The sequence below is a fragment of the Levilactobacillus lanxiensis genome (assembly GCF_016861655.1).
In the GTDB taxonomy this organism is placed as follows: domain Bacteria; phylum Bacillota; class Bacilli; order Lactobacillales; family Lactobacillaceae; genus Levilactobacillus; species Levilactobacillus lanxiensis.
This window is the reverse complement of record NZ_BOLN01000002.1, coordinates 345,091-402,761: the sequence shown is the minus strand read 5'-3', so window position 1 is coordinate 402,761 and position 57,671 is coordinate 345,091. Positions and strand designations below refer to the sequence as shown.

Genomic DNA, 57,671 nt, shown 5'->3' with positions numbered 1-57,671 from the left:
AATCTGGGTTAGACCCAAGTTTGACAAACAAAGTACCGACTTGGTTGGGTGGCCAACGGTGCCGGTCGCACTGGGGTGACAGAGGGCTGTTTGCGGGGGTTGGCCGGCAATGGTTGGTCACGGGAACCAAGTTAGGGTTAAATAAGTGTCGCTCTCCTCCGGTGGCAACTGTATGGTAACAGGGATTGGGTAGTGACAGTTATGAGAAGGCTAAGCTTAGCGTGGTGACTACACCAACTGCAAAACGTGGGGTGCGTTTGCTGGTAAATTGTGGCGCAGCACTCCGCGTGATACAGGGGAGACAAAAATTGCCGGCTAATTGGCTGTGAGCGCAATTAGTCGGCAATTTGAATGAATTACTCAGTGGTGAGTCGTTGCATCAGCGTGACGTCATTGAGGACGTCCTGCAGGGTGATCTTCGCCATCTTGGCCTCCGCGGCGGCCTGAATCTCTTGGTAGTAGTTGGTTAAAACCTTGGGTACCGTCTGCCCGACTGGACAGTTCTGCGAGGTATGGGTGTCCACGTTGAGCAGGGGCGCCTGGTTGGGGAGCGTCGCGTAGATGTCCCGCAGCGTGATGGCCGCCGGTTCGCGGGCGAGCGCCAGTTGGGTCGGCCCGTGCGTTGGCGCTAAGAGGTCGTGGCGTTTTAAATTGGCCATGATCTTGCGGATGAGGCTGGGTGAGGTTTCTAGACTGCTGGCAATTTCTTGGCTGGTCATTTTTTTGCCTTTGAAGTAGGCGATGTAGACTAGGACGTGGATGGTGTCACTGAACTGCGTGTTCGCCATGTTTTTTGGCGCCTCCTTTATTTTTTGGTTACATTTTGTTTGGGTTTAACTTTGGTCGTTGTCAGCGCCTCCGGGCTGGTGAAAATGGGCCGTGGCGCTGTGGGCGCACGTCTGGAGCCGAAGGGCGGTCTCCAGACTTACTTTGAGCCTCTGAGAAGCGAGTCTCAAAGATAGCAGTTGCCTAAGCAGGAGACCCGCTTAGGCAACTCCCACGGCTGAGCCCATTTTCACCAGCCCTGCGGCTGACACTGGTTGACCCCAGAACCAGTCGTGGCGGCGTTAAATAAGTCGGCGCCGGTTCTTTCCACTTTGATTTTTGCGTTGGCCAGTGTGACGGATTGGATTGTTGATCGGTTTTACTTTAAATACAGATAGTCTTTAAATGAAAACTTCAAATCATTTCTGTATTATATTCTATAACACTTTGGTGAAAAAATCAGGTAAAACCGTTTGATTAAATTAATTTAAGCGAATTCATTGACTTTAATCGTTAATTGACGTATCTTAAAAGTGTACTTAAAAATAATACAAAATATCAAAAACACATCAGGGGGTCTGCATTATGGCAGCAATTACAATTTTTGGTAAGGGTAACATGGGTCAAGCAATCGGTGACGTCTTCACACAAGGTGGGAACCAGGTTAGTTTTATCGATGCTGGTGACGCTGTTGAAAACTTGGGTTCAATCGTCGTTTTGGCTGTGCCATTCAACGCTGCGTTGAGCATTGCCAAGGCTAACCAAGCCGCTTTAGCTGGCAAGGTTGTCGTCGACATTACCAACCCATTGAATTTTGACACTTGGGACGAATTAGTTGTTCCCGCTGACAGTTCCGCAGCCGCACAAATCGCTGCCTTATTGCCAGATTCCAAGGTGGTTAAGGGCTTCAACACGACCTTCGCCGCAACGTTACAAAGCCGCAAGGTCAGCGACCAAGTCCAAACGACTGTCATGGCCGCTGGGGATGACGCCGCTGCTAAGCAAGAATTAGCCGACGCCTTGAACGACAGTGGTGTGGCCTTCGTTGACGCTGGTTCCCTGAAGCGTGCGCGTGAACTCGAAAGCTTTGGTTTCTTACAAATGACCTTGGCTGCCAGCGAAAAGATTGGCTGGACCGGTGGCTTCGGCGTTTTAAAGTAAAGAGTAGAATAGAAGATTAGTAAAATAGTAAGGGCCCGAGAACGTTGATGTTCTCGGGCCCTTTTTGTGAGTTGAGTGACAAACAAAAGAAGGATTAAGCCAAATTGTTGCTGGCTTAATCCTTCTTTTAAAATGAAATACATCAATTTTAAATGACGTTGTTAATACGAAAAACTGAAAATAGGCGATCATTGTTAGTGACCAGAGGCGGGCCAAAGTGACCAGCTGTGTCGGTGGGCTAGGCTGGGGTGTTTTCCCCGCCTAGCCCACGGGACAACCTTTAAGACCGTTTCTCAGGCTCAAAGTTGAGGTGGAAGCCCGCCCCTCAGGCTGGAACCGACCCCACAGCAGGGCGCTTTGAGCCCGCCGCCGGGAACGGAATAGATCAACCTATTTTTAGTCGACAACGACCAAGGACTTGATAGCTTCACGCTTCGTCATAGCTTGGTAAGCATCGTCAATGGCGTCCAGCTTGAAGGACTTCGTGAAGACCTTCCCAGGATGGATGTCGCCGTCGAGAACGGCCTTCAACAAGGTTTGCTTGTCGTAGGTCGTTACGGAAGCGGGGCCCCCAGCGATGATGGTGTTGCTGTAGAAGGAACTGCTCATGTCCATCTTAGGTTCGTGTGGCAGGCCAACCCGGCCAACGATGGCGCCTGGACGGCCGACCTTCATGGCCGTGTCGTTAGACTGTTCCGTCCCGACACATTCGAGCACGGCGTCGGCACCGGCGTTGTTGGTCATAGCCATCACCTTGGCAACCGCGTCGTCACCACGTTCAGCGATGATGTCGGTAGCACCAAATTCAGTGGCCAGCTTTTGCCGGTCTTCGTGACGGCTCATGATGATGATCCGCTTGGCACCGCGCATTTGGGCAGCGATGACGCCACAGAGACCCACGGCACCGTCACCAACGACGACGACCGTGTCACCGGTGGAAACGTTAGCGACGCGAGCGGCGTGGTAACCGGTAGCCATGACGTCGGCTAAGGTCAGCAGGGACTTCAGCATTTCTTCGCTGTAGTCGGCTGGCTTGCCAGGAATCTTGACCAGGGCCCATTCGCCGTGTTGGAAACGAATGTATTCGGCTTGGACACCGTTACTGAAGTTGTCGGTGTGGTTTTGGCAATCGCCGTCAAAACCGGCCCGGCAAGCCGCACAGTGACCGCAACCATGGGTAAATGGGGCGATAACAAAGTCGCCGGGTTGGACGGTCGTGATGTCACTGCCGACTTCTTCAACGATCCCGATGGCTTCGTGGCCGGTGTTTTCGGAATGCTTTTCCTTGTCTTCAAGCCCGCGGTAAGCCCACAGGTCGGAGCCACAGACACAGGTCCGGACAACGTGAATAATCACGTCATCGGGTGCTTGCACCGTTGGCTTGTCAATATCTTCAATTTGAACTTTTCCAGGTTCCATGAACATGGTGGTTTTCATAAGTTTGTGACCTCCTAAACATATCTAAGTGAATTTTAAGCGTTTGCATTTTGAATGTAAAGTAACTAAACTTTTCAACCTTTCTGTCGGGTGGGTGGTATTTTCAGCTCACCCCTCAGGCCAGGCGTCCTTCAGCGTCGTGATGATTGGGGTTACCTGGGACGTGGCGGCGGTTAAATAGTTGGCGTAAATGGCCATGTGGGCCGCAGCATCACTGATGGGTAGGAGTCGCCGAGTGTCGTCAACCGTTGCTTGTGGCGGCAGGGTCGGATCGAAGGGCGAGACGTTGGTGGCAAAGTAGGGAAAGTCGGAAAATTTGGTAATCTCCGCCAGGGCTTCCCGTTCCTTTTGGTAAAAGAACTTGGCGTCGGGGATGTTGTCCTGGATGATGGCGCGCCAGGGACCGATGTCGACGGGGACCACAAAACTCAGGCCGGCCAGATCCGCGAAGGTGACCGTGGACTGGTTGGCTTGGTACATAAACTTGTTGAGGTGGATTGCCAGATTTTCCGCGCCAATTAGTTGGCTAGTGATGTCGGTGGCGGACAGCGGGTGGTTGGTGAAAACTAAGGTGTACTCGTGATTACGAAGACTCTGTGCTGGTTCGGGGAGCGTGACGGCGGTGATCAGTTGGAGGTTAGCGGGCAACTGGCTTGTCAGTGATTGCAAGACAATCATGGGTCCCGGCAGAGTGGCCGCCACTTTAAACACGCGTTGGTTGCGGTCAAAATTTTGAATGCGGACCGCGGTCTCATGATTGGCCTGTAATAATTTGGCGGCTTCGCGAGCAGCGAGTTCCCCGGTCGCGGTTAGGCGAATCCGGTTGGGCTGACGGTCAAAGAGCTGTACGCCCAGGTCAGTCTCGAGCTTTTGCATGCCCCGGGTCACGGTCGGCTGCGTCACGTTGAGCGTAGCCGCCGTCTTGGCTAGCGTTCCCGTTTGGGCAAAGGTGACGAGTTCTTGGAGCAGGTAATTGTCTAACAAATTGGTGAACCTCCTTAATGGGTGAATGGAATTTTGAGCAGGTTGCGGAGGTACTTTGAAGTGCCTTCTTCTATTTGATTGCGGCGTGGTTATAATGGATTTTGTGGTTAAGCAGGACAGTAAAGCTGAGAATTGCGGATGGGTAAGTCCAATGTTAGTTATGGTTAGTAAATATGATGCAGGTCTTAAGTCTCAATATGTTGCTCGTATGCGGTCTAAGTCTGTGTAAGCCGCAGGGATGGTGAAAATAGACTCAGCCGTGGGAGTTGCCTTAGCGGTTTACCGCTTAGACAACTGCTATCTTTGAGACTCGGGCTGGGAGGCTCAAAGTAAGTTCGGAGACCGCTCTTTGGCTCCGGACGTGCGCCCACCGCGTCCCGGTCTATTTTCACTATCCCGGAGGCGAAATCAAAGACTAGTATACATCAACCGCATACTAGCATAACTTATTGGTAATTTTCAACGGATTGGTTTGGGACTATAGTAATCTCATTAGCAAAGCGAAAGGTAGGATGAGTTAAATGGCAAATGTCCCAACAATTAAATTAAACGATGGTCATGAGATGCCACAATTAGGCTTCGGGGTCTTTCAGGTTCCCGATTTAAAAGAATGTGAAGACGCCGTGGTGGCCGCCTTGCAAGCCGGGTACCGGTTACTGGATACCGCGACGGCTTACCAAAACGAAGAAGCCGTTGGCCGTGCCATCAAACGCAGTGGCGTGCCCCGCGACGACATCTTTGTGACCTCGAAGCTGTGGGTGTCTGACTTCACCTACGACCGGGCCAAGCGGGGAATCGATGCTTCACTGGAACGCTTAGGCCTGGATTATTTGGACTTATACCTGTTGCACCAGCCTTATGGCGACACGATGGGGGCTTGGCGTGCACTGGAAGAGGCCCAACAAGCCGGTAAGATTCGCTCGATTGGGGTCTCTAACTTTTACGCCGATCAGTTGAAGAATCTGGAGTTGACCATGAACGTGAAGCCGGTCATTAACCAGATTGAGGTCAACCCGTGGTACCAACAACCCACTGAGGTGGCGTTTAACCAGGGCGAGGACGTTCGCGTCGAGGCCTGGGCACCATTCGCCGAGGGTAAGCATGACATCTTCACCAATGAAACGATTGCCGCGATTGCTAAGGCACACGGCAAGACGGTGGGGCAGGTCATCTTACGGTGGCTCTTGCAGCGCGGCATCACGGTGATTCCTAAGTCCGTACATGCAGAACGCATGGCGGAAAACATCGACGTCTTTGATTTTGAATTGAACCCCGCAGAAATGACCACGATGGCGGCGTTGGACCGGCAAGAAAGCCAGTTCTTTGATCACCGCGACCCGGTCACGATTGAACAAATTTTCGGTTCTAGTTTAAAACAATTAAAGGAGTAAGATAATATGACAACGACACCAACGATTAAATTAAATGATGGTAACGAGATTCCCGCAATTGGATTTGGCGTTTTCCAAATTCCTAGCGACGGGTCCACTTACAAGGCCGTGACGGAAGCGCTCAAGGACGGTTACCGCCACATTGATACGGCCGTGGCCTACTTTAACGAGGCCGAAGTTGGCCAGGCTATCAAGGATAGCGGTATTCCGCGCGACCAAATTTGGGTTACCAGTAAGCTTTGGCTGCAAGACTTCGGGTACGAACCAGCCAAGAAGGCCATCGATTTATCCTTGAAGAAGTTGGGCCTGGACTATTTAGACCTTTACTTGATTCACCAACCCTATGGTGACGTGGTCGGCGCTTGGCAAGCCATGGAAGAAGCCCAGAAGGCGGGCAAGATTCGCTCAATTGGGGTCTCTAACATGACACCGAAGATCTGGAACCACTTTGTGCCTGACTTCACGGTCATGCCAGCCGTCAACCAGGTTGAATTCAACCCGCTATTCCAGCAACACGCCATCCGCGAAATCATGGCGGCCGACGATGTGAAGCTGGAAGCCTGGGCACCCCTGGGTCAAGGCAACCAAGCGTTGTTAACTAATCCAGTGATTGCCAAATTGGCTGAAAAGTACCACAAGGACGCGGGGCAAGTTATCCTGCGGTTTGAAAACCAACTGGGCGTCATTGTTTTGCCTAAGTCGGTGCATGCCGACCGGATCAAGAGTAATTTGGACATCTTTGACTTCACATTAACGGCCGATGAAATGAAGCAGTTAGAAGCCTTGGATACTGGCAAGGGGAACCATGATCCCGATGCCCCAGGCGTTGAACAGATGTTAGCGGCTTACGATGTGCACGCTGACGACTAATAGTTAATTAAAGGGAACTGACCGTGAATGGGTCGGTTCCTTTTTGGATTCCAGGAGAAATTAATCACGCGCTTCACCAGAATGGCGGGGCGAGCCGTCACAAAATTTGTTATAATTGGCTTCATTGTGATATGAACGACCTGGAGGAAAAATGACAAAGAAAGAGTTTCATTTAAAAATACCCGCAGAATTCAGCGACCAGCTGCACTTGAAGGAAGATACGCCCGTCAAATTGGTGGTCAAGCGGGACCGGCTGGTGGTGCAACTCAATGAACCCCGGCAACAATTATTTCAAAATCGGGTGCTGCTGTGGCCGGTGTTGACGGCGTTAGTGGTCAGCCTAGGATTCTATATTTTTTTACGGCTTCAAAGTATTCATACGGTAAAACTGGTGGGCAACTACTCGTTAGCGACGATGATTATTTTGTTGGGGGTTAGCATGGGGACGCTCTTGTTCGCCGGATTCTTTATTCGCGACCGCAAGAATCCCCACACGCATTTTAGCCAAAATATCTACTGGCGAAATTTCCCGGTCATCGTGTTGTCCTTTGCCCTGATTCTGGGATTGGTACTGACTGGAAGCATGTGGCTGCTGGGCGTCCTGTTCAAAGGGGCGAGCTTCGGCCGGGTGACGGCCAGCCTGATTCTGTTTGCGTTTGGCGTGGTGACCAACTCGGTGATGATCTACTTCGCCCTGGTGGTGGATGCCGGCGTGTTGTCAACCGTGCTGATTCTGGTGATTATTAGCGGTGTGGTCATTGCCATGGCCGTGAACAATCAGAAATACTGGTGGCAACATAACCTAAGCTTCTTGGGAACTAATGGGGCGGCGAGCGGGTGGCAGTTCAACGCCACACTGATTTTCTCGGCGCTACTGATGATTGCGTTGATCGATTACCTCTTCGTTCGGCTGCATGAGGTCTTTCCCAAGTCGCGGCAGTTGTTGGTGTTGCGGACACTGCTGACGCTAACGGCGCTGGATTTGGGGATGGTCGGGGTCTTCCCGAACAATGCCAATTCACATGAGCTTCACGACCAAGTCGCCGTGTTATTGGTGTACTTTATCATTGCGCTTATCGTGGGTGTGCGCTGGCTCTTGCCAGATATTACCAAGGATTTCCTGTACCTGTCGGACGGTGTCGGCGTGGCCCTGGTGGTTGCGGCGCTGCTGTTTCAGGTGTTTGGCTACTTCTCCCTGACTGCGTTTGAAATGATGGCGTTTGTTTTGGCGTTTGGTTGGCTGTTAATGCTGCTGGACCGGATCGAAGCGTTGATTGATGTGGGAACCGAGGGTGTCTTAGAACGTGAAAACAACGAAAAAAATGGTTAATGCCGGTTGGGGCGTTAACCATTTTTTTCGTTGTTTGTGTTTACCGATGATTCAGAACCGTCATCTTCGTGGGCATCGACCGGACTTTCTTCATGGCGTGGTCGGCGTTGAGTTGCTTAATGACTTTCGGCAGGGTCGTGGTGGCTGTCTGATCCTTATGAAACGAGTGGACGATCATGCTGTCGTAGGTGACCTTGTCGCCACTGAGTGAAAACCAGTTGGGTGCTAGATTCTTTTCCGCGGACGTGATGTTCATGTCCGACCAGACCAGGTAGCGAGTGGGATGTTTCTTGGCAAAATGCTCGACCTGCCAGCCGGCCTGAAAGTCGTTGACCTCTTGCCACCGCTGAAGCTTGGTGTCCTTGATGGCGTAATAGATTAGACAACTGTAGGTGAGCTTGGGACTGGCCTTCAGTTCGGCTAGGGTGAGTGGCGGCGTGGAGTGCTTAGCCGCCCTTTTAGTTGACTGAGATTTAGCTGTGGATGTCGTTGTGGTCGAAGCGTTGTGGTGGGTCCAAACCAGGCCGCCAACAAGCAACAATAAGACCACAGCACTAGCGGCAATTAGCCATTTTTTCAAAATCATCATTCTTTCGTAGATTAGCGTTTAGTTCTCAGTGTACGGGAATCAGAGATGGATGACAAATTTGGGCAAGAAAAAACGACCGAACGGGTTTAGGCGTTCGGTCGCAACTTAAAATCTAGTTTAGTACCAGTGGTGATGTTGCCAGAAGGACTTTGCTTTCGTCCAAGAACCGTAACGACCAGCGACGTACTTGTTGGCAGTCTTTTCTTGGTTGACAGCGGATAAGTCACCGTGCAGGTAAGACTTCAATAATTGGTAACGACCATAACAGTTACCGTTACGCGCACGGTAGCTGTAACGGGATTCGCGGAAGGCAATCCAGTTTTTGGCGGCCTTTTGCTTCTTGGACAGGCCGGAGTTGATTTGGGCGATTTGCTTCTTTTGGTTAGCAGACAGTGTTGCGGCTTCAGCGGTCACACTAGGTTCTGAAGTGAAGCTAGTGGCAACATTGGCGATCATGCCGAATGAGAAGCCGAAAATTAATAAGATTGAAGCTAATTTGATTTTAAATTTAGTCATATTTTTTTAAACACTCTTCCTCGTTTGTTAATCTCTACCCTGTAGGATACGCGATGAATGTTGCAATCGTGTTACTACGCAATTAAAAGGGCGTCACAAGCGAGTAAAGTTATATGACGTAAACTCCGGATACATAGGGGTTACGATACCCCCTCAACCTAGATGGCTCTAAGCATGTAACCGAATTTATACAAATGTTTCAATAGTGAATAGGAAGACTTATTAGCAGTCAATAAAATCTACCGGATTAATCCGAAATAGCCAATCACGATGATTCCGAGGACGATTCGGTACCAGCCGAAGGGCTTGAAGTCGTTGTTTTTAATGTAGCTCAAGAGAAACTTGATCGACAGGTAGGCCACAATATAGGAAACGATGACCCCGGTCAGGAGGACAATCACTTGGCTGTAGGTAAAGGTGTTGCCATGGATGAAGTATTTGAGAACCTTCAACGAGGAGGCACCAAACATGGTCGGAATCGCTAGGAAAAAGGAAAATTCGGTGGCCACGTAACGGGAGGCGCCAATCAAGATAGCGCCCAGGATGGTGGCACCTGAACGGGAGGTTCCGGGCACCATTGCCAGCACTTGGAAGAAGCCAATACTAATGGCCAAGGTGAGGGGCAACTGGTTCAAGTCAGTAAACCGCGGTATCTTGGTCCGATTGTAATTTTCAATGATGATAAATAAAATACCATACAGGATTAAGGTCGTGGCGATGACTTGCCAGCTGGTCAGGTGGGCATCCATCCAATCATTCAGCGGCAGGCCAATGGTGACCGAGGGCAAAACGGCGATGATGACCTTGACCCAGAGCGTCCATGTTTGTCGGCGTTCCAGTTGATTTTTACTGCGGGCCCAGGGATTCAGCTTGGTGAAGTAGAGAACCAAAACGGCCAGGATGGCGCCTAATTGGATGACCACCATGAACATGTTGATGAAGGCCGTGGGCTCGTCTAATTTGATGAATTCGTCGGCGAGGTACAGGTGACCGGTGGAACTGATCGGCAGGAACTCCGTGACCCCTTCGATGATACCGAGAATAATAGCTTTAATAATATCTAACACAAGAAGACTCCTTTTATGTAGAAGAATAGTAATCTCTAGTTTACGGGAGTCGTGTAAAACTCTGATGATGGTTCAGTAAAAGATTGGTAAATGAAAAAGGCCCACAACCAATTAACGTTGTGAACCGCAAGTTTAATCATTTTCCGAAGCCAAGCCCCGCAGCGCCGTGACCTTGCGAAAGGCAAAGACCGACCCCAGGAAGAAGCAGGCCGCCAGCGTGGCCGCGATGGGTAGGGTGTGAAACATATTTGTCGGTAAGACCAACGCTAGTAAGGGAAACGCGTAGGCGGCTGGCAGCTTGATGCGTAACAGTTGCAGCAGGACAAAGACCAGCGGCAGCGCAATCAGCGTCGTTAAGAGCCAGGAGGCCAAGACCAGGTGAATCAGGACGCCCAGGGTTGCGGCGCCAGCCAGGGCAATGATCTGTTTGATGGCGAGCTTGCCGGGATAGGTGGGCATCTGAGAGACCTCGAAGAAGACGACCAGTACCGGCGGAATCCCTGCCATTTGCGGGAAACCGGCCAGCCAGACCGCTGCGACCCAGACGGAAGCCACCAGCGTGAAGCCTAACATGTGGGACACGTGGAGTGGTTGGCCCGCTGGCTTACCGCGGTAGTGGCCCTGCAACAGAACGCCCACGGTCAGCGACAGCGTGAAGACCAGGATGGCCACGATAAATGACCAGTGGGTGGCGTTGATGATGATGGGCAACAGGCCGGTCGCAAAGGACGGTGCCAGGGTTGAGCGCAGAACGCTAAGCAACAGTAAGATGAGTAACAGCGTCAGGTAGACCTTTTCGGCGTAGGTGATACTCAGTTGGTTGACCAGAAAGCCAATCACGGCAGTGCCGGATGGGGCGAGGAAGATTTTAAACGGCTGCGCGATCCAGCTACTATTATGGTAGATCCAGGTGCCGGCCGTTAACGCGCCAATTTCGGGTAGGATGATTTCGTAGTCGCCGAGCAGGGTGGCAATGGTGACCATAGACAGGACAAAAACGAATCCTATCAGGTAATCTCGGACTTCGAGTTTAGTTAGTGACATGGTGCAGGGGTCCTCCTTAGCAAATGACTTTATATATAATCGGAATTTTTGAATAATCGTTTTTGATTATAGCACGTTATTCGTTTGTTTTCAGGTCCGGCAAGTCATGAAAACGTTGCCATCACAGCGTTTTAACTGGATTTCTGCCGGGCTAATCGCAACTGGGACGGTGTTTTTCATTTCGATGACAAATTCAAGAAAACTAGGCGGACAAGTTTCATCGTCTAAAAATCGGTGTTCACCCGATAACAATGACGAGAAATAGTTTGTTATTTAAAATACCTTACGATTTAAACGATTTTAGTGTATAATAAAAACTATTGAATATGTTCGACAGAAAATGTTTCAAAGTAAATCGAAGGAGTGAGTAGACATGCGGGTAACACAATGGGGCCTAGGACTAGTAGGGTTTATTGTGGCAATGGGGATTGGTGCCAATGGGGTGGCCTACGCCGACGCGGACTTAGACAATGCTTTAAACACGGCGCCCCAAGGGATCAAGATTCAAGATGCTAGCGACAGTAGCGCAAATGTTTTTACGCCCGGGACGGCTTGGAGCAAACAGAAATTCAATCAGTCTAAGGTAGTCGATGTTCCCGAGAGTGCCGGCGTCTCCGGAACCCAAGCGGTCGAGGTGACGAATGGCGCTGGCCAATCCGGTGCCATTTGGTCCACGGACAACAATCCCTTTCCACTGAATTCCAAGCACGTGCAGGAAACGGCATCGATGTGGATGTACTTCGGCAATAAGCAGAGTGCTGGGACCGCGGGCGAGGGGATGGCCTTCGTCTTGCAGAATGATAGCAATGGATTAGCGGCGACGACCAAGTATCAGACGGCGTTTTTAACTGGAACGCACTATCCAGGGAGAGAGCCTAGGTGTTTGGGGGGCGAGCTACATCGGCAATATTTCGCCTGACGCGGTAGCGAAAACAGCGATTCAGCACAGTTGGGCGATGGAATTTGATACGGAAGCTAATAAGGCGGCTAATAATGCTGCAGATTTCAGTAATTCATTTGATAATATTGCGAGTGTTTCCGGCGCCCACATTGCCTGGAATTATCCTAGTGATTCCAAGACATATATCTCTGACTCCAGCATTTCATCTCCTAATATGTTGCACCGGGGAGCTGTGAACAATCTAAGTCTATCCGATGGTAAATGGCACCACATCACCCTGACGTGGAACGGGTACAACACGATGACTTACACCATCGACGACAAGGACCCTCAGACCGGTGAGGCGTTGAAGGGTCAGGGGGCCGACTTTAGTTTGGACCCTGGTGGTCAAGTCGGTTTGGGTAATGACCCAACCACCATCACGACCACGGACTCCGGCGAAACGCGCTGGGGCTTTACCGGGACGACGGACTCGTCTAAGTGGGAAAATAACTTGGTAATCTTTGAACAGGTTCCCGGGTTGGTCAACGCAACGGCGAAAAACACCCTGACCGATGTCACGACTGGCAAAGACATTGCCAGTGGGGACAAGGTCAAGTCGGACGATAAGGTTAGTTTGACCTACAATCTGGGGTACGTCAACGGCCGGCAGGACTGGAAGAACATTGTGGCTAAGCTTAGTCTGCCGCGTGACCTGACGTTTAGCCAGGCAACCGTCAGCTATGGCGCCACCCAGGTAGCGACCATGACCGGAGACAACTTAGCCAGTCAGCTAGCCAAATACACGTTGCCGCAAGACTTGAGTAGCTCGAATACAAAAGCTAGCATTACGCTACAGGGGACGGCCGATGACGTGACCAAGGAAACGACCGTGCCCGCCACGACCAGTAATTTTGACGGCACGAATGACATTCTGAGTACCGATACGGTGCCGTTTACCCTGACACCGAACCGCTTGATCTCAATCCACAAGCTCAGTGGCGACCCGGTCAACGTGCAGCCCAACCAGGACACTAAGGTGACTGGGACGGTGGTCATGGACAATATTCCTGATGACTACGATTACCGAAACGTTACTGTGACGGGAACCCTCAACGGTAAAACGCTGACGACCCAGCCGGATGATGAAGGGGAGTTCAATTTCACGATTCCCGCTGCCGACCTGACCTCGGGCAGTAATTCACTAGCGGTGAAGGCGACCGACGAGGAGGGCAACAGCTCCGACACTGCCACCTGGACGCTGAATATGGGCGTGCTTCAGTTAGCCAACGTTTCCGACCAGGCGAAATTCACCACCAAACTGACTGGTTCGGCGCAAGATGTTGAGCCGGATGCGGGGTGGACCATTAATGTGGTCGACACCCGCGGCACCGGGAGCGCGTGGACCTTACAGGCCAGTGCTACAGCTCAGGCGACCACGCCGGATGGCCAGCTCTCGGGGAATCTAGTTTATAAACGCCAGAATGGCACCGAGGTCACGCTGAATCAGACGCCACAGACCGTGATGACCCATACCAATACGGCGACGGATACGGGCACGACGGACGTGACCAGCAGCTGGGGCCAAAAGGCCGGGATGCAGGCGCAGATCAACAGTGATGCCCTTGTGGGCGACTATACGATTGTCGTCGGCTGGCAGCTGATCGATGGCGTTTCCTAATTTCAATAAGAGTGAAAGGGTCTGGAACGTATCCAGGCCCTTTTTGTCCCTTAATGGTTATTGGGGTATACTAAAGTTGGTTATGATATCGGTTTCAAAAAATAGTGTTAAGGAAGTAAGCACATATGAGCACAACTAAAATTGCGTTACACCAACTGATTCAGTACCGCGACCAGCAGATTGCTAGCAAGGCCCTCAGCCGCAAGTTAGGGATTCAATTGCCATTTGTGGCCTATGCCATTGCGGCCGGCGAGAGCATCAGTAGTGAACAGTCCGACCGCACCAAGCTGGTTCAGGTGTTGGACGGCACGCTGACGGTTCAGCTGGCGGACCATGCAGAAACGGTGGCGTCAGGTGAACTGCTGGTGATTCCCGCCGGCACAGCGCACAGCTACGTTGCTGAAGAACGTTGTCAGTTTATTCAGATGGAAACGAAGTAGGAGGAAAAATTATGGCATTTGTTAACAAGTTGAGCCCACGCGAGGTTTTGGATTTACGCGAACAGATTCCGTTGGATGAGGACCAAGTGAACAGTCGGACCCTGGTCCAACGCGACGACCTTGGCATTACCCTGTTTTCCGTGGCGACCGACCAGGAGATTGGCGGTCATTCCGCGACCGGGGACGCCATGCTCAATATTTTAAGTGGGGTAGCCGAGGTCACGATTGAGGACCAGAAGTTTACGGTACCCGCTGGCCATTCGCTGGTGATTCCCGCCAACGCCCGCCATTCCCTATACGCCGTGGAAGGTTTCCAGATGTTACTGGTGGTTGTGAAGCCGCAGACAAAGTAACAGATGTTAAAAACAACCAAGCGTGCGTCGGCTACCTGATTTTTGACGCACGCTTTTCGTGTGGTTTGGGGTATACTAAAAAGAGCAATCAAACCATCAGGAGGAACAACATGATAGCATTAAAATCACAACGCGAAATTGCGGGGATGCAGGCGGCTGGTGACATTCTGGTCGGCCTCTTCCACGAGCTGGAAGACTACATCAAGCCCGGCATCACCACCTGGGACATCGACCACTTTTCCTATGAATACATCGTCGGTCACGGCGCTACTCCGGGCGAGCTCAACTTTGAGGGCTACAAGTACTCGACCTGTGTCAGCGTCAACGACATGATCTGCCACGGTTGCCCCAGCAAGGATATTCTGGTTCACGAGGGCGACTTGATCAAAATGGACACGGTCATCGACTACGACGGCTACCTGAGCGATGCCTGCCACGCGTTCGTCGTGGGCAAGCCATCCGCCGAGGTTGAAAAATTAATGGACGTGACGCTGAAGGCCCTGTACAAGGGTATCGACCAGGCCGTTGTCGGCAACCGTATCGGCGATATTGGCTTTGCCATTCAGGACTACGCGGAAAACCAATTGGGCTACGGCGTGGTGCGCGATTACATCGGTCACGGCATTGGGCCGACCATGCACGAAGACCCAGACGTGCCCCACTATGGGCGTCCCGGTCACGGTACCCGGTTGAAGGCGGGGATGACCATCACCATCGAACCCATGATCAACGTGGGTAGCGAGGAATGCAGCGCGCCCGCCGATGATGGCTGGACCATCCGCACGGTCGATGGCAGTCTGAGTTGCCAGTACGAGCACACCATCGTGATCACGGATGACGGGCCGAAGATTTTGACGTCATTTGACCATGAACTGGATGCGAAATACTTGTTGAAGTAAGCGAAAGGACCGATTCCTGTGGGGAGTCGGTCCTTTTTTAGTCGTTTTTTAGTTGGAAATATTTGCGAAATTAAACAGCGGTATACCCACCATCAACGGTGAATTCGGACCCGGTCACGTAGTTGGATTCATCTGAACCTAAGTAGACACAGATTTCACCAATGTCCTGGGGCTGACCGACACGCTTCATCGGAATCGCCGCGGAGACCTGCGCCACTTGGTCGCTGGGGCCACTGGTCATGGGCGTGTTGATGACGCCGGGATGAACGGAGTTGACGCGGATGTTGTAGCCCTTGGTCGTGGCGTCGATGGCGGCGGCCTTGGTCAGCATGCGGGTGCCACCCTTGGAAGCGGAGTAGGACGAAATCAGGGGACTGGCGACCATGCCGGCAATGGAAGAAATGTCGATGATTGAGCCGCCATGGGCCTTCATTGCCTTAATGGCGTGCTTCATCCCCAGAAAGTTCCCGGTCAAATTGATATCGATAACGCGTTGCCATTTGCTGAGCGTAATCTCATCAAGCGGCTTCATTTCGGGCAAAATCCCCGCACAGTTGACCAAAATATCCAGCTGACCATACTTGGCCGTGATGTCACCGATAATGGCCTGCCAGGTGTCCTCGCTGGTGACGTCCTGCTTCACAAATGACGCCTGGTCGTTGGCCTGAACCAAGTCTTTCTCGGCAGCGCTTTCATTCAAATCCGTCAAAATAATCCGTGCACCTTCACGCAGGTAACATTTTGCAATGCCAATCCCAATGCCACCGGCACCCCCGGTAATCAACGCGGTTTTATTCTGTAAACGATCCGTCATACCCAAGACCTCCTAAAATTTTAGACCTTAAGTTTATGTTATCACAATGGGGTGGACGCACGTAAGCCAACCGTCAAAAAACGCGTGACCACAGCCGAATAGGGCTAGGGTCACGCGTTTCGTGTGTGTAAAATTAGTTACGTTTGCGCCGGAAACCCAGTGCGCTGGCCAATCCCAGTAGGAGGACGCCGAGTTGGGCGATCCAGGTAGCGGGTTGGTCATTGGTTTGTGGCAACGTGGTGGCGTTAGTGCCGCCAGCCAGTTGTTTTTGCTGGTTCTGTTGGTTGGCGTTGTTAGCGTTGGCGTTGCGAGCCGCGGCCTCACGCGCAGTCGCTCGTTCAGCGGCTAACTGGTCGGCTTGGGCCTGTGATAACACGGTTGCCGGATTAGCTTGGCCGTTCTGATTTTCCAGAGCCGCGGCAGCTTCACCACCGGAAAGGGGTGAAGTGTTGACGGTAACGCCCGTCTGAATGCCTGGGGTGTACTGTGGCTCACCGATGGCTCTGATTGGCGGATCCTTGATTGCAACTCCCTTGACAGTGACTGGCGTCACAGGATGAACCGTCTTCGCTGGTTTCGTCGTTTTGACTGGATTAGTTGGCTTGACAGGCGTTGTCGGTGTGGTTGGCGTTTCACCGTTGTCCGGCGTGGTTGTGCCGGTGTTGGTGCCGGAACCACCAGTGGTTGGGGCAGGGTCGATGGTCAACGTGACCGGGTCAGAGACGACATCCAGTTTTGTAGTCGGGTCGGTATAGTGGTAGATGACGTTGTAGGTGCCGGGCTTACTGGTATCGACTGAAGAACCGTCTGCGTTGGTAACGGTGATATCTGAGTCGGTTGGTGTGACTGGAGTGCCATTTGCAGCGGTTAATGAGGTGATAGCCTCTGCTGGTGACCACTTTACGCCAGCAGTTGTATTCGTATTTTGTGCGACGAGTTTACTCTTACTTGTCACCTTAACCGTAGCAGTCGCAGGGTGGCCTGTTCCTGCTGAGTCCGTATACGTATAGGTGACGGTGTAAGTTCCTGGAACATCTGTATTGACCGTACTACCGAGACTTTCATCAGGATTCTTCACGGAAGTAACTTTTAGGTTGCTTGCGGATGGTGTGAGTGGCTGTCCATCGATGTCTGTTAAGTTGACGACAGTATTGGGGTCCCAGTTTTGGCCCACGATTAGTTCAGTTGGCTGAGAACTAGTGCTGATGCTAGCTGAATTAGTAATCGTGATAGTGGTTGAGATGGGTGCCGCATCAGTTCCTGTGACATTGCCTTGAGCATCTTTGTAGCTGTAGGTGACAACATAAGTCCCCGCCTTTGAGGTGTCAACCTTAGATACTAGACTGCTAGTCGCGTTCCCTTTAGGCGTGAAATCTATTTTGACAGTCAGATTACCTTCGCTTGTTGTAAGTTTAGATGAGTCAGCATAATCAAGTCCTGTTGGGGAAGTGAAATTAAGATGTTCTTTAGAAAGTGGATTCCATGTGCCAGTGGCAGCGGGAATCGTTACTGCGGGTGCTGTCGGGGATATACTGGTCTTGATGGTGTCGATGTAGTACACGAACGTTTTACCATTAACAGTAGATGCGTTTGAAATCATGCTGGTAAGCGCGAAAGTTGATTGTTCTGGCAAAACAGCATCATCACTGATGGCATCTGAGGTGCCAACGTAGCGTAAACTTGGTATCCAGTACGTCTGTGGCTTCATGTCGAGTGTTTTGACACTGTCAGGTGCCAAGGAGTATCTTCTTGAGAAGAATGTAGCAGGGTCGGTTGATGCTTTCGGGTCAGAAGTCTTATCAGCAGGATTGTAACTACTGCCAGCTACCCCGGTTGCAACGGTGATAGGGGCATTATACGACGTAGCATTAGTCGTCGTTCCAGTTTCATACACTCTATAGTAGTCGATAACTTTGATGAAAGCATAGGTGGGGGTTTTGATGTAGCGATCATTGGTCATCCCAACGACGTATTGATCAGGATACGCAGTATTTGATGATAGGCCATCAGTTGAGAAAACTGTGTAGTCGGGGTCGGTAGGATACGCGTCTTTATTAGCACCAATCCCCGCTAAAATAACATCATTACTTATGGTCGTGACACGAGTGCCATCACTGTTAGTGGCACCATTATTGGCCGTAATGCCTTTAATGGCAGTATCATCAGTAGTTTGAACTATTGCTGTTAAAGCAGGTTGTCCAGGTTGCCCGCTAGGCCCACTAACAAGCCGCATATCGGGCTCAATTAAATGAGCATTAGCATCTGGTTGGAAATAGAAGACTTGGCGCCCATCTGTCGTAGGGGCAAGCTCAGAAACCGATAATGAATCAATTGAGACGTAGCCGTCGTTAGTCAAATCAGCCACGTATTTATCGGCACCAGCTTGCATGTTATCAACAGTAGAGGTGATTGATACGGGCAGAATAACGTAGAAGTTAAAAAGTTTCTGACCAGCAGTCCAGTGGTCGGAGACATAAGGATATAACTTAGCTGGGGCATAATAATTATATGGCAGGTAGCTTCCTTGTAAGTTCAAATAAAAGTTAGATAATCTGCCAAGAGTGAAGCTACTATCAGTGGTTGTTGCGTCAGTATTATCGGATTCGACGACAGGCGTAACAGCTGTGTGCGCAAGGGAGGCTGGCGCTAACCGCAGCTTCATTAGTGAATCGACAGACTTCTTCACAGTTAGGCCACTGGAAGCCAGAACGGCGGAAGATTTGCCTGTTTGTGCTGGAATCTTTAAAGTGTTTGTACTAGTTGATGAGTCAGCAGGCGTGTTATTAACCTTGCTGGTATTTAAAGATTGTGTGGTTGATTGAACGCTAGAGGTACTTGTAGCAGTAGCGTTTGCGGGAGACTCAGTTTCTGAATTCTGCGTAGTGTTCTTTGAATTAGTTAAGTCAGAACTATTTGAGTCCTGTTCACTAGTTCCGTTAGCAGATGAATCAGTTCCCTTACTAGTTGTGGGAGTGGTCGTTTCATCGGCTTCGCTAGTCTTGGTGTCATCGGTGTCGGACTTGGTAGTTGAAGAATCCGTTGATTTCGGAAGAACAACAGCCTTGCTGTCGGTAGAACTCGTTTCCGATTCAACTGAACTGTCTGTTGCGTCTGAATTAGTGGTTGCAGTCGTATCTGCCTGAGCAGAGTTGGTAACTGCCAGACCAGCCACCAAAGATACCGTGGCCAGCGTGCCAACTAGCCAGAATTTTCCAGCCTTGTAAAGCTTGTAATGGACCTTGGTCGTGGTCGGTGTGTGTGCTTGTTTCATAAGAGTCTGCTCCTATCCTACACAGTGGCCGTGGCAGGGGATGTCAGAAGCAGATCCGAGAAAACGGACGCGGTCGTGTGTTTCATTGATAGTTTAATAATAACATAAAACAGTTATATTAAATGGTAGTTAATTGGGGAAACCGATTACCCCTGTTGCCGGTTTAGCTGTCGGCTAAATAATAGATTAAAAATACACCGATAGCTGTTATGACGCGGAAAATGGCAGTTACCTATTACCTTTGTGTGACCCTTTTCACTTTAAGCAAAAATGCCTGAAAAGGGGCTGAAAAGTCAATGGACTGTGACTTCTCAGATTTTAAAAAAAGTAACGGAATTGACAGTGGCACTGATTATAAAAATTGTAATCAGACGACTACAAGACCTTTACAGCATTTACATCAAAAATCTACAGTAGCTTGTTATCCTGATTTCGGAGTAAAAATTAGGAGGTAGATTATGTTGAAATCTAAGTTACGGTTAGGCCTTTCGTTGGGAACTTTGCTGGTCACGCTGGGGTTGGGTGCCCAGGTAGTGGCCACACCCGTTCAAGCGGCTACGCACGCGGTGACGACTAGTGCCAGCACCAAGGCCGGTTCACAGATCAAGCTGAAAGGCGCCGTCAATGTTCGTGACCTAGGCGGCTACCGGACCAAGACGGGTAAGACGGTCAAGGCTCACATGCTGTTGCGGGCAGCGGCCTTAAACAAGCTGACCAAGGCGGACGTTCAGAAGCTGAAGAAGACTTACCACGTCCGGACTGATATTGATTTACGCTCCAAGGCAGAGGCCGCCAAGGATCCCGATGTGAAAATGTCAGGCGTGAACTACGTGTTCGACCCGGTCGTGAAGGATGTTTCCCAACAGTTTTCCCTGACTAGCAAGGATGGCAACAAGGTCATGCAAGACGGCTACAAGGCTATGGTCATGACCAAGCAGGGACAGACGGCCTACAGGAAAATGTTCAAGGTACTGTTGAAGAACCCCAAGGGCCAAGCAGTGCTTTGGCACTGTACTGCCGGCAAGGACCGGACGGGTGTCGGGACGGCCTTAGTCTTGACTGCCTTAGGTGTAAACCGTAAGACGGTTATGAACGACTATTTGTTATCGAACAAATACCTGGCTGCCAGCAACAAGGTTGCCATTCAACAATTGAAAGATAAGGGCGCAGACGCCGCCACCATTAAGATGATGACTGACATGATGAGTGTCAAGAAGTCCTATCTGAACGCGGCCTTCTCCGCCATCAACAAGAAGTATGGGTCAGTAGACAAGTACCTGCAAAAGGGCTTAGGACTGACAAAGGCAGATCAAACGAAGCTGCAGAGGCTTTACCTGAAATAAACAGTGGAGCTAGATTGATGGATCTTGAGAGAACTTTTTACAGATTCGGTCAAATTTCCCTTTGACTTTTCCTGAAAGCAAATGCTAAACTAAACACAACTTAATAGTGCGTATAATTAATCAGCACGCCGACACCCTCATTTTGTGGAGGGAGTCGGCGTGCTGATTTTTTACCACTAAACTTTGAAGGAGTGTTTATTTTTTGGAATTTCAACAACGATTACCCCAGAATCTGAAGGAAACAGTTTTATTTATGGCAATTATCTCGCTGATTTCGGTCAATCTGATTGCGCCCGTCATTACCGTCCTCGAAGTCGGCTTCTCACTGAGTCACTGGGAAATGGTTTTCCATCAGTTGCCCTTGCTATGGATCAGCGTGATCATCCTGGTTGTGCTCACGCAACAGCCTGCCAATAAGCTAGCAAGTTACTTTTTAGGTGAAAATGCCAGTTTTCGCTCGGCCATGCTGATTACAGCGATGTGCAACGTCTTTTTGATGTCCTTGGTCCTGACGATTCTGGGTACCTGGATTGGGACTAGTAGCGTGACCCTCGATCCCATCATCCATTTCTTTGCCAAATGGCCCCGTAACTACACGATTGCCTTGGTTGTGGAGGCCTTTATCGCCCAACCAATTGCGCGGAGTGCCATGGCTTGGCTACACCGTGGTCAGGTAACCACCCCCTCACAATTGTCCTAAACAAAAAACGCTCGCTACCTGCTAAAAAAAACAGGTGACGGGCGTTTGTTGGTTAATCTGGCAAGATTTGAACACTTTGTAACTGTTCACCCACAACCGTCATTTGGAAGGGGCTGGTGCCGTTAAAGCCGTTGCCACTAACGGTTAGGTTGACCGTCCAGCTGCCGTTGTCATTTTGGGTGGCATCGACGAGTTCGAAGTGGGATTGCTTGCCGATGTTATCGGTTTGATTCCATTTCGCAATGCCACTGGGGCCGTGGTATTCGGTACCCCAATCATTCAGGACAGCGTCGGCGGTGAAAAGGGCGACGAAGCCAGTTGAATCAGCGTTATTAGTGGTGGTGATAAAATTCGTGATCACAGTCGGAATTGTCATAGTGTGTGGTGCCTCCTCAAGTTGAATTTAGTTAACCACTTCTCCTGGTGGGGGTCAACACTTGTGGGTTAGCTATATTAACGGGTTAAATCAGTGAGGTAGTTTGTTCGGCGTGAATAGAGTAGTGGGACGATTTGATTTAGGCGAAACAGACTCAAAATATCTGGATTGATGGACTTGTGCTTGCTAGGCGTGTCATTCAAAAAAACGTAGAACTTAGTTGGTCCAGGAACAATTGGCCGTGTTTGCTCAATATCAGCTAACGTGGCTTTAGCTAGTAAGGAATTGTTGGCGCTACTCAAGACTTTGATGAGCTTGGCGGGAATTTGGTTGATCCCGGGAATAGAAAAATCAAATTTATGGATCAGGCCACTTTCGCCAACATAGGCCATGTTTTGATTGGTCCGAATGTTATTTTCCGTCAGAAAATGGGCAACATCTTCTAGAAAAATTGGAGCGGCTTCGGTTGGTGCTAAGGTGAACATGTCATTGATGAACAGAATTGCCTGAAGTAAACGGTGCTTCGCTTCAGCAAAATGACGACGGTCACTGTGAACGACGAGGTCGCCATCACTAAGCTGAACGCCATAAGCAACTAACTGGTTGTGGAATAGTTTTTGACGGTGGGATGGTCGCGAGAAGGTAATGCCATGTGCGGCCAAATTATTGAGCGTCCAACCATCATCTGTGAGGAGAATCATGTTGTCTGACTGTTGCAGGGCATACATGACAATCTCATCATCAATTGCGTCGGTGAAGGGACTGTCAATGCGAACGGTTCCCGGACCGAGCTGTTCAAAGGTGGTATTCGAGTCTAGCCAAGATAAATAATCTTGGTTCAATGAATGTGCATTAAGCATTAGGCAACACCTGCTAACTTTAGATTGATGTAGGCAACGAATTTGGTGATAGCGGTAGTTAGATTGTCATTTTCAATGAAGGGAAAAGCAGTTAGGGCGTGAGCGTAACTCTCTTGATTCTCCGGTCGGTAGACGTGAACGTGACTACGACCAACGAGTGTCCCGTCTTGGTTATGGTGGCGAGAACCATTGATGCAGAGCCTGAGGACCTGCTGATTATCAGTAGAAAAACGGATGTGCAAGCTGTATTTGTTTTCAATATTTCCGCGGTAAATTTGAAGCTTATAGCCTAAGTTATGCAACTTGTCGACGATAACCTCAGTTCGCCTGAACTTACCGGAGACTAGGGGATACAATTCGGGATGAGTCACAAAATATTTTATCGCAGTAATTAGAATCTCAATATCTGCTGAAGTCAGTTGGTCAGTCTCCATGTGGTTGCTTCCCCTCTGTATTGGCGGCCATTTAATATCACCTCATCATAGCATGTACGGAGGGGCGGAGGTAATGATTTGACTAACGAAGTTGTTGTAGGTGGTTATATTCAAAAAACATCAAGTTGCGTGATTGGCCTATACCTATTGCCCATCCCATGGTACACTAAACCTAAACCACAGAGGGAGCGGATTACCTTGTACAAGATTATCACCAGCGATTTAGACGAAACGCTACTGCGGAAGGATGGCACTATTTCTCAGGCTAACATCGACGCGATTGCGGCGGCCTCGGCCAAGGGCGTTAAATTTGTGCCCAACACCGGCCGGAGCTTTTTGACGGTGCAAAACCTGTTGAAACAACTTGGCCTGTACCAAAAGCCGGGCGAGTACGTCGTGTCTTACAACGGTGGCGTGGTCGTGGAAAACCAAGACAATCAGGTTATTGTCAGCAATCAAATGCCGTTTGCGGAAGCGAAAAAGACGTTTGAAATCATGACGCAGTTCGACGTCGACATCCACGTCTATACGCTGGACCACTTGTACATCTATCGGCCTCGGGCAGATGACATGGCTTACCTCAAGACGCGTGGCGTGACCTTTGACGAGCTAACCGGGTCCTTTGACCAGTTTGAAAATGATCGAATCATGAAAGTCATCGTCATGAACCCTGACTTGGGTGTTCGCCAGAACGTTTTCCAAGCCATCACCGCCGCGTTTGACGAAATCAACTGTACCTATTCTTCCGGTATCTATATGGAAGTCAATCATGCCGGCGTCGACAAGGGGACCGCGATTCTGGACCTCGGACGCAAGCTGGGCGTTGGTGCCGACGAAATTATGGCAATTGGTGACAACGCCAATGACCTGGGCATGCTGACGAAGGTGGGGATGCCCGTCTCCGTGGCTAACGGGATTGATGAGGTTAAGCGCGTTGCTAAGTTTGTGACGCCGCATGACTACGAGTCCGGCGTAGCAGACGCGATTCAGGAATTTATCCTTTAGTTTCTGACATCGCCTTCGGCTGGTGAAAATGGGCCGTGGCGCTGTGGGCGCACGTCTGGAGCCTGAGAAGCGGTCTCCAGACTTACTTTGAGCCTCAAGAACCGAGTCTCAAAGATAGCAGTTGCCTAAGCGGGAAACCCGCTAAGGCAACTCCCACGGCTGAGCCCATTTTCACCAGCCCTGCGGCTGACACGGGTTTAATTCCTTCGTCAGCTGTTAGTGGTGATGGCGCGCCCTGGTCACTCCTATGACTGGCCCAATTTTTACCAGCCCTGTGGCTGACACGGATTTAGTTCCTTGGTCAGTCTTTGTTGGGTAACATTGTTCACTTGAATTTTAAACTGTTAATGAGGTTGTGGCTGATGCTGCAATCTCTTTTTTATTTGGCAATATGTCATACGCGTCAGCCATTTACGCGTCTTGACAGAACACTTGGAATCCCGTAAAGTAGGGAAACATTCAACAGAGAGGGGTGACAACCCATGAGTATCGATAAATTAATGGCGTGTGTCCCCGCAAACGGACAAGGACGTTTTTCCCTAGATTAACTTTATAAAGGAGAAAAATCTTGAAAAACGTCCGTCAAACAGTCCCTTCCTTGGGATTGATCATTGCGCTGGTGGGATTTCCCCAGATCAGCGAATCCATCTTCACCCCGGTGTTACCGCAGCTTCAGCGCGCCTTTAGCGTGAGCGCCAACCGGGCACAGTTAACCATGAGTACGTACTTCGTCGCCTTTGCCGTCGGTGTCCTGATTTGGGGCCAACTGGCTGACAAATGGGGGCGGCGTCCGGCCATGCTGGCGGGGATTGCCGTCTACTTGGCTGGAAACCTGGGACTGATGCTGAGTCCAACTTTTGGTTGGCTGATTGGTAGCCGGTTGGTTCAGGCGTTTGGCGCCAGCGCTGGTTCCGTCGTGACCCAGACCATTATGCGAGAAAGCTTCAGTGGACTGACCGGAGCCAAAGTTTTTGCCCACACCAGTGCCGCCATGGCCTTAGCCCCAGCGCTGGGTCCCCTAATTGGGGGAATTATGCAGACCTACTTTGGCTACCGCAGCGTCTTTGGCACGCTGGTCGCGATGGCCGTGGCCGTTGGGTTGTATGCGGGGACCTGTTTACCCGAAACACAGCCGGTGACGACAAAGGTCAAACGGGTCAATCAAATGGCCCTGCTACGGCACTTACTGACAGATCCGGTCGTTTGGGGTTACGGCTTGTTAATCGGTGGTATCAATGGCGTATTGTTTAGTTACTATGCCGAAGCACCGTTCATCTTTATCAGCCATTTTGGCTACTCCGCCGTGCAATACGGTTGGCTAGGGTTGATTCTAGCCAGTGCCAGTCTACTCGGTGCCGTGCTGGTCAACTGGCTACTGAATTGGATAACACCGGAACAGGTGGCCCTCGGCGGCTTGTTATTCAGTGTCGTTGCCAGTGCGGGGCTAGTGGGCGCCGCTTACTTGGATCACGCGGGCCTCTTATTAGCGTTTGTGTTTCTCACCTTTCTCGGGCTCAACGTGACTTTGCCCAACGCCTTGAATCGCGCGCTGGTGGGGTACGAAGCCGTGATGGGCAGTGCCAGTGGCTGGTTCAGTCTCGGCTATTATTTAATGGTCAGCGCTTTGACCTACGGCATGAGTTGGCTCCACAACGGGGCCGTTGAAACGCTGCCGTGGTACGTGTTGGTCTTATGTAGTGGCATGCTGGTCGGGTTCGTTTGCCTGGTCCAGCGGTCGTCACAAGTCTCTATGCAAGAAGAATAATTGGGGTGCCCCGCAGTTGGTCTGTTGACCAATGCGGGGCATTTTTATAAATAAATTTGTAAGACGTCCGGCCAGAAACCGCGGTATGCCGGTGATATACTGGTGCCGAAGTTTAGTGAGGAGGCGTAGCAACGTGCAGAAAAGATTGGCAACGGTGGCGTTCACTGGTCCCTTAAAGCTCAAACGGGAGAGCGTCGCGCCGAAGACAGTTGAGGTGGTGGCCGACGTTGATTTGACTACCGGGGAGGTCAAGCTGCGGGTCAGTGATCGCGATTTACAGAAGCTGCGACAGGACGCGGAACATAGCGTGCGGTGACAGCATAAACGGGGCTAGCAATCAGGACGATTGTTAGCCTTTTGGTTTTCTCGGAATAATTAAGTGAACGTGCCAACGTTAGCGAGCGACTGGGGACGATTGGGCGCGATGACTAGAATAGAATCAGTTGGTGATGAATCAGTCAAAGTTCGTTAAATTATCTTTTACTATCTTTTTTAGCCTGAATCTGGTATAGTCATGAATGTAATAGTTAACGTTTATCGTTTATAATTATTTTAATGTTCGGATTTCATAGGAGGAATCGATTGTGGATAAATTCTTCAAACTTAAGGAATCGGGGACCACTGCCGGCACTGAAGTTGCGGCCGGCGTCACGACCTTCTTTGCCATGTCCTATATCTTATTTGTGAACCCCACCATCTTGGGGCAAACGGGAATGCCGCAGCAAGCAGTCTTTCTCGCAACAATTATTGCTTCTGTCGTCGGGACACTGGTCATGGGCCTCTTTGCCAACGTGCCCTATGCGCTGGCACCCGGGATGGGGCTGAATGCCTTCTTCACCTACACCGTCGTTATGGGACTGGGTTTCAGTTGGCAACAGGCATTGGCGCTGGTTTTCTTCTGTGGCATTATTAATATCATTATCACCGCTACCAAGATTCGGAAAATGCTGATCTCAGCGATTCCGATTAACCTCCAGCTGGCCATCAGCGGGGGGATTGGAGCGTTCATTGCCTACGTGGGACTGAAAAACGCGAACTTTCTCCAATTTACCAGCGATGCCAGCAACATCGTGTCAATTAACGGCAAGGCCTTTGACGCCACGCAAAAGGCGTTTGGCCAAGGCATCGGCTCAGTCGTCACGGGTGGCGGCATTGTGCCGGCGCTCCAGGTCTTTAACTCACCATCATTGGTGCTGGCCTTGATTGGTCTGGTCATTACGGTCATCTTTAAAGTTCGCAAGGTGCCGGGTGCCCTCCTGATTGGCATCTTAACGACGACCATCATTGGGATTCCCATGGGGGTCACCAACCTGCATTTGGCCAGTGGCTTTTCATTTGGTGCGTCGGTTCATCAGCTGGGAACGACCTTCCTGGCGGCCTTTTCCCATGAGGGGATGGGCTCATTATTTGCGGAGCATAATCGGGTTATCCTAGTCCTGATGACGATTCTATCGTTCAGTTTGTCCGACACCTTCGACTCCCTGGGGACCTTCATTGGGACTGGCCGGCAGACCGGAATTTTCTCCGGCAAACGGGAGCTTGAGCTGGAAAGCCAACCCGGGTTTAAATCAAAGCTGGACAAGGCTTTATTTGCCGATTCGATTGCGACCGGCGTTGGCTCCATCTTTGGGACGTCTAACCTGACGACCTACGTGGAAAGCTCCGCGGGGATTGGGGCCGGTGGCCGGACGGGGTTAACCAGTGTTGTAGTCGCCGTGCTATTCTTGGCCAGCTCCCTGGCTTCACCGTTACTGTCGATCATTCCGACGGCAGCCATTGCACCATCCTTGATTCTAGTGGGAATCATGATGATGAGCTCCCTCAGCAAGATTCCGTGGCACGATTTGAATGAGGCGATTCCGGCCTTCATGACCACGTTCATCATGGCCTTTGCCTACAACATTACCTATGGGATTGCGGCTGGTTTCATTTTCTACTGCATCGTCAAGGTGGTCCTGGGGAAGGCGAAGGACGTTCACCCGTTGATCTGGATCGTTTCGATTCTGTTTGTGATTAACTTTACGGTACTGGCTTTGGTTTAACCTAATTTGAAATGCGACGTTGAATGGCTACGGCTGTTCGGCGTTTTTTTAATGCAGACCTTTTCTCACGTTTTCCCGTGTTCAACCTATTTTTGAGGTGTACAATTAATTTGTTAAATTAATCCACTGGAGGAATTGTATGAAGTCACAAATGAGATTAGGTATGACGGTCGTTGCGTTGGCAATGGGATTGGCAATTGGAGGGAATACCACCCAAAATGCTAGTGCGGCAACCTGGCATCGGGGAACGCCGAAAGCACTGCGGGGAAAGTGGACGGACGGTAAGAAGGAGGCAGTCTTAAATTATTATCCTTTCATTATCGTTAAGCCTAAGGAGTTGAGCGAGAGTGGCATCGATCCAGTCATCAACAAGCACCTGCACTACCGTCACAAAAAGGGGAGTCATATCTATGACGTTAGAGGCCACGAAACGATGTACAGCCACGGCAAGCTGGTCAACTATTACCGATTTAAATTAAGTAAGACCACACGGAAACATAAGTCCCATAAAGTTAAGTTCTACATTTACAAGCAGAGAGGGAACGGCCAAGATTACCAGGCAAAGAAGGCCAAGTACGGTCACTACTTCTACAAGTAAAGTGCTAAAAGATGTGCCCCAAAATTACTTATGTTCAATTTGATTTCCTTGATGTATGATTAACCTTGTAAAAGCAAATAATTCACCCTGGGAGGGCTTTTCATGAAGAACATGTTGAAAGTAGGAACCACTGCTTTAGCCGTTGTTGCTGGATTAGCCATTGGCGCCAGCACCACCCAATCCGCCAATGCCGCGACTTGGCACAAGGGGACGCCGAAGGTTTTGCGGGGCAAGTGGGTTGATCCGAAAAAGGATAAGGCTTTAGACTATTATCCTTGGTTTACGATCAAATCCAACGCCTTGTTGTTGCCATTTGTTACGAATAAGAACATGACGTATCAACACAAGAAGGGCAGTCACGTTTACTACATCAAGGGGCACGAAATGGGCTGGACCCATGGCAAGTTGGTGAACTATTACAAGTTCAAGGTCAGCAAGACCAACCGCAAGCACAAGTCCTACAAGGCTCAGTGGTACGGCTACAAGCAGACCGGTGAAAGCGTTCAAACCTCACCTAATAAGCACCCAACTTACGGTCACGTTTACTATAAATAAATCACTAAAAGTCCGCTTCCGGCGGGCTTTTTTCACCCAATCGGTGTGCCCAGAAATTATTAGGTCAATCTAGTTGCGCCCCACAACTAGATAGCCTAGAATCAACTTAATTGGAAACATTGTCGGGGCAGAAGAGAGTCGAAGGGAAGATTGCGCTGTGAAAATTGTCAGACGTTTGTTACTTGCCATTGTTTTGGGAATCGTCGTTTTTATCGCTGTCAATTGGCAGCCGCTGTTGACCCAGTTCACCTATTACCGCGCGGCAATTGTGGCCACACTGACGGGCAAGGCACAGTCGGCTACGAGTCAGAGTCAGTCCGGTAATTATCAGGCGAGTGGTTATATCCTGCGCAACACCAGTGACGGCACCACCCAGACCGGAGCGGACGAGACGCCAGTAGAAGAGGCTATGCAGGGACTCTTACTCCAGAAGAAATACTACTATCATTTTGCCAAGAACACGCCGGAGAAGGTACGTGAGGTCTTTACCTACGCCGTCGATGTCTACGATCAGACCGGCATCGTTCAGCTGGTAGCGGGCACCGGGAGTTCCAAGACCAACCAGATCACCTTTGGCACCTATCACAAACGCGAGCCCAAGGGCCAGACGACTATCGAGTACGGCCACGGGGGTCCCCAAATTACGCAGCGTATCAGTTGGCGGGGCATCTTGACGACCAACACGGCTACGGCCAAACTCAACGCCACCTATCCGCACGCGTTCAAACACTCCGTTGCCGTCCACGAGTTGGGGCACGCGCTGGGCCTGGACCACAGTTCGGACAAGTCTTCCGTCATGACACCGTTGGATCATGGCAAGACGCAACTGTCCACGGCGGATTTAGCCAGCCTGCGGGCCATCTATGACAAGGACTAGGTCAACGCTGGTCATCTGATTGCGGGCTAATGTGAACTTGATGATGTATAATTGATTTGTACGCAATTAATTCGAAAGCTAAACATTAAGCACACAAAGAGAAGGGATGCTGTTCTATGGCAACGATTTATGAGTTTACCGAAACGGAAATGAGTGGCCAGACCATTGACTTCAAGGACTATCAGGGCAAGGTGCTGTTGATTGTGAACACCGCCAGTAAATGTGGCCTCGCACCCCAGCTAGAAGGGATTGAGGCGCTCTACCGCAAGTACCATGAGCAGGGCCTTGAAGTTCTCGGCCTGCCCTCCAATCAATTCCATCAGGAGTTAGCGACTGACGCCGCCACCAGCGACTTCTGCCAGATGCATTACGGGGTCACCTTTCCCATGACCAAAAAGATTGCGGTCAACGGGGATGACGAGGACCCACTGTTCACCTACCTCAAGGCCACCGCGGGTCACGGTCGGATCAAATGGAACTTCACCAAGTTTCTAATTGGCCGCGATGGCCAGCTGATCGACCGCTACGCCCCAATTACCACGCCCGAGAAGGTGGAACCCGATATTCTTACAGCTCTCCAAAAGTAATCAAAAACCGTTGCCACCAACGCTCACAGGCGCTGATGACAACGGTTTTCGTTTGGCTAAAATTAGTGATTCATGATCAACATGCCAACGCCCGTGGCTACGATGAGGTAGACAACGGCGGCGATGGCGGTTAACCGCGTGCTTTTACTCCAAAATTTTTCATCCATGAGAAATCCCTCCGGTTTAGGCAACGTGGGCGTCAGTCGCCGGCGTTGACGTTAATTTTGACTTATTCAACAACAGGGAGCTGGCGACGACGGACAGGGAACTCAAGGCCATGCCCAGGCCAGCAATTTCAGGATTCAAAGCCAGGCCGAAGACGGCGAAGACCCCAGCGGCAACGGGAATCCCCAACGTGTTGTAGATGAAGGCCCAGAACAGGTTCAACTTGATTCGGTTGAAGGTCTTCTTGCTGAGTTCAAGGGCCCGGACCACGTCCATCAGGTCATTCTTAACCAGGACGATCCCACCAGATTCGATGGCGATATCGGTCCCGGAACCCATGGCGATTCCGACGTCGGCGGTGGTTAAGGCGGGGGCGTCGTTGATACCGTCACCCACGAAGGCAACTGGCCCCTCGGCCTGAAGCTGCTTCACGTGGTCAGCCTTGTCGCCAGGCAACACGTCGGCGATGACCGTGTCGATGCCCACTTCGGCCGCAATGGCTTCGGCGACCCGTTGGTTATCACCGGTCAACATGACCGTCCGTAACCCGCGCGCTTTAAGCGCAGCCATGGCACCAGCGGAACTGGCCTTTGGCGCATCTTGAATGGCAATCAACCCAATGATTTGGTCGGCGATGCCCACGAGAACCACGGTTTTGGCTTCGCTTTGTAGCTGGGCCATGCGGTCACTCAGCGTGGCGTCTAATTTGTAATCGGCGATTAATTTATCATTCCCAATAAAGGCTTGTTGGCCGTCAACCGTGGCCTGAACCCCTTTACCTTCGATGGCTTGGAAGTTTTCAGCAGCGGTGACGTCAACTTTTTCAGCCTTGGCCTTGTCCAAAATGGCAGCGGCCAGGGGATGTTCTGAGGAAACTTCAAGGTTAGCAGCCACCCGTAAGACCGTGGCTTCGTCGCCGACAATGTCCGTGACCTGGGGATGACCCTCGGTAATGGTCCCAGTCTTGTCGAAAACGACCGTCTTAACGTGGTTGGCCGCTTCGAGGACTTCCCCATTTTTGATCAGGATACCCATCTTGGCACTGCGGCCGGTTCCTACCATTAAGGCAGTTGGCGTCGCAATCCCTAACGCACACGGGCAAGCGATGATGACGACGGAAACGGCGAAGAGCATGGCCGTGACCAGGGAAGCGCCGATGAAGACGTACCAGATGGTAAAGGTGGCGATGGCCACAATCAAGACGGCAGGGACAAAGATATCAGCGACTTTATCCACGGACTTTTGAATCGGTGCGTGACTAGTCTGAGCCTTCTTGACCATTTCCACGATTTGGGAAAGCAGGGTGTCGTTGCCGACCTTGCTGGCCTTGAACATGAAGGTCCCGTTGCTGTTCATGGTGGCGCCGATGACGTGGTCGCCAGCCTTCTTGGTGACGGGCATGCTTTCACCGGTGACCATGGATTCGTCGATGGTCGAGGTACCTTCGGTGATAACGCCGTCGACGGCAATCTTTTGGCCGGGACGGACGCGAATGATGTCACCGACAGCGACTTCGGCCAGGGGAACCTTGACCAGTTGGCCGTCGCGCATGACCTCGGCGTCCTTGGCCTGCAAGTCGACTAACTTGCTGACGGCGCCAGACGCGGAGTGCTTCATTTTCTCTTCGAAATATTGACCCAGTAAGATCAGGGTAACCACGAAGGCGGCACTTTCAAAGAAGACGTCCTTGCCGGCTAACATCGCGTAGAAACTGTACAGGTAGGCGGTAGTCGTCCCGATGGCGACCAGGGTATCCATGTTGGCGTGGTGGTGGCGAAAGGCGGCCCAGGCACTCTCGATGAAGGGGCCCGCCGAAACGGCCATGACCGCCGTGGTGAGAAAGAACATGGTCCAGACACCGCCGGGCAACATGATGCCCAGTGGGGTGGTAAACATTTCAATTAATAGGGGTAAGGACAGGATGAGTGAGAAGACGAACCGATTTTTAATACTCATGGGTGAACGACCACCTTTCCGAAGAACATGTCCATCCCACAGCTGAACGGAAACTCGCCGGCCTTGCTGGTGTCGATGGTGACGGTGCGGGCCTCGTTTAAAGGGAGGTCTTCGCTGAAGTTCAGACTCTCGGAATGAACTTGGTCCAGACAGCCGGCGTCGTTGATGCGTTTGAAAGTGAGTTCGGCGGGGACGCCTTGGGTGAGCACGACTTCTGCTGGGGAGTAGCCGCCGTTGACGATGACCGTTGCTGATTGTTTGTTTGTCATGATGAAGACCTCCGATTTATTTAATAATAACCTTGCCGTGGAACATGTTCATGCCGCACGCGTAATCGTATTCGCCAGGCTTGCTGGTGTCGATGGGAATCACGTGCGCTTCATTTTGCGGTAAAAATTCGTTGATGCCGAAGTCGGGGAAGACGACCTGTTCTAAACAACTGGAGGGGTCCTTCCGGTTAAACGTGAGCGTGGCGGGTACGCCCTTCTTCAAAACCACGGTGCTGGGGGAGTACCCACCGCTGACTTCAACGCCCACGTCCTGGCTGGAACCAGTCACGGCGGCGTCAACTGCGGCGGTGGTGTGCTTGCCGAAGAACCACCAAGCGATAAATCCGATGAGTAATAAGGCAACGATAAGCACTAAAATTTTTGTCATGAGAGCGATCTCCTTTTATGTTTACATCTGTAATCCTTAATTGATGAATTAAGCATACCGCCATCGTTTACGTTTGTCAACGATAAAAAATCGGTATGCCAAGATTACATATTTGTTGGGGAATATTGCGGCACCAAGGGGACAAAAAAGCGAGCAGATCGCCGGTCGTACAGCGATTGCTCGTTCAGAAAAGCCTATTCTAAATTTTTAACCAATTGCGGATTGTACACGAGCTTCTGCACGTGCTTGGTAATTTTGGCCATCCGGGGGAAACCAGTGAAGCCGGTTTGACCGTGGCCGTGGGTCATGATGACCAGCACGTAGCGTTGCCCATTGGGTAGGGTGACGATGCCGGCGTCGTTGTTGGTATCGGCTAACCAGCCGACCTTGTCCGCCACGAGGGTGCCCTTGGTTGCGGCGGCCGCTCCGGCGGGAATCCCGTCACGGTAAACTTGTTGCTTCATTAGGGATAGCAGCCATTGACGATTATGGGCGTTATTAAATGGCGCATCCGCCCGTGCCAATTTAAGCAGCATCTTCTGCAGGCTGGCGGCCGTCGTCATCGATTCCTGGTTCATGACAAAGGTGGGAGCGTAGAGGCCCTCGCTACTGAGAAATTCATTGATGCCGGCGAGGCCGTACGTATCGAGGATACCTTCGGGAAAGTCGTTGTCGCTGTTCACAATCATTCGGTGGAAACCGTCCTGATTCGTCGGCGTCCAGGTGTAGGCCTGTTGGCTGCTCAGGTGGAAGAGGTAGGCCGCGATGTAGATCTTGTAGGTGCTGGCGGTAACCTCTGGCGTATGGGCATTGGCCGACGTGGCTAGCTTACCGGATTTGTAAAACCGATTGGCGACGGCTGACTTAGCCGATTGACTCCCCTTGGTGACACCCAAGTTGTAGAAGGTGATGCTGGTGGTGCCATCGGCGGTGAGCTTTTTAAAGTAGGTATGTAGTTGTCGTTTGACGTGCCGTTGTTGGGCACTGATCTGCCGACTGGTTGCCGGCTTATCGGCTTGGACGTGAGGCGTGGCTTGTTTTTGCCGTGCTTGCACACTGAAGATGCCAGTAAAACCAAGGACCACAATGGCGCCAATCATGACAACGATGCGGTATTTGACCAGCAGGTCTTTGAGGGGAAGGCGTTTCGCGTGTTTCATGGGCATCTATCTCACTTCTTTAGGGTTTGTCTGGCTAACTAATTAATGTTTTTAATTATACGCTCAAATATCGATGGCGTACACGTGAAAATAACGGTAGGTAATTGTTGGGGTTGTGTCGGGATTAAAAAAGAATGGTGGGGGCCATTCTTTTTGGGGTGTTGGATTTGGGGATGCTTGTTAAGTTCAAGGGTGTGTTTTGTGGAGTGTAAGTCTGTGTTTAGCCGGTTGGATTCAGGTCTGGGATTTGCCATTGATTTTCTACTTTCCTAGGTCGTTTGACTAGTTCGTCCTGGAACAATCCCGATACTTGCGGCCTCCGAAACGTGCTACGAGAGCCAGGTTCCTGCGCTTAACCGCATTGGCTCGGGTCTAGGATTTGCCGTTAGTTTTTTACTTTCTTAGGTCGTTTGATTGGTTCTTCGCGGAATAATCCTGGTCCTTGCGGCCTCTGAAACGTGCTACGCAGGGCAACTGGTTCCGCTTAACACCGTAACGAAAATGCCCCAGGCCCGGGGGCATTCCCGTTACGCCGTTAATGCTCGCCAGTTAGGCGCCCTGCTCCGCACTCTAAACCTCTTGTACCAACCCATCAAAGAACCGCTTCAAAGAAGTCTTCCCGCCGGTAGTCCGGGTGCCCTCTAGTAGGAGCATTTCGCTGCGGACGTTCTTGTATTCGTAGAGGGTGTTGGCGTATTCGACGACGATTTCGTCGCCCATGCCGTCTAGACTGATGTTGGCGAGGTTAGTCAGGCCGGTCTTGATGGCGCGGCGGATGCGTTGGAACATGATTTTCTTTTCGCGGTCGTCGATGTGGTAGGTGGCGTTGAAGTCGATGTCACGGAAACTGATGTTTTGGTCGAGCATGACCTGGGCAATTGCCAAGATGTCTGATGAACCGGCCTCCGAGGTGATTCCCAGAAACCGCAGAATCGAGAGAATCTTTTCCTTTTGGTGTTGATGTTGGTCAACCACGGGGGCAGCGGTGATGGCCCCGCCACCGACTAGCGATTGAATGTTGTTGAGCTTCGTGGCCATTTGGACGCTCTGGGCGACCTTCTCGACCACCGTTTTCACTTCGATCACGTTGATGGGCTTATCAATGAAGAACTCAATGCCGGCCTCGTAGGCTTGGGCCCGCAAGTCGCTGTCCTTGACCTGAGAAATCATGATGGAACGCAGGTCGGGCTTCAGGTCCTTGAGCTGTTTGATCAGGTCGATACCGGAAATACCCGGCATCAAGAGGTCCGCCAGCACGATGTTGACGTCCATGATCATGATGTCTGACAGGGCCTTCTTCGCGTCGTGGGCGATGCCGACCACTGTGTTATCGGGGTTCTTTTCCAAAATTTGACGTAAAATCATCGGAATCGAGGGGTCGTCGTCAACAATGTAGAAATTCATTAGGCTTCTTCCTCCTGCTCTAAGCGTTTCTTACTGAGGGTCACTTCAAAATTGGTGCCTTTGCCGAGTTCGGATGTCACGTTGATGTCGCCGTCAAACTGTTCCTGGGCAATGATCTTCACGTGCGACAGGCCAATGCCCCGGTAGACGTCACCGTTCTCGTTGAACTTAGTGGTGAAGCCGGGCTGAAAGATCATCGACAGCGTTTCCTGGTCCATGCCGCTGGCGTTGTCACTGACGTTCAGGATGATGTGGTTGCCGCGGTCGATGGCGCTCACGACGACGGTTCCGGAAGGCTGATTTTCCATGGCGTCCACGCTGTTAAAAATCAGATTGGACAGGATGGATACGACGTAATAGTGGTTGGGAATGACGAGATCCACGTGGTTGTGGACCTCGATGGTCACGTGCGGGAACTTGGCCTTGATGGATTCTCGGATGTAGGAAGTCGTAATTGTTAAAATGTCTGACAGTTGCATGGCGGTATCTTCATCGTCATTGAAGTAATCGCCCAGTCCCCGAATCACGTTTTGGTAGTCTTTCTTAATTTCATGCACGTCGCGGGCAATCTGTAAGGCTTTATCCTGCTCGGCCTTGTCGATATCCGTGTGCTGGAGGTCCTGATTCAAGAGGTAGGCGTTCTTCATGACGTTCTCGATTTCACTGATGTTCTTGCGCATGAAATAAACTTCGCTGTTTACAGCCGAGGCCACCCAGATGAAATGATAGTAGCGTTGCTCGTGTTTTTCGTCCCGTAACATCAGTTTAAAGTAATGGTAGAGAAAGGCCAAGAGACAACTGACAATGCTGCGGACCAGTGCGGCGATAAATAAAATCTGAAAAAGTCTGTATGTATAATGGGAGAAATCGGTTAGCAAGCTAACTTCTAAGAGGTTGGAAAGGTAGTCACAGAGCACGATGGTGAGGAAAAAGGTGGTGTTGGTCCGCTCCGTTTTGCGCCAGTACAAGAAGTAGTAGAGAATGCCGTAACACATGTAGAACGCCATGTCCGCGAGGATGTAGATGACGTTGTCATACGGATCAACGGCGTGGCCAATGAATAGCAACAGGCCTCTGAAAATCGGTGAGGCAATCGTAACCGCGACCAACAACTGAATCGGATTCAGGTCGCTATTGAAGTACAGGATGACCGGCAAAATGAAAACGGACAGCGTAATAATGAAGCCGGGGGCGTAGGTTTGAAAATTTACCTGCGAGGCTAAGGCAATGCAAATCGCTGCCAGGATAATGCGTTGATAACGTTCCTGGCGGTATAAATGGAACTGTTTCATCATATTTTGAGCTCCTTCGAAAAAAGTTTAACAAAGTTTTGAAGCATTTTGAAGTTCTATGAAACCGCTTTCTATACTAGTACTTGTAATTAACTAAAGGAGGAACACACAATGTTTAATCTTCGTAACCGTAGCTTTTTAACTTTATTGGACTACACCCCTAAGGAAATGGGCTATTTACTGCAATTAGCCGAAGACCTGAAAAAGGCCAAGTACGCTGGGACTGAACAACAAAAATTAGCTGGTAAGAACATTGCTTTAATCTTTGAAAAGAGTTCAACTCGTACCCGTTGTGCCTTTGAAGTCGGTGCCCATGACCAAGGCGCACAAGTTACATACTTAGGACCTACTGGGACCCAAATGGGTAAGAAGGAATCTGCCAAAGATACTGCCCGCGTTTTAGGTGGGATGTTCGACGGGATTGAATATCGTGGGTTCTCTCAACGGACTGTTGAAACGTTAGCCAAGTACTCAGGCGTGCCTGTTTGGAACGGTTTGACCGATGAAGATCACCCAACCCAAGTCTTAGCTGACTTCTTGACTGCTAAAGAAGTTTTGAAGAAGAACTACAGCGACATCCACTTCACTTACGTGGGTGATGGCCGGAACAACGTGGCCAACGCCTTGATGATCGGTGGCGCAATCATGGGGATGACTTTCCACTTAGTTTGCCCTAAGGAATTACGGCCAACCAAGGAACTCCGTGACAAAGTTAACGCGATCGCCGAAAAGACCGGTGCTGAAATCTTAATCACCAGCGACATCGACGAAGGGGTTAAGGATTCTGACGTCTTATACACCGACGTTTGGGTATCCATGGGTGAACCCGACTCAGTCTGGGCCGACCGGATCAAGTTACTCTCACCATACCAAATCACTAGCGAAATGATGGCTAAGACTGGCAACCCAGACGTCATCTTCGAACACTGCCTGCCTTCATTCCACAATGCTGAAACCAAGGTTGGTAAGGAAATTGCTGACAAGTTTGGCATCACCGAAATGGAAGTTACGGATGAAGTCTTCGAAAGCGATGCTTCAGTTGTCTTCCAAGAAGCTGAAAACCGGATGCACACCATCAAGGCTGTCATGGTTGCAACCTTAGGCGAATAGTGGGGGACTAACATATGGCTAAAATCGTTGTTGCTTTAGGCGGAAACGCTTTGGGCAAATCACCAGAAGAACAATTAAATCTAGTAAAGCACACCGCTAAGTCTCTGATTGGCTTAGTCGCTGCCGGGAACAAAGTGGTTATCAGCCACGGTAATGGTCCCCAAGTTGGGGCGATTAACTTAGGCATGAACTACGCTGCTGAAAATGGTCAAGGCGCGGCCTTCCCATTCCCAGAGTGTGGCGCGATGAGCCAAGGGTACATTGGCTACCACTTACAACAAAGTCTGCACAACGAATTGCACCGTCAAGGCATCAAGAAGGACGTGGCTTCCGTTGTGACCCAGATTGAAGTTGACCAAAATGACGCCGCCTTTGATCACCCATCCAAGCCAGTTGGGTCTTTCTACAGTAAGGAAGATGCTGACAAGATTGCTGCTGAAAAGGGCTACACGTTTGTTGAAGACGCTGGTCGGGGCTACCGTCAAGTTGTCCCATCCCCACTTCCTAAGTCTATCATTGAAATCAAGAGTATCAATGACTTGATTGAAAATGATAACTTGGTTATCGCCGGTGGTGGTGGCGGGGTACCCGTCATCGAAACTGACGAGGGCTTGAAGGGTGTGCCAGCCGTCATCGATAAGGACCGTTCAAGTGCCTTATTGGCGGCCAACATTTCCGCAGAACAACTGATCATCTTGACCGCCGTTGATGACGTTTACGTCAACTACGGTAAGCCAGACGAAAAGGCTTTGCGTGAATTGTCGACCAAAGACGCCCAACGTTACATTGACGAGGGTCAGTTTGCCCCCGGCAGTATGTTACCTAAGATTGAAGCTTGCTTGAGCTTCGTCGCTTCAGGTAACGGCCGCACGGCACTGATTACGTCACTGGATCACCTCGACGATGCCTTAGCTGGCAAGGTCGGGACGCTGATCAAAGCTTAATCAGTTAAATTAACGGAACGTGGTCCAATCGTACGGTGATGTTGGTGACACCCGTTCTTGGACCACGTTTTTCGTATGGCGTTAAAAATCACTTAAGGGGTGAAATTAATGGATGCATCAGTCGCACCAAAACCGAAGAAGAAAAGATTTAAATTGAAAATGCCCGGCGCGTTCGTCATCTTATTTATTTTGACGATTGTCGCCGTGCTTGCCACTTACATTATTCCAGCCGGTTCATATTCTAAGCTATCATATAGTGGTTCCCACCTGGAGATTTCTCGTCCAGCTGGTAAGACCGTTAAAGTACCAGCGACGCAACAGGAACTGGACAAATTGGGCGTGAAGATTAAGATCAAAGAATTCACGTCTGGTGGGATTACGCAAGCGGTCTCGATTCCCAACACATATCATCGCTTGAAGCAACGGCCAGCCGGACTCGGCGCCATTACGACGAGTATGGTCAACGGGACGATCGAAGCCGTGGACATCATGGTCTTCATCTTCGTTCTGGGGGGCCTGATTGGGGTCGTTAAGGCCAGTGGGGCCTTTGAATCCGGCCTGATGGCATTGACGAAGAAGACGAAAGGGCACGAGTTCTTACTGATTTTCATGGTTTCCATTCTCATGGTTCTTGGTGGGACGTTGTGTGGGATTGAAGAAGAAGCGGTGGCCTTCTACCCAATTTTGGTGCCTATCTTCATTGCGATGGGCTACGACTCCATCGTCTGTGTGGGGGCTATCTTCCTGTCGAGTTCAATTGGTACCGCTTTCTCAACGATTAACCCGTTCTCTGTCGTGATTGCCTCTAACGCTGCCGGGATTAACTTTACCGAGGGGATTACTTGGCGGATTGCTGGGTTGGTTGTGGCGGCGGCCTTCGTTGTCGCTTACCTGCACTGGTACAGCAAGAAGGTTAAGGACACGCCATCATTCTCATATTCATACGAAGATAAGAGTTCCTTTGATAAAATGTGGTCCGTTTCCTCTGATGACACCGCCAACACGGCCTTCACGATGCGGAAGAAGATTATCTTGGTCTTGTTCGTGGTGACGTTCCCAATCATGGTCTGGGGCGTTATGTCCCAGGGCTGGTGGTTCCCAACCATGGCCTCTTCCTTCCTCCTCTTTGCCATTATCATTATGTTTATTACCGCTACTGGTAAGTATGGTATCGGTGAAAAGGGTGTCGTTGATGCCTTCACCAATGGGGCCGCAAGTTTAGTTGGGGTGTCATTGATCATTGGGTTAGCCCGTGGGATTAACCTGGTGATGAACAACGGGATGATTTCCGATACGATCTTACAATACTCCTCGAACCTGGTCGCCCATGTCAGTGGGTCCGTCTTCATCATCGTCATGATGCTGATCTTCTTCGTTCTGGGATTCATCGTGCCATCATCTTCTGGTTTAGCTGTTTTGGCAATGCCAATCTTCGCGCCATTGGCCGATACGGTTGATATTCCTCGGTTCGCCGTGGTTACCGCTTACCAATTCGGGCAATACGCAATGCTGTTCCTGGCCCCAACCGGTCTGGTGATGGCAACGCTACAAATGCTGGACATGAAGTACTCGCACTGGTTCAAGTTCGTTTGGCCAGTTGTGCTGTTCGTGCTGTTCTTTGGTGGCGCCATCCTGGTGATGGAAGTGCTGTTCAGCTAGAAGGGCGAGGTGGTTTCTGTTACCAACTATCACAAAGCATGAAGTATTTAGAACCCATTAAGATTAAATCAACTGAGGATCGACTTGCGGGTCGGTCCTTTTGTGTCATCAGTAAGTTAATGACTAAATGCTTTTCTGATTAATTAGTGGTGTTAGGTACACAGTCTACCAGAAAAATAGCCGAGACCCGGCAAACGTGTGGTATACTAACGCTTCGTAGGCTTTAATTTCGAGATTTTCTAAGGGGGAACCAACTTGGCACTTACAACCGCCAAAAACTTTTTACTAGTAACCGAACATATTGGGCAAAAACCCACGTTGCGGACGCGCTTCACCACGCAGGCATACTTCGTGCTGGCGACGCTCCTCGACCTATTGGACCAAGAGATTCTTCAGGTAGAGGGTGACCGGTTGATTGTGGCTGACGAGGCGCGCTTGGATCAGCAGCCGGCATACCTGAATTCATTCCGGATTCGGTTGACCAGTGATATTGCCCAGGACGACCGCTTGAAGACGGTGCTGAAATTGGTGACGAGCTGGGATATCGTCAACGCCATTTACGACGGCATCGGCGCGGAAACGCTGGCAGAGCAGACTACGGAGCGGGTGCTTTTCCAAAATAATTTGAAGCCCCACGTGATCTACGAGCCCACGGCGACCAGTAAACAAGAGGTCCTGACCACGCTCGAGGACCAGATTCAGGCGGGCAAGCTGACCCGGGCTGGCAGTAATTTGTTCCTGATTTTGTCGCAGCAGGACGCCTTGAAGTGGCTGTTTGATGAGGCTGAAGGGGCGACGTTGTCCGAGCAATTCGCAGCCGCTACGGCGGGGGATAGCTACGTGCAAACCGTCAAGCAGGTGACGGTGGCCGCCGCTGAAATCATCCAGATGAAGAAGTTTGAGATGGATGGTTGGCTGAGCTAAACGTTGTCATAGCATCCGGGCTGGTGAAAACTGGACCTGGTCGCGTCCGTTCCCGGCGGCGCGCTCAAGGCGCCCTGCTGTGGGGCCGGTTCCAGCCAAAGGGCGGGTTTCCACCTCAACTTTGAGCCTGAGGGGCAGTCTCAAAGGTTGTCCCATGGAACTAGGCTGGGAAAATACCCCAGCCAAGGCCATCGACACAGCCGGGCACCTTGGCTCGCCTCTGGTCACTTCCACAACCGGCCCAGTTTCCCCAGCCCTGCGGTGGGCGTGCGTTTAATTCGCAAGCATGGTGTTTCTTGGTGGTGCTCACTGAACAAAGTCAAGCTAAATCTACCTTGACGTAGACCATCCTGATAAATCAGAATTCACCATTATTTGCAAGTCAGGACATTCACTGAATTTATTTGCGTCAAAATAAGTGGCCACTCACAATCATGCTGAGTGGCCATTTTTGTTGTCCTGGCTGGTTTTTACGGTGAATGACCGGTGGACGAATCACGTTGGACGGTCAACTTATTAACTGTCTAATAAAGCAGGTCAAACTTGTTTTGGCCCCCGGAGAGGCCTATGCTGAAATTGTGAAGGAATTCTCAAAAGGAGATGGGTGGCATGTCATTAACGATTGCTGCTTTACGGGAAGCGCCTGGGGAAAACCGGGTTGCCCTCTCACCAGAAGTGGTACGGAAGCTGGTCAAGAGTGAATTTCAAGTGCTGATTGAGGCCGGGGCTGGGACGCGGTCCTTCTATCCGGATGCCGTTTACGAGCAGGCTGGGGCCAAAATCAGTGAGCGAAGCGCCGTCATCAAGGACGCCGATGTGATTGCGACCATTGGTCAGCCCGGCGCTGACGTGGTCGACCAGTTGACGGCCGGGCAAACGTTACTGGGCCTGTTGCGACCGCTAACGGATTTGGATTATGTCAAAGAATTAGCGGCGAAAAAGGTCAATGCCTTAGCCTTTGAACTGCTGCCACGGACCGTTTCGCGGGCTCAGACCATGGATGTCTTGAGTTCACAGGCCAGTGTTGCCGGGTATAAGGCAGCATTGGTGGCGGCAGACAGTTTTGCCCGGTATTTACCCATGATGATCACGGCTGCCGGGACGGCGAAACCCACCAAGGTGCTGGTCTTAGGGACCGGGGTTGCCGGTCTGCAGGCCATCGGAACCGCTAAACGGCTTGGTGCCATGGTCTCCGGCTATGACATTCGGCCAGCCTCACGCGGGGAAGTCGAATCGCTGGGTGCGACGTTCCTGACCACATCCGTCTCTGCCACCGGTGAGGGCGGGTATGCCCGGGCCTTGACGCCAGAAGAAACGGCGCAACAACAGGCTGAGCTGGCGGACTTCATTGCCCAAAACGATGTCATTATCACGACGGCGCAAGTGCCCGGACGGCGGCCACCGTTGTTGGTCACCCAGAAGTCCGTGGATGCGGCCAAGGCGGGGACCTTATTTATCGACCTCGCGGCGAGTGAATTGGGCGGGAACGTTGCCGGTTCACAGCCGGGAAAGACCGTAACAACGCCGCAACAGGCCCAGATTGTGGGGGCTGGCGACATGGCCAGTCAATTGCCGGCCTCGGCATCCGATATGTTTGCCAAGAACGTGCAAGCCGTGCTGAACGCTGTTGTCCAGAATGGCAAATTGGTGCTGGACGTGGACGACGAAGTGGTTGGCGAACTGCTGGCCACCTATCAGGGCGACATCATCAGTAGTCGGGTGCGTGAAGCGATGAAATTGCCACCACGCGAGCCCGCCAAGCCAGCGGAAGCACCCGCAGAATCAACTGAATCCAAAGGAGTTGATTAGGCATGAGTCAGGAATTATTTACAAATTTAGCAATTTTTGTCTTGAGTCTGTTAGTGGGATTTGAAGTCATGAGTAAAATTCCCGCGACCCTCCAAACGCCCATGATGTCCGGGGCGAATGCCATTCACGGCGTCGTTGTCGTGGGGGCTTTCGTGATTGCGGCGGAAGCCAACAGCACGTTATTTTATGTTCTTGCCTTTCTGGGTGCCTTCTTTGCGGCCGTAAACGTGGCCGGTGGGTACACCGTGACCGACCGGATGCTGGGCATGTTTGACCGGAAGCCAGCTGCGAAGAAGGGGGAGGCTGATCAGAAATGAGTGCGCTACAAACAATTTCGTCCTTAATCTATCTGGTCTCCGCCGTTTGCTACGTCCTGGGGGTCCACCTGATGCGCTCGCCAAAGACGGCGCGGAAGGGGAACGGCCTCTCCGCCGTGGGGATGTTTCTCGCGGTCATCACGATTATTGTGACGATTATCATTGAAGGTAAAATTGATGCGATTGGCTGGGTCGTCTTACTGGTCGGCCTGGCGCTGGGGATTCTTTACGGGGTCGTCAAGGCGCGCAAGGTGCCCATGACCGACGTGCCTCAGCTGGTCAGCCTCTTTAACGCCGTGGGTGGCGGGGCCGCCGCTACGATTGGGATTTTCGATTACTTGTTAAAGGGCGATGGTGCCGGTCTGGGCGTGGCCTTCTCCCTGCCCGTCTTCCTGGACGTGGTCATCGGGGGCATCACCTTCTCCGGGTCACTGATTGCGACGGGGAAACTCTCCGGTCACGTTTCCGGGAAGCCGATTAGTTTTCCGGGGTCGCGGTTGCTAAATATCATCGTGGTCATCGCGATTCTGGCCTCCGCCTACCTGATGATGGGGTTGACGACCAATGTCTGGTACGTCACCTTGGCATTGGCGATGAGTCTGATTTTTGGCCTGCTGATGACCTTGCCAATTGGTGGGGCCGACATGCCCGTCGTCGTTTCGCTGTTAAATGCGTTCACGGGTTTAGCCGTCGCCTTTGCCGGTTTCGTCATCAACAACCAAGTTTTGATCATTGCCGGGGCTTTAGTTGGGGCAGCCGGGACCATTTTAACCTTACAAATGGCCGATGCCATGAACCGCTCCGTTGCCAATATCTTGGCTGGGGGCTTTGGGACCGGTGATAGCGACAGCGGGGCGGCCGCAGCGGACGTGCCCGTCGACGTGAAGGAAACTTCTGCGGACGACATTGGCCTGCAACTGGCCTACGCCCACAGCGTCATGATTGTGCCTGGCTATGGCTTAGCCGCTGCCCAGGCCCAACATGAAGTGGCCGAGTTGGCCAAGGTCTTGACCGACCAAGGCATCAGCGTGAACTACGCGATTCACCCAGTTGCTGGGCGGATGCCGGGTCACATGAATGTTTTATTGGCCGACGTCAACGTGCCTTATGAACAAATGAAACAGTTGGATGACGCCAATCCGATGTTTGAAAGCACCGATGTGTCCCTGGTCATTGGGGCCAACGACGTCACGAACCCACTGGCCAGAGAAAGTGGCAACGCCATTTCGGGGATGCCAATTCTGGACGTGGATAAGTCGAAGTCCGTGGTCGTCATCAAGCGTTCCATGAGTACCGGGTACGCTGGGGTGCAGAACCCGCTGTTTGCGATGGATAACACGCAAATGTTCTTCTCCGACGCCAAGAAGGGTCTCCAGGAGATTGTGGCGGCTACTAAACAGTATTTGGAATAGGTTTTGATTGCTGACGAGGTTGCGGTATGCTGGCCGCCTGCGGCTTCCAGGACTACGCCTGCTGTGGGGTCGGTTTCCGCCGAAGGGCGGGCTCCCACCTCAACTTTGAGCCCTGCGAGAATCGTGCAGGTCTCAAAGGTTGTCCCAGTCTGTAAGCCGGCACAAAACGCCGACTAACAGACTCGACACAGCTGGCTCCGTCCTGGCTTCCTCCGGCTCTTGGTTGTGGTCACACTATTCCATTGTGGTGGCCGCAATCTGCTGGTGATTCTGCTGGTCCGGTTGGGTTGGTGATGAGGTAGTGGATGTTGCCGCCTGCGGCTTCCAGGACTACGCCTGCTGTGGGGCCCGGTTACGGCCTGAGGAACGGTCCTCCACCTCGCTTTGAAACCTCGCTGAGAATCGCGAGTTTCCAAAGTCGTCTCGTGATGTAAGGCCGAGGAAAATCGCTCGGTCTAACATCACCGACACAGCCGGCTCCGTCCTGGCTTCCTCCGGCTCCTGGTTGTGGGCTCACTATTCCATTGTGGTGGCCGCAATCTGCTGGTGATTCTGCTGGCCCGGTTAGTCGGTTGGCTGTTAATGGACGGTTCGTTTTGATTGGTTAGGTAGATTCAGTGTTTGCTGAAGGCAGTTAGGCTAACTTAATTCTCTAAAAACAATCACCTGAATTTGGTGAAAAAGCACGTTCCAACAAAATTCGTTATTAACGACGAAGGCTGTTGGGACGCGCTTTTTACTGTGTCAGCGGAATTATTTTAGAGGCAGAGACTTGTTAACAGTCAGTTTCCATGTTATAGTGTAATAGTTAAATAGAACACTAGGGAGGCAGGACAAATGAAGTTTGATGATAAGATTCCGATTTACTATCAAATCAAGAATTATCTTTATCATGAAATGATGACCGGCGCTTTAAAGCCAGGGGACAAGCTGCCGGCCGTTCGTCAGTTGGCGGTGGATTTGACGGTTAACGTCAACACTGTGCAGCGGGCACTCGGGGAAATGATCACGGAGGGGATTCTCGAATCCCAGCGGGGAAAGGGGAATTTCGTCACCATGAATGAACAACGAATTACCCGATTAAAGGAGCAGTTAGTCATGGAACAGTTGGAGCGGGTCTACGAACAATTACACGCACTGAACTTAACCGATGAACAAATCATTACGAGCTTGAAACAATACATTGCACAAAGGGGGCAGCGAGATGACCAACGTGTTAGCGATTAATCAATTAACTTATAAGCACAACTTGAAAACTATTTTGAAGGATGTTGACCTGACCCTGGAGACGGGCAAGATTATCGGCCTGTTAGGGGAAAACGGTGCCGGGAAGACGACCCTGATGCGGTTGATCACGGGGAGTGCCAAGGGGTCTGGCACGATTGCCGTGTGTGGCGATAGCGTGGCGGCGCACCATAAGAGCCACGTCAGTTTCACGGAACAACTTCGTGGGTTCAAACCCAACACGCGAATCGACCGGGTGGCCAATTTTTACCGGACGGTCTACCCAGACTTTGACGGGCAGCGGTTTGAAGAACTGATCACGTTCTTACAGATTGATACTAGCCTGAAGCTGGGGGCGCTGTCCAAGGGGATGAAGGAAAAGGTGGTTATCGCCTTGACCTTAGCGCGTCAAGCCCAGTTGTATCTGCTGGACGAACCGTTCAGCGGGATCGATTCCATGAGCCGGAAGCGGATTATCAGTAGCATTATCAAATGGAAGCCAGAGGACGCCACGATGGTCATCTCAGACCATTACGTGTCAGAAATTGCGCCCATCTTGGATGAAGTGGTCATCGTTAAGGACCAGGGGATTTATGCCCACAAGCCAAGCGATGCCATCCGTGAGGAATTTGGCATTGGTATCGAAGCTTACTACGAAAGTTTATACGAGGGGGGCGTCAAGCATGACTAGTTTTGGGTCAGTTTTTAAAGTGATGAGTAAAGATCGGTTCCGGACCACCAGCAAGGTGATTCTGGCGGAACTGGCTGTGATTGCGGTTACCCTCTTGTGGAGCGTGGCGACACGGGGAGTTTCTTCCGGAGAATTCTTTGGCGTCACGGCGTCCTGGTCGGGGCCAGCCTTCCTTGCCGTGTTCATCTTGATGTCAGTCGCTAACGAACACGTTTATACGCGCGACACTTACCGGCTGATTCCGGTTGGCGAGACGAAATTATATACCACGAATTTGCTATCTTCCTTCGTCATGTACCTCTACTTCGGGATTGTTCAGGTGGTGCTCTACACCATCACCGCATCGATTGATGCCGATTTTATTAAAGGCATCTTGGATGGCATCACGGGGCCAGCGTACACGAACCTGGAAGCGGGCAAAATTGTCATCGGCTTACTGTTGATGGGACTAGCTATGGTTATCCTGGGCTGGACCACGATTTCACTGGTGCACTTAGTGGTTAGTGCGACAAACAATTTTTTGCCAAATGTGAGCCGCCGGGCCATCAACGTGGTGCTCTACGTGGTCGTCATCTACCTGGTTGTGCGGGTTGCTGCCTTCATGCTGCACGAGGTCAACAACCTTGGTGGCATCATGAGTACGGGTGGACAGGGCCAATTTATCCTCAACATCGTCGGTATCCTGGTCATTGCCGTGATTGAGGCCGTGATCAATATCTTCCTGCTGAAGAAGTGGGTCGAGACGATTCCAAATTAATACAGCAATTTAAAAAGCCCCTGAACGACCGCGTAATCGGCAACGTTCAGGGGCTTTTACTAGTCTTGAGGTAAATGCACGTGATCCTCCACGTACTGCATGGCGGCCAGCAGGTGTTGCGTTTCCGCTGCAGATAGGCCAGCGAAGAGGGTGGCGACCTGGTCGTCGGCCCGTTGGTTCAACAGGGCCAATTGTTCCTGGCCGGTGGGGGTCAGCGACAGGCGCTTGGCCCGTTTGTCGGTTTCGTCCGGTGTTTGGCGGAGTAAGTCCTGTTCCACCAACCGCTTGAGGACGCGGCTGAGATAGCCCTTGTCCACGGTCAGTTCCTGAATCAGGAGGCTGGCGGTGTCGCGGTGGTGTTCGCCTATTTCTAAAAGGATACGGGCTTCCAGTAGCGTTAAATTTGTTTTGAGGTGGTACTTATCGGCGAGGTGAAATATTCGGGTATAGAAACGGTCGAATGCCCGAATTTGGGTGATGGCTTCATTATTCATGGCAAGGCTCCTTCTGTAGTTGACAAAGGCAACTATCGCCATTATGATTAGATAAGTTGCTTTTGTCAACTAAATTTTCTGGAAGGTCGTTTGACTTACATATGCATAAGAACCGCTTCTCCTTTAGCCTCATCATGGTGGGGGCGTTCCTCAGCGTGCTGAACCAGACGCTGATGTCCACCGCCTTACCCGCTATCATGCGGGCGTTTCACATTACGACCGCCCAGGGACAGTGGCTCAACAACGGGTATTTACTGATTAATGCCCTGATGATTCCGACCACGGCGTACCTGATCAAACGCTACACCACGCGGCAACTGTACTTAACGGCGTCGCTGATTTTCATCGTCGGCTCCCTGATTGGGGCCACGGCGCAACTCTATCCCGTCCTGATTATTGGCCGAATGATTCAAGCGCTAGGGGCCGGAATTATTATTCCGCTGGTCAACGTGGTCGTGATGACCTCGACCAAACCCAGCGAACGGGGTGCGGCGATGGGCATCGTCGGGCTGGCGCTGAACCTGGCACCGGTTCTCGGGCCCACCGTGGCGGGGGTCATCCTGACGCACCTGAGTTGGCAATACTTATTTGGCCTGACGCTCCCATTAATGTTGGTCGACATTATTTTAGCGCCCAAATTTTTGCGTAACGTGGGGGAACTCCATAAGCAACGCCTCGACCGAACGGGGTTACTGTTGTCCGGGTTCGGCTTGACGTTAGCCCTCTACAGCTTCTCCAACGTGGGGGAGACGGCGTTCTGGTCACTGAAGGGCGTCGTACCCCTGGTGGCCGGCGTGATTCTGCTGGGCTTGTTCGTCAAGTGCCAGTGGACCAAGCGCTACCCGTTATTAAATTTGCACGTGTTCCGTTATCGCCAATTTAATTTACCACTGATCATCAACATGTTACTGATGGTTACGATGTACGGCAATGCCATCATCATTCCGGTGCTGGTCCAAAACGTGTTTCACCAAAGTGCCTTCGTCTCGGGGCTGACACTCCTGCCCGGGTCGGTCTGCACGGCCATCATTTCACCGCTGAGTGGGCGGTTCTATGATAAATATAACTTCCGCCGGATGGTCATGATTGGCCTGACCATCGACATGAGTGGCTCGCTGATGTTGAGCGCCACGGGGAGTCACGCCTCAATGGCCTACGTGGTCGCGGGGCAAACGATTCGGCAACTGGGACTGGTCTTAGTCCTGATCCCGATTCAGACGCATGCCTGGTCGATGCTGCCGTTGCCGATGATTCCCGATGGGGTCGCGGTCTACAACACGTTGCGGCAGGTGGCGGCTTCCTTTGGGACGGCGCTCCTGGTGGCCATCATCAGTCTGACCAGCACCAGTCACATTCACTGGTCGATGAACAGTCAGTTGGTCGGAATCAAGTTCAGCTACCTGTTGTCGACGGGGATGGTCTTCGTCTGCTGGTTACTGGCCCGTCAATTGAAAAAGTCTTCGAAGCTTGATCCGGTCGAATCCGACTAGGTCGGGCTTTTTTCGTTTGAAAAAGGAAGCAACCGCGCTGGCTGCTTCCTTTTGTTTTAGATAAATAAGTAATATAGTCCACTGAGGCCAATGAAGACGTAAATCAGGCGTTTCATGGTTGTCACGTTCAGGCGGTTCAGCAGGTGGGCGGCAATCATGGTCCCGGTGATGGCGCCGACCATGCCAATCAGAATCAGAGGTACCAGGTGGAGGGTCACGATGCCGCTGGCCACCCGCAGACTGGTGATGTAGAAGGTGTCAATCAGGAAAAATGTTTGGAGATCCGCCAGATACTGGGACATCGAATGGGCCTTGGAGAGAAAGTAGAGCGCCATCAGCGGGCCACCGATTCCAAACAGGCCGTTGAAGAATCCCGAGATGATCATAAACATGCCGGCGATGAACCAGGGATACTGGCTATCGCCTTGGCGCTTGCTGAAGGTAAAGTAGATGGAGAGGGCGACTAACAGGCCACCCAGCAACATCCGCAAGAGGTGAACGTCGAGGACGTGGCCGAGATGTACCGACCAGGTCGCCACGCTGGCGTAAACCAGGAAGGGAATGATGATGCGGGTCAGTCGAATCTCGTGTCGGTTGCGATAGACCAGGGTGATGACGCTGCCGAGCATCATCAGGCCGGCCACCCCGGCACTTTGGTCGATGGGCAGAATGTTGGGTAGAAAAATCATCATGATGATGACGGCACCAAAGCCAGTCAGGCCTTGGACCAAGCCACCACAAAAGCCTGCGAATAAAACGATGAGCCAAGCCAACGGGAGTGCCTCCTTTGTTAAGTCTCTAATTAGTGTGGTCGAAATCGGGATAGATGTCAATGAGTAACGTCACTTGACAGTTTGGTGGGCAACTCGTTTAATGAAATTAAGATGATTAAGGAGATGTTCACGATGGATGCCAGAACCACACCTTATTTTTCCTTTGCCAACGCGAAAGAGGCCGTTGCCTACTACCAAGACGTTTTTGGCGCGACCGAGGTCTATCGACTGAGTCCAGATCAACAACAGGCCCAGGCCCTGAACCTTCCGCCAGACACGAACCTAGCCGACATCACGATTTACGGGGGCTTCAAGATTATGGACCTGAATTTCTGCTTCTCAGATGCCTCGGGCGACCAGCCGCAGTCATCCAATCAGGTGTCGGTCATGTTGGATATCAATAGTCGGGACCCAACAGCCGAAGCGGCCTTGCTCAAGCTGTATCAACGGGTCGTGGCTTCGCGGCAAGTAACCGTGAAGGTGCCGTACAAGACGCAGTTCTGGGGCAACAAAATGGGAACCGTGATTGATCGGTATGGGGTGTTCTGGATTTTTAATAGTGCACCGTGGGTGACGCAAGCTTAACAACTAAATGACGCCAGTGAGGGATGACCTCGCTGGCGTTTTAAAAAAAAGCGCACAAAAAAGCCCTCATCAATCCGAGATGAGGGCAACTAGTTGATCCATAGGTTACATCTGGAATGTACAGAGCAACTAGGCAGGCGCAAACCTGCATGACCTATCATAACTGTTTTGCGGTGGAATAGCTAGGGTTATTTGGCAAGTTGTCTAAATTGTTTTTGATTCGGTGCTGGGGTAGACTAGGTTTTATCAAATTCAAAGGACGTGAATTGATGAATAAGACCCGTATCATGCTATACGTGACCGACGTTACTCAGACCGTTAATTTTTGGCAGGAGCACTTTGAACTGCCGGTAGTGGCGACGAACGCGTTGCCCGATGGCTCACAGAATATTGTTCTTCAGATGAACGCCGGAACCGAGCTATCCTTCTTCTCACGTGATTTTATAAAGAAGTATTCTCCGGAAGTCCTCGACGATGTGCCTTCGCTCATGTTTTTCAGCGACGACTTTGACGCGCTACATGAAAAATTGGCAGGCGCCACGCCAATCGCTGATAACAATGGGCTACCCACGTTTGCCTTTCCGGATCCCGACGGCCGATACTTTGCCGTGGCTAAGGCTTAGTCGCTAAATTCAAATTATAAATTTCAAGGTCGCCCTTACGTGGACGGCCTTTTATCTTGCCCAGGAAAAATAAATAGTTCAAAAGTGGTTAGTTTTAGTTTACAAAAACTAACTATCGTGATAATATAATTTTCATCAAGAACGAGGAGGCATTTTCGATGAGTGAAAAAAGTCGTGAGTTAATGCAAACGTTTGGCAAGTTACTACAGAACCGAGCCTTCATCATGTCCGTGGGGCATCAGCCGGGGATGGGCGGTCACGGGGGACCTGGTGGCCGGGGCGGTCAAATGCGCCTACTCCACCTGTTGTATCAGGCCAAGAATGGGCTGACCAACGCGGATATCTCCGAGATGTTAGACATCCGGCCCAGTTCCGTTAGTGCCGGCATCAGTAAGTTGGCGGATGCCGGACTGGTGGAACGGGTGCCGAGTGAAAACGACAAGCGCGCCGTCATTGTTAAATTGACCGATCAGGGTCGGCAGATGTTTGACCAATACGATGAACGCGTTGACGATTGGTCCGAAAAATTATTTGGCGGTTTATCCGATGAAGAACAAACACAATTGCGTGACCTATTAACGAAGGTGACGCACCACGTGGGCGATTTGAAAATGGATGAGTTCATGCCCAATCACCACAACTGGCCCCACCGCGGTATGGGACCCATGGGACAGCGGCCCCGCTGGTAAGCAATCGTCGCTAATAAGAGAGTGCTGGAGGCATAAGAGAGATGGAACACAGAATGGCAGCACCGGCGACCGCCCGCAAACGGCCGACTGGCAAGTTTGATATCAAAGGATTTTTACACTTGATTCGGCAAACGAAGCCGAAGTATTGGCAATTGTGGGTCGGCCTGTTCCTAGGCTTACTTGCCACGGGCGCACAGTTAGCAGTGCCCAAGCTGGCCCAATCTTTAATCAACGGACTGGGTCATGCGCTGAACAAGCCCATGTTGATAACGGTCATCGTGTTATTTATTGTGAGTGCGGTCGTGAGTGCCATTTCCGGCGCACTGCTGGGGTTCTTCGGTGAAAATGTCGTGGCCCGGTTACGTGAGACCTTATGGCAAAAATTAGTGCGTTTACGGGTCAGCTACTTTGACAACGTGAAGACCGGGGAAATGACCTCCCGGCTGGTCAACGATACCATGCAGATCAAGAATCTGTTGGCTAATTCGTTTCCCCAGATGGTCACTTCTTTACTCCAACTAGTGGGGGCATTAGTGATTATGGCCCTGATGGATTGGCGGATGACGACCATCATGTTCGTCGCCGTTCCCGTCGTCATGCTGGTGATGTTCCCCATCATGCGACAGTCCGGGAAGATCGGCCACCAGCGACAGGACGCCATGGCCACGTTTAGCGGTGCCACGGACGAAACGCTGAGTGAGATTCGATTGGTGAAGTCGTCTAACGCCGAGGGGTACGAAACGCAAAATGGCGCGACCCAGATCAATGATCTGTACCGCATTGGGTTGAAGGAAGCCATTTACGATTCCATCGCAGGACCGGCTATGACGGCGGCCATGTTGGCGGTCTTTGTCGGGGTCCTGGCCTACGCGGCTGCTCGGGTATCGGCCGGCACCATGACGATGGGGACCATGTTCTCCTTCCTGATGTACCTCTTCCAAATCATCGGCCCAGCCGGCACGTTGGCGCGGTTCTTTACGGATCTGTCCAAGGCCAATGGCTCGACCGAACGGGTTCGGGATTTACTGGCAGAACCAGAAGAACGTCTGACCAGTGGGCCGACGCAGTCCGTGACCGACCAGACCTTGGCCATGGAACACGTAGATTTTGCCTACGAGGATGACGGGCAACCGGTCTTGCGGGACGTGAATTTTGAAGCGAAACCCAATACGGTCGTGGCCTTCGCCGGGCCATCCGGTGGCGGGAAGTCGACCATCTTTGGGATGATTGAACGCTACTACCACCCGCAACAGGGACGGGTCACCATTGGTGGTGAGGACGTTGAGGCGTTTAACCTGAGCGATTGGCGGTCTCAAATTGGGTATGTCAGTCAGGACTCGGCCATCATGGCGGGGACCATCCGGCACAACTTAACCTACGGGGCGGACCAGAGCTATAGCGACGCGGAACTCTGGCATGTCCTGCAGTTGGCTTCCGCGGATGGCTTTGTCCACAACATGGCTGACGGCCTGGACACTCAAGTAGGTGAGCGGGGCGTCAAGGTGAGTGGCGGTCAACGTCAACGGCTGGCGATTGCCCGTGCCTTTCTGCGGGACCCGAAGATCTTATTGCTGGATGAAGCCACGGCCAGCTTGGACTCCGAGTCCGAAGCCATGGTCCAACAGGCGTTAACGGAACTGATGAAGGGCCGGACAACGCTGATCATTGCGCACCGGTTGAGCACCATCGTGGACGCGGATAACATATACTTCGTTGAGGACGGCCACATTAGCGGTAACGGGACGCACCAAGAACTCATGGCTAGCCTACCGATTTACCGGGATTACGTTCGGATTCAATTTAAAGAATAAGTGCATAGGCTCGTGATGAATAATCAGATTGTAGAATCTGAATGTTCATCACGAGCCCTTTTTGTGAAAAAAGTACTAAATGGTTCGAATAAAATGGTATAGTTAGGTCAAGTTACAAACAGTACCTGGGCGGATAGGTTAAATACGAAAACCGTTTTTGTTTTGCATTTTTTAAGCCGATTCGTAATGAGGTGCTAGTGACGTTCTAGTTTCAGGGGAAGAAAAGTCTGATTCGGGTGGAGGTAGGGAGATTATGAAAATACAGCGAAAAATTGTAAGGGCGTTAGTAATGATGGGGCTGGTATTGGTTAGCGTAGGCGGCATTAGTTTGACCGCTAATTCTACGGTCATGGCGGCGACGACGGATGCGATGGCAACCGTCACGCCAGTTGATAGTGGGACGACCATAGATAATGCGTTGCCAGACAGTGACACGAACGCCAAAATCGTTAAGGACGCGATTCTGACAGCGGGAACCAATTATGGTAAGCCACTCACGAAAGATTCCACGCTGGCTGATGTTGCGAATGCTAAGTTAACCGTGACCATTTCAGATAAATTGACGAAATATGCATCATTGTTGAAAGTAGAAAAATATTTTAACGGGCTACTTTTAAATGATCAGGATAATTTGAGTAAAATTGATGTCACTACGATAACAACAGCTTTGTTAACGGATAATGCCACTGGGCCCGAGCTAGAGGCCTTGGGGTTCTCTAATGACAGCATAAATGAAGACGGACTGGACAATATTTTAAAGACGGTTAGTGGGATTGATTCGACATCGGCGATTAAATACTTAATCCTTAATCGTAATCCGCTGAATGATTTCACTGCTTGGACAGTTTTTAAAAATAAGACGACCAATCCTGGCAATGCTGAAAAAATTCAAGCGTTGAATGCAAATGAATTGAAGCTTGATGGTAAAGGGAAAACCCTTGATCCGGTGGCTGTGAAGGATTCAACTATTAAGGTGCCGTACTCAGCATTCACTGAGTATAGTCATGCCAGCGATTCACTGGCAGGGTGTGCTTTAGCTATTAGATATTATCAGGGAATTCCAGATTACTTTGATGGACACAATGAAGAAACCTCAGATAGCTCAGAAACACTTTTTGGGGAACTATATCCGCAAAATATCGCTGAATATTCTTTAGGCACTGTTGAATTTTCTGATGTAAAATTAGATCTTAGTGAAATTAACGTTTTAGATACGGATCAAATTGCTAAGGGGGATCAATACCAAGTTCAGGGACCAAAATATTATATTAGGGCGCCAAAGGATTTGTATGAAAGTATGTTAAGCGCTATTGAGTCTTCCCCTGACATGATCTTTACGGTACCGGTACCTGGTGGCGGCACAACCACATCTGATAAGCTTCCTGATAATTTTCTTGATAATGATACGCTAGTTATCAATGTTCCAGCAGGCGCGAAAAAGGTTCAGGTTCGGATTGCCGTTACTGATGCAAATAACAAGGCTACCTACACTCAAATCTACACGATTCCCATCGCGGGGATGACAGACGCAACTGATACGAATACCAGTGGATCGAATAGTGCTAGTGCAAATAGCTCTAGTGAAAGCAGTGTCACTAGCGAATCCAGTTCAGCGACGACTAATCAATCAACGAGTAAACGTCCGACTGTCATCTACGCTACAAAGAAAATTGGGTTATACCGGACGCCAAACTTTTCTACCAAGACACGGCAAGCTTGGTACGCTAAGCAACCACGGATCTATCGGCCGATGTTTGAAGTCACTGGTTATGCACAATCGACGAAGGGCACACCGCGTTACCTGGTCAAGGACGTTAACCATGAGTCTAAGACGTATGGCAAAACGGGTTACGTGACGACCAAGTCAGCGTTTGTGCAGTCGGTCTATTACCAACAAAAGCTTTCTAAGATCACTGTCATTGCGCCCAATGGGGTGAATGCTTACAAGAACAAGGACCTTAGTCGACAGACCAAACATTACCGTCAAGGTCAGACACTGGCAGTCGTTCGGAAGGTCATCCACAATTTAACAACACGTTATGTCTTGAAGGATGGCCATTACATTACGGCTAATCGGAAGCTGGTTCAAAGTGGTCGGGTGACGATGCCCAAGACCATTAAGACCAAGACACAGGTCAATCGTTATCGTGACGTTAACCTGAAGCATCTGCTTAAGCGCTACCGGAAGGGAACTAAGCTGGCCGTTAAGGGCTGGGATTACAGTCGCAATGGGACCAAGCGTTATAAGGTTGCCAATGGTTATGTCACAGCTAACGCCAAACTGGTGCAAGTGATCAAGTAGGTAGATTTAGCTGATAGTTGTCAGTCACAAGATTATTAAAAAGTTAAAAGTATGCCATGCAAAAGGGACCGCAACAACTGGCCAATACCAGTCATTGCGGTCCCTTTGTCATGCCTTAATAAAATTACTTAACGAGTTTAACAGCGTGCTTGGTGTAGCTGATGTGCCAGCCCTTAGGCAGACCAGAAACGTGGGTGAACTTACCCGTCCGTTTGTGGAAGGTCAAGAGCTTGGTGCCACTCTTGAGACTCCCCTTGGTTAACTTCAAAGTGCCACCCAATTTGGCGGTCTTCTTGATGGTGACGTGGGCGTTGCGGGCCAATTTCAGTTGACCGGCCTTTTGTTGGTAATTGCCCTTAACGGTGACCTTGGCCGTGCTGAGTTGCAGCACACCACCGGCCAGCTTAACGTTACCAGTACCGGCTGCGGTTGCGTTTGCCAGTTCCAACGTCCCAGCCTTTAAGGTCGTGCCGTTGAAGCTGTTGTGACCGCTCAGAATCAGGCGACCGGAACCTTGCTTAGTCAATTGACCCTGACCGTCAATGTCGTTACGCCAGTTGTCCTTAGCGTTGAAGCCGCCTTGCTTGGCATCCATATTGACGGTGACGTTGTCGTTCAGGGCACCGTAACCATTGGCAGCGGAGAAGAGGTCTAACCGACCCCAGCCCTCAGCGTCGTCCATCACGGGGTAGCCAGAAGGCATGCCCGTCGTGTAGAGCACGTCACGGCGTTGGGTATCGCTTAAGTAAGGCAGGCGAGTGGCCAGCAGAACTTCGGCACCCTTCGGCA

At 51.1% G+C, this 57,671-nt stretch carries 56 protein-coding genes (1 of these 56 running past the window's edge); 35 read left to right on the top strand and 21 right to left on the bottom strand.

Annotated elements, in window-relative coordinates; translation table 11 throughout:
- Positions 1–356 precede the first annotated feature (356 nt).
- Positions 357–788: an Rrf2 family transcriptional regulator gene (locus tag JUF22_RS03855; protein WP_203639766.1), complete on the bottom strand. Its 432-nt coding sequence runs from the start codon at positions 786–788 to the stop codon at positions 357–359.
- A gap of 562 nt (positions 789–1,350) precedes the next feature.
- Between JUF22_RS03855 and JUF22_RS03850 the strand changes: the two genes are divergently transcribed.
- Positions 1,351–1,926 carry an NADPH-dependent F420 reductase gene (locus tag JUF22_RS03850; RefSeq protein WP_203643522.1) on the top strand — a complete coding sequence of 192 codons (576 nt, stop codon included), beginning with the start codon at positions 1,351–1,353 and terminating at the stop codon, positions 1,924–1,926.
- Between the two features lie 396 nt (positions 1,927–2,322).
- On the opposite strand, the gene JUF22_RS03845 is transcribed toward JUF22_RS03850, so the two are convergent.
- Complete coding sequence (locus JUF22_RS03845; protein ID WP_203643520.1) at positions 2,323–3,363, bottom strand: alcohol dehydrogenase catalytic domain-containing protein; 1,041 nt, start codon at positions 3,361–3,363, stop codon at positions 2,323–2,325.
- 108 nt (positions 3,364–3,471) lie between these two features.
- The gene (locus JUF22_RS03840; protein ID WP_203643518.1) at positions 3,472–4,347 is read right to left on the bottom strand and encodes a LysR family transcriptional regulator; all 876 of its coding nucleotides are present in this window, start codon (positions 4,345–4,347) and stop codon (positions 3,472–3,474) included.
- Positions 4,348–4,868: 521 nt separating this feature from the next.
- On the opposite strand from JUF22_RS03840, the gene JUF22_RS03835 reads away from it, so the two are divergent.
- The 3 genes from JUF22_RS03835 to JUF22_RS03825 all read left to right on the top strand — a co-directional run bounded on the left by JUF22_RS03835 (position 4,869) and on the right by JUF22_RS03825 (position 7,938).
- Entirely contained in the window at positions 4,869–5,738 is an 870-nt protein-coding gene (locus JUF22_RS03835) for an aldo/keto reductase (protein ID WP_203643516.1), read from the top strand.
- A gap of 6 nt (positions 5,739–5,744) precedes the next feature.
- Entirely contained in the window at positions 5,745–6,608 is an 864-nt protein-coding gene (locus tag JUF22_RS03830; RefSeq protein ID WP_203643514.1) for an aldo/keto reductase, read from the top strand.
- A 151-nt stretch (positions 6,609–6,759) separates the two neighbouring features.
- The gene (locus JUF22_RS03825) at positions 6,760–7,938 is read left to right on the top strand and encodes an AbrB/MazE/SpoVT family DNA-binding domain-containing protein (RefSeq protein WP_203643512.1); all 1,179 of its coding nucleotides are present in this window, start codon (positions 6,760–6,762) and stop codon (positions 7,936–7,938) included.
- Between the two features lie 40 nt (positions 7,939–7,978).
- On the opposite strand, the gene JUF22_RS03820 is transcribed toward JUF22_RS03825, so the two are convergent.
- The 4 genes from JUF22_RS03820 to JUF22_RS03805 form a co-directional block, all read right to left on the bottom strand.
- Positions 7,979–8,518 carry a hypothetical protein gene (locus tag JUF22_RS03820; protein WP_203643510.1) on the bottom strand — a complete coding sequence of 180 codons (540 nt, stop codon included), beginning with the start codon at positions 8,516–8,518 and terminating at the stop codon, positions 7,979–7,981.
- 126 nt (positions 8,519–8,644) lie between these two features.
- On the bottom strand, positions 8,645–9,043 hold the full coding sequence (locus JUF22_RS03815; protein WP_203639757.1) for an aggregation-promoting factor C-terminal-like domain-containing protein: 399 nt from the start codon (positions 9,041–9,043) through the stop codon (positions 8,645–8,647).
- A gap of 239 nt (positions 9,044–9,282) precedes the next feature.
- Positions 9,283–10,110: an undecaprenyl-diphosphate phosphatase gene (locus JUF22_RS03810; protein WP_203643508.1), complete on the bottom strand. Its 828-nt coding sequence runs from the start codon at positions 10,108–10,110 to the stop codon at positions 9,283–9,285.
- 132 nt (positions 10,111–10,242) lie between these two features.
- The gene (locus tag JUF22_RS03805) at positions 10,243–11,154 is read right to left on the bottom strand and encodes a hypothetical protein (protein WP_203643506.1); all 912 of its coding nucleotides are present in this window, start codon (positions 11,152–11,154) and stop codon (positions 10,243–10,245) included.
- A 373-nt stretch (positions 11,155–11,527) separates the two neighbouring features.
- Here JUF22_RS03805 and JUF22_RS03800 point away from each other — a divergent pair, with 373 nt between their 5' ends.
- The 5 genes from JUF22_RS03800 to map all read left to right on the top strand — a co-directional run bounded on the left by JUF22_RS03800 (position 11,528) and on the right by map (position 15,407).
- A complete protein-coding gene (locus JUF22_RS03800) occupies positions 11,528–12,073 on the top strand; it encodes a hypothetical protein (RefSeq protein WP_203643504.1) in 546 nt (181 codons plus the stop codon).
- Positions 12,074–12,110: 37 nt separating this feature from the next.
- Positions 12,111–13,715, top strand: a complete 1,605-nt coding sequence (locus tag JUF22_RS03795; protein WP_203643502.1) for a LamG domain-containing protein — start codon at positions 12,111–12,113, stop codon at positions 13,713–13,715.
- 125 nt (positions 13,716–13,840) lie between these two features.
- Positions 13,841–14,155: a cupin domain-containing protein gene (locus JUF22_RS03790; protein ID WP_203643500.1), complete on the top strand. Its 315-nt coding sequence runs from the start codon at positions 13,841–13,843 to the stop codon at positions 14,153–14,155.
- An 11-nt stretch (positions 14,156–14,166) separates the two neighbouring features.
- Positions 14,167–14,508, top strand: a complete 342-nt coding sequence (locus JUF22_RS03785) for a cupin domain-containing protein (RefSeq protein ID WP_203643498.1) — start codon at positions 14,167–14,169, stop codon at positions 14,506–14,508.
- A 110-nt stretch (positions 14,509–14,618) separates the two neighbouring features.
- Positions 14,619–15,407 (top strand): type I methionyl aminopeptidase, encoded by a 789-nt coding sequence (map, locus tag JUF22_RS03780; RefSeq protein WP_125763677.1) that lies wholly within the window; start codon positions 14,619–14,621, stop codon positions 15,405–15,407.
- A gap of 70 nt (positions 15,408–15,477) precedes the next feature.
- Here the strand turns inward: map and JUF22_RS03775 are convergent, their stop codons facing one another.
- Complete coding sequence (locus tag JUF22_RS03775) at positions 15,478–16,221, bottom strand: glucose 1-dehydrogenase (protein WP_203643496.1); 744 nt, start codon at positions 16,219–16,221, stop codon at positions 15,478–15,480.
- Between the two features lie 133 nt (positions 16,222–16,354).
- The gene (locus tag JUF22_RS03770; protein ID WP_203643494.1) at positions 16,355–19,492 is read right to left on the bottom strand and encodes a KxYKxGKxW signal peptide domain-containing protein; all 3,138 of its coding nucleotides are present in this window, start codon (positions 19,490–19,492) and stop codon (positions 16,355–16,357) included.
- 458 nt (positions 19,493–19,950) lie between these two features.
- Between JUF22_RS03770 and JUF22_RS03765 the strand changes: the two genes are divergently transcribed.
- Together JUF22_RS03765 and JUF22_RS03760 are read left to right on the top strand one after the other, a co-directional pair.
- Complete coding sequence (locus tag JUF22_RS03765; RefSeq protein ID WP_203643492.1) at positions 19,951–20,835, top strand: tyrosine-protein phosphatase; 885 nt, start codon at positions 19,951–19,953, stop codon at positions 20,833–20,835.
- A 253-nt stretch (positions 20,836–21,088) separates the two neighbouring features.
- Positions 21,089–21,535 (top strand): DUF2798 domain-containing protein, encoded by a 447-nt coding sequence (locus tag JUF22_RS03760; protein WP_236000702.1) that lies wholly within the window; start codon positions 21,089–21,091, stop codon positions 21,533–21,535.
- 52 nt (positions 21,536–21,587) lie between these two features.
- Here JUF22_RS03760 and JUF22_RS03755 read toward each other — a convergent pair whose 3' ends face one another.
- The 3 genes from JUF22_RS03755 to JUF22_RS03745 all read right to left on the bottom strand — a co-directional run bounded on the left by JUF22_RS03755 (position 21,588) and on the right by JUF22_RS03745 (position 23,205).
- On the bottom strand, positions 21,588–21,911 hold the full coding sequence (locus tag JUF22_RS03755) for a nuclear transport factor 2 family protein (protein ID WP_203643488.1): 324 nt from the start codon (positions 21,909–21,911) through the stop codon (positions 21,588–21,590).
- Between the two features lie 77 nt (positions 21,912–21,988).
- Complete coding sequence (locus tag JUF22_RS03750; RefSeq protein ID WP_203643487.1) at positions 21,989–22,771, bottom strand: DUF1828 domain-containing protein; 783 nt, start codon at positions 22,769–22,771, stop codon at positions 21,989–21,991.
- Positions 22,771–23,205, bottom strand: coding sequence for a DUF6978 family protein (locus JUF22_RS03745; protein ID WP_203643485.1), 435 nt, complete (start codon positions 23,203–23,205; stop codon positions 22,771–22,773). The genes JUF22_RS03750 and JUF22_RS03745 overlap by 1 nt, the downstream gene beginning before the upstream one ends.
- A 198-nt stretch (positions 23,206–23,403) precedes the next feature.
- Between JUF22_RS03745 and JUF22_RS03740 the strand changes: the two genes are divergently transcribed.
- The 8 genes from JUF22_RS03740 to JUF22_RS03705 all read left to right on the top strand — a co-directional run bounded on the left by JUF22_RS03740 (position 23,404) and on the right by JUF22_RS03705 (position 30,634).
- Entirely contained in the window at positions 23,404–24,210 is an 807-nt protein-coding gene (locus JUF22_RS03740) for a Cof-type HAD-IIB family hydrolase (protein WP_203643483.1), read from the top strand.
- A 568-nt stretch (positions 24,211–24,778) separates the two neighbouring features.
- The gene (locus JUF22_RS03735) at positions 24,779–25,975 is read left to right on the top strand and encodes a multidrug effflux MFS transporter (protein WP_203643481.1); all 1,197 of its coding nucleotides are present in this window, start codon (positions 24,779–24,781) and stop codon (positions 25,973–25,975) included.
- Between the two features lie 133 nt (positions 25,976–26,108).
- Positions 26,109–26,291 (top strand): hypothetical protein, encoded by a 183-nt coding sequence (locus tag JUF22_RS03730; RefSeq protein WP_203643479.1) that lies wholly within the window; start codon positions 26,109–26,111, stop codon positions 26,289–26,291.
- A 268-nt stretch (positions 26,292–26,559) separates the two neighbouring features.
- On the top strand, positions 26,560–28,017 hold the full coding sequence (locus tag JUF22_RS03725) for an NCS2 family permease (RefSeq protein ID WP_203643477.1): 1,458 nt from the start codon (positions 26,560–26,562) through the stop codon (positions 28,015–28,017).
- 139 nt (positions 28,018–28,156) lie between these two features.
- Positions 28,157–28,615 carry a hypothetical protein gene (locus JUF22_RS03720; RefSeq protein ID WP_203643475.1) on the top strand — a complete coding sequence of 153 codons (459 nt, stop codon included), beginning with the start codon at positions 28,157–28,159 and terminating at the stop codon, positions 28,613–28,615.
- 102 nt (positions 28,616–28,717) lie between these two features.
- The gene (locus JUF22_RS03715; protein WP_203643473.1) at positions 28,718–29,170 is read left to right on the top strand and encodes a hypothetical protein; all 453 of its coding nucleotides are present in this window, start codon (positions 28,718–28,720) and stop codon (positions 29,168–29,170) included.
- Between the two features lie 157 nt (positions 29,171–29,327).
- Positions 29,328–30,047, top strand: coding sequence for a matrixin family metalloprotease (locus tag JUF22_RS03710; protein WP_203643471.1), 720 nt, complete (start codon positions 29,328–29,330; stop codon positions 30,045–30,047).
- Between the two features lie 116 nt (positions 30,048–30,163).
- Positions 30,164–30,634, top strand: a complete 471-nt coding sequence (locus tag JUF22_RS03705) for a glutathione peroxidase (protein WP_203643463.1) — start codon at positions 30,164–30,166, stop codon at positions 30,632–30,634.
- Between the two features lie 183 nt (positions 30,635–30,817).
- Here JUF22_RS03705 and JUF22_RS03700 read toward each other — a convergent pair whose 3' ends face one another.
- The 6 genes from JUF22_RS03700 to JUF22_RS03675 form a co-directional block, all read right to left on the bottom strand.
- Positions 30,818–32,755: a copper-translocating P-type ATPase gene (locus JUF22_RS03700; protein WP_203643461.1), complete on the bottom strand. Its 1,938-nt coding sequence runs from the start codon at positions 32,753–32,755 to the stop codon at positions 30,818–30,820.
- Entirely contained in the window at positions 32,752–33,024 is a 273-nt protein-coding gene (locus JUF22_RS03695) for a cupredoxin domain-containing protein (RefSeq protein ID WP_203643459.1), read from the bottom strand. The genes JUF22_RS03700 and JUF22_RS03695 overlap by 4 nt, the downstream gene beginning before the upstream one ends.
- A gap of 16 nt (positions 33,025–33,040) precedes the next feature.
- Positions 33,041–33,412, bottom strand: coding sequence for a cupredoxin domain-containing protein (locus JUF22_RS03690; protein WP_125763640.1), 372 nt, complete (start codon positions 33,410–33,412; stop codon positions 33,041–33,043).
- A 194-nt stretch (positions 33,413–33,606) separates the two neighbouring features.
- Positions 33,607–34,572 carry a serine hydrolase gene (locus JUF22_RS03685; RefSeq protein ID WP_203643457.1) on the bottom strand — a complete coding sequence of 322 codons (966 nt, stop codon included), beginning with the start codon at positions 34,570–34,572 and terminating at the stop codon, positions 33,607–33,609.
- Positions 34,573–35,142: 570 nt separating this feature from the next.
- Complete coding sequence (locus JUF22_RS03680) at positions 35,143–35,976, bottom strand: DNA-binding domain-containing protein (RefSeq protein WP_203643455.1); 834 nt, start codon at positions 35,974–35,976, stop codon at positions 35,143–35,145.
- Complete coding sequence (locus JUF22_RS03675) at positions 35,976–37,271, bottom strand: sensor histidine kinase (protein ID WP_203643453.1); 1,296 nt, start codon at positions 37,269–37,271, stop codon at positions 35,976–35,978. Before JUF22_RS03675 ends, JUF22_RS03680 begins: the two co-directional genes overlap by 1 nt.
- A gap of 108 nt (positions 37,272–37,379) precedes the next feature.
- Between JUF22_RS03675 and argF the strand changes: the two genes are divergently transcribed.
- The 10 genes from argF to JUF22_RS03625 all read left to right on the top strand — a co-directional run bounded on the left by argF (position 37,380) and on the right by JUF22_RS03625 (position 48,115).
- Entirely contained in the window at positions 37,380–38,378 is a 999-nt protein-coding gene (gene argF / locus JUF22_RS03670) for an ornithine carbamoyltransferase (protein WP_203643451.1), read from the top strand.
- A 14-nt stretch (positions 38,379–38,392) separates the two neighbouring features.
- Positions 38,393–39,322: a carbamate kinase gene (gene arcC / locus JUF22_RS03665; protein WP_125763630.1), complete on the top strand. Its 930-nt coding sequence runs from the start codon at positions 38,393–38,395 to the stop codon at positions 39,320–39,322.
- 108 nt (positions 39,323–39,430) lie between these two features.
- A complete protein-coding gene (locus JUF22_RS03660) occupies positions 39,431–40,981 on the top strand; it encodes a YfcC family protein (protein ID WP_203643443.1) in 1,551 nt (516 codons plus the stop codon).
- A gap of 255 nt (positions 40,982–41,236) precedes the next feature.
- Complete coding sequence (locus JUF22_RS03655; RefSeq protein WP_203643441.1) at positions 41,237–41,905, top strand: hypothetical protein; 669 nt, start codon at positions 41,237–41,239, stop codon at positions 41,903–41,905.
- A gap of 609 nt (positions 41,906–42,514) precedes the next feature.
- Positions 42,515–43,714: an NAD(P) transhydrogenase subunit alpha gene (locus tag JUF22_RS03650; RefSeq protein ID WP_203643439.1), complete on the top strand. Its 1,200-nt coding sequence runs from the start codon at positions 42,515–42,517 to the stop codon at positions 43,712–43,714.
- Between the two features lie 2 nt (positions 43,715–43,716).
- Positions 43,717–44,031, top strand: coding sequence for an NAD(P) transhydrogenase subunit alpha part 2 (locus JUF22_RS03645; RefSeq protein ID WP_203643438.1), 315 nt, complete (start codon positions 43,717–43,719; stop codon positions 44,029–44,031).
- On the top strand, positions 44,028–45,443 hold the full coding sequence (locus JUF22_RS03640; protein WP_203643436.1) for an NAD(P)(+) transhydrogenase (Re/Si-specific) subunit beta: 1,416 nt from the start codon (positions 44,028–44,030) through the stop codon (positions 45,441–45,443). Before JUF22_RS03645 ends, JUF22_RS03640 begins: the two co-directional genes overlap by 4 nt.
- Positions 45,444–46,280: 837 nt before the next feature.
- Entirely contained in the window at positions 46,281–46,670 is a 390-nt protein-coding gene (locus tag JUF22_RS03635; protein ID WP_203643434.1) for a GntR family transcriptional regulator, read from the top strand.
- Positions 46,648–47,358: an ATP-binding cassette domain-containing protein gene (locus JUF22_RS03630; RefSeq protein WP_203643432.1), complete on the top strand. Its 711-nt coding sequence runs from the start codon at positions 46,648–46,650 to the stop codon at positions 47,356–47,358. The genes JUF22_RS03635 and JUF22_RS03630 overlap by 23 nt, the downstream gene beginning before the upstream one ends.
- Positions 47,351–48,115, top strand: coding sequence for an ABC transporter permease (locus tag JUF22_RS03625; RefSeq protein ID WP_203643430.1), 765 nt, complete (start codon positions 47,351–47,353; stop codon positions 48,113–48,115). The genes JUF22_RS03630 and JUF22_RS03625 overlap by 8 nt, the downstream gene beginning before the upstream one ends.
- 59 nt (positions 48,116–48,174) lie before the next feature.
- Here the strand turns inward: JUF22_RS03625 and JUF22_RS03620 are convergent, their stop codons facing one another.
- A complete protein-coding gene (locus tag JUF22_RS03620; RefSeq protein ID WP_203643428.1) occupies positions 48,175–48,609 on the bottom strand; it encodes a MarR family winged helix-turn-helix transcriptional regulator in 435 nt (144 codons plus the stop codon).
- A gap of 62 nt (positions 48,610–48,671) precedes the next feature.
- Here JUF22_RS03620 and JUF22_RS03615 point away from each other — a divergent pair, with 62 nt between their 5' ends.
- Positions 48,672–50,099, top strand: coding sequence for an MDR family MFS transporter (locus JUF22_RS03615; RefSeq protein WP_203643427.1), 1,428 nt, complete (start codon positions 48,672–48,674; stop codon positions 50,097–50,099).
- A gap of 56 nt (positions 50,100–50,155) precedes the next feature.
- Here the strand turns inward: JUF22_RS03615 and JUF22_RS03610 are convergent, their stop codons facing one another.
- Entirely contained in the window at positions 50,156–50,872 is a 717-nt protein-coding gene (locus JUF22_RS03610; protein ID WP_203643424.1) for a sulfite exporter TauE/SafE family protein, read from the bottom strand.
- A gap of 132 nt (positions 50,873–51,004) precedes the next feature.
- Between JUF22_RS03610 and JUF22_RS03605 the strand changes: the two genes are divergently transcribed.
- The 5 genes from JUF22_RS03605 to JUF22_RS03585 all read left to right on the top strand — a co-directional run bounded on the left by JUF22_RS03605 (position 51,005) and on the right by JUF22_RS03585 (position 56,882).
- A complete protein-coding gene (locus tag JUF22_RS03605; RefSeq protein WP_203643421.1) occupies positions 51,005–51,457 on the top strand; it encodes a VOC family protein in 453 nt (150 codons plus the stop codon).
- A gap of 269 nt (positions 51,458–51,726) precedes the next feature.
- On the top strand, positions 51,727–52,080 hold the full coding sequence (locus JUF22_RS03600) for a VOC family protein (RefSeq protein ID WP_203643418.1): 354 nt from the start codon (positions 51,727–51,729) through the stop codon (positions 52,078–52,080).
- 158 nt (positions 52,081–52,238) lie between these two features.
- Positions 52,239–52,769, top strand: a complete 531-nt coding sequence (locus tag JUF22_RS03595) for a MarR family winged helix-turn-helix transcriptional regulator (protein WP_203643415.1) — start codon at positions 52,239–52,241, stop codon at positions 52,767–52,769.
- Between the two features lie 41 nt (positions 52,770–52,810).
- Positions 52,811–54,580 (top strand): ABC transporter ATP-binding protein, encoded by a 1,770-nt coding sequence (locus tag JUF22_RS03590; RefSeq protein WP_203643412.1) that lies wholly within the window; start codon positions 52,811–52,813, stop codon positions 54,578–54,580.
- 253 nt (positions 54,581–54,833) lie between these two features.
- Positions 54,834–56,882: a DUF5776 domain-containing protein gene (locus tag JUF22_RS03585; protein WP_203643410.1), complete on the top strand. Its 2,049-nt coding sequence runs from the start codon at positions 54,834–54,836 to the stop codon at positions 56,880–56,882.
- A gap of 124 nt (positions 56,883–57,006) precedes the next feature.
- Here the strand turns inward: JUF22_RS03585 and JUF22_RS03580 are convergent, their stop codons facing one another.
- On the bottom strand, positions 57,007–57,671 hold the final stretch of the coding sequence (locus tag JUF22_RS03580; protein ID WP_203643406.1) for a phosphatase PAP2 family protein. 1,060 nt of this gene lie beyond the right edge of the window; the window shows 665 of its 1,725 coding nt (coding positions 1,061–1,725); its start codon lies off the right edge, out of view; it ends in the stop codon at positions 57,007–57,009.

Excerpts from the sequence above, each read along its gene's own strand:
- JUF22_RS03675 (WP_203643453.1), bottom strand. The coding sequence starts at position 37,271 with ATGATGAAACAGTTCCATTTATACCGCCAGGAACGTTATCAACGCATT.
- JUF22_RS03645 (WP_203643438.1), top strand. The coding sequence starts at position 43,717 with ATGAGTCAGGAATTATTTACAAATTTAGCAATTTTTGTCTTGAGTCTG.
- JUF22_RS03850 (WP_203643522.1), top strand. The coding sequence starts at position 1,351 with ATGGCAGCAATTACAATTTTTGGTAAGGGTAACATGGGTCAAGCAATC.
- JUF22_RS03845 (WP_203643520.1), bottom strand. The coding sequence starts at position 3,363 with ATGAAAACCACCATGTTCATGGAACCTGGAAAAGTTCAAATTGAAGAT.
- JUF22_RS03695 (WP_203643459.1), bottom strand. The coding sequence starts at position 33,024 with ATGACAAACAAACAATCAGCAACGGTCATCGTCAACGGCGGCTACTCC.
- arcC (WP_125763630.1), top strand. The coding sequence starts at position 38,393 with ATGGCTAAAATCGTTGTTGCTTTAGGCGGAAACGCTTTGGGCAAATCA.
- JUF22_RS03625 (WP_203643430.1), top strand. The coding sequence starts at position 47,351 with ATGACTAGTTTTGGGTCAGTTTTTAAAGTGATGAGTAAAGATCGGTTC.
- JUF22_RS03705 (WP_203643463.1), top strand. The coding sequence starts at position 30,164 with ATGGCAACGATTTATGAGTTTACCGAAACGGAAATGAGTGGCCAGACC.
- JUF22_RS03835 (WP_203643516.1), top strand. The coding sequence starts at position 4,869 with ATGGCAAATGTCCCAACAATTAAATTAAACGATGGTCATGAGATGCCA.
- JUF22_RS03700 (WP_203643461.1), bottom strand. The coding sequence starts at position 32,755 with ATGAGTATTAAAAATCGGTTCGTCTTCTCACTCATCCTGTCCTTACCC.
- JUF22_RS03765 (WP_203643492.1), top strand. The coding sequence starts at position 19,951 with ATGTTGAAATCTAAGTTACGGTTAGGCCTTTCGTTGGGAACTTTGCTG.
- JUF22_RS03785 (WP_203643498.1), top strand. The coding sequence starts at position 14,167 with ATGGCATTTGTTAACAAGTTGAGCCCACGCGAGGTTTTGGATTTACGC.
- JUF22_RS03755 (WP_203643488.1), bottom strand. The coding sequence starts at position 21,911 with ATGACAATTCCGACTGTGATCACGAATTTTATCACCACCACTAATAAC.
- JUF22_RS03720 (WP_203643475.1), top strand. The coding sequence starts at position 28,157 with ATGAAGTCACAAATGAGATTAGGTATGACGGTCGTTGCGTTGGCAATG.
- JUF22_RS03650 (WP_203643439.1), top strand. The coding sequence starts at position 42,515 with ATGTCATTAACGATTGCTGCTTTACGGGAAGCGCCTGGGGAAAACCGG.
- JUF22_RS03855 (WP_203639766.1), bottom strand. The coding sequence starts at position 788 with ATGGCGAACACGCAGTTCAGTGACACCATCCACGTCCTAGTCTACATC.
- JUF22_RS03800 (WP_203643504.1), top strand. The coding sequence starts at position 11,528 with ATGCGGGTAACACAATGGGGCCTAGGACTAGTAGGGTTTATTGTGGCA.
- map (WP_125763677.1), top strand. The coding sequence starts at position 14,619 with ATGATAGCATTAAAATCACAACGCGAAATTGCGGGGATGCAGGCGGCT.
- JUF22_RS03790 (WP_203643500.1), top strand. The coding sequence starts at position 13,841 with ATGAGCACAACTAAAATTGCGTTACACCAACTGATTCAGTACCGCGAC.
- JUF22_RS03640 (WP_203643436.1), top strand. The coding sequence starts at position 44,028 with ATGAGTGCGCTACAAACAATTTCGTCCTTAATCTATCTGGTCTCCGCC.
- JUF22_RS03775 (WP_203643496.1), bottom strand. The coding sequence starts at position 16,221 with ATGACGGATCGTTTACAGAATAAAACCGCGTTGATTACCGGGGGTGCC.
- argF (WP_203643451.1), top strand. The coding sequence starts at position 37,380 with ATGTTTAATCTTCGTAACCGTAGCTTTTTAACTTTATTGGACTACACC.
- JUF22_RS03595 (WP_203643415.1), top strand. The coding sequence starts at position 52,239 with ATGAGTGAAAAAAGTCGTGAGTTAATGCAAACGTTTGGCAAGTTACTA.
- JUF22_RS03600 (WP_203643418.1), top strand. The coding sequence starts at position 51,727 with ATGAATAAGACCCGTATCATGCTATACGTGACCGACGTTACTCAGACC.
- JUF22_RS03795 (WP_203643502.1), top strand. The coding sequence starts at position 12,111 with ATGGAATTTGATACGGAAGCTAATAAGGCGGCTAATAATGCTGCAGAT.
- JUF22_RS03830 (WP_203643514.1), top strand. The coding sequence starts at position 5,745 with ATGACAACGACACCAACGATTAAATTAAATGATGGTAACGAGATTCCC.
- JUF22_RS03605 (WP_203643421.1), top strand. The coding sequence starts at position 51,005 with ATGGATGCCAGAACCACACCTTATTTTTCCTTTGCCAACGCGAAAGAG.
- JUF22_RS03745 (WP_203643485.1), bottom strand. The coding sequence starts at position 23,205 with ATGGAGACTGACCAACTGACTTCAGCAGATATTGAGATTCTAATTACT.
- JUF22_RS03685 (WP_203643457.1), bottom strand. The coding sequence starts at position 34,572 with ATGAAACACGCGAAACGCCTTCCCCTCAAAGACCTGCTGGTCAAATAC.
- JUF22_RS03680 (WP_203643455.1), bottom strand. The coding sequence starts at position 35,976 with ATGAATTTCTACATTGTTGACGACGACCCCTCGATTCCGATGATTTTA.
- JUF22_RS03805 (WP_203643506.1), bottom strand. The coding sequence starts at position 11,154 with ATGTCACTAACTAAACTCGAAGTCCGAGATTACCTGATAGGATTCGTT.
- JUF22_RS03660 (WP_203643443.1), top strand. The coding sequence starts at position 39,431 with ATGGATGCATCAGTCGCACCAAAACCGAAGAAGAAAAGATTTAAATTG.
- JUF22_RS03690 (WP_125763640.1), bottom strand. The coding sequence starts at position 33,412 with ATGACAAAAATTTTAGTGCTTATCGTTGCCTTATTACTCATCGGATTT.
- JUF22_RS03635 (WP_203643434.1), top strand. The coding sequence starts at position 46,281 with ATGAAGTTTGATGATAAGATTCCGATTTACTATCAAATCAAGAATTAT.
- JUF22_RS03815 (WP_203639757.1), bottom strand. The coding sequence starts at position 9,043 with ATGACTAAATTTAAAATCAAATTAGCTTCAATCTTATTAATTTTCGGC.
- JUF22_RS03715 (WP_203643473.1), top strand. The coding sequence starts at position 28,718 with ATGAAGAACATGTTGAAAGTAGGAACCACTGCTTTAGCCGTTGTTGCT.
- JUF22_RS03760 (WP_236000702.1), top strand. The coding sequence starts at position 21,089 with ATGGCAATTATCTCGCTGATTTCGGTCAATCTGATTGCGCCCGTCATT.
- JUF22_RS03770 (WP_203643494.1), bottom strand. The coding sequence starts at position 19,492 with ATGAAACAAGCACACACACCGACCACGACCAAGGTCCATTACAAGCTT.
- JUF22_RS03620 (WP_203643428.1), bottom strand. The coding sequence starts at position 48,609 with ATGAATAATGAAGCCATCACCCAAATTCGGGCATTCGACCGTTTCTAT.
- JUF22_RS03585 (WP_203643410.1), top strand. The coding sequence starts at position 54,834 with ATGAAAATACAGCGAAAAATTGTAAGGGCGTTAGTAATGATGGGGCTG.
- JUF22_RS03590 (WP_203643412.1), top strand. The coding sequence starts at position 52,811 with ATGGAACACAGAATGGCAGCACCGGCGACCGCCCGCAAACGGCCGACT.
- JUF22_RS03630 (WP_203643432.1), top strand. The coding sequence starts at position 46,648 with ATGACCAACGTGTTAGCGATTAATCAATTAACTTATAAGCACAACTTG.
- JUF22_RS03750 (WP_203643487.1), bottom strand. The coding sequence starts at position 22,771 with ATGCTTAATGCACATTCATTGAACCAAGATTATTTATCTTGGCTAGAC.
- JUF22_RS03825 (WP_203643512.1), top strand. The coding sequence starts at position 6,760 with ATGACAAAGAAAGAGTTTCATTTAAAAATACCCGCAGAATTCAGCGAC.